Genomic DNA, 57,671 nt, shown 5'->3' with positions numbered 1-57,671 from the left:
AGTTTGCTGCTCTTCCCCAGTGATTTGAAATCCGGTAAACGCCTTCTTCACTGAAACAATAGCCACTACCCGATTTGCTTTTAAAATCCAGTTCAACCGTTTGTAATTCAGTCGAATTCACCTCTACAAACTCGCAAAATGTATGTTTGTGGAAATTATTTTTAGTATATATCTTCAACGCTCTGGGTTTTAAAGTAACAAATGTAACATTTGATTTTTAAAGATTAATAGTATCTTTACAGAAATCAATGGAAATGAAAGACATATTATCGGAATCTTACGGCTATATTTTTGAAGAAGCGCTTATAGAAGAAATTGTAAAAGTGGCTTCGTACCGAGAATTTAAAGCCGATGATTTTTTAATTGAAATTGGTGATTATATCAAAACAATGCCACTCTTATTAAAAGGTGCGATAAAAATTTTGAGAGAAGATGAAAATGGTGATGAACTACTTCTTTATTTCTTAGAACGTGGCGATACTTGTGCGATGACATTGACGTGTTGCATGGGCCAATCGAAAAGTAGAATTAGAGCAATTGCCGAAACCGATGGTGCTTTACTGATGATTCCCGTTGAAAAAATGGAAGATTGGTTGACGAAATATAAAACGTGGCGAAATTTCGTGTTTGATAGTTATAATGTGCGATTGATGGAAATGCTTGAAGCAATTGATACGTTAGCTTTTATGAATTTGGACGAACGTTTGTACAAATATTTAACTGATAAAGCCAAAGTTTTAGGCAATACCGAAATCAATAACACGCATCAAGAAATTGCTTATGAAATGCACACTTCTAGAGTAGTAATTTCACGATTATTAAAAGCTTTGGAATTAAAAGGAAAGATTAAATTACACAGAAATAAAATCGAAATATTACAATTTTAATGGAGACATTTGGATATATTGGAGCAGTTTGCATCGGATTAATTTTAGGTCTAACTGGCGGTGGTGGTTCCATCTTAACAGTTCCTATCTTAGTTTATGTAATGCTTCTCAACCCGATTACCGCTACAGCCTATTCACTTTTTATCGTAGGGACAACATCAGTTTTCGGTGCTTTTCAAAACTATCGTAAAGATTTAGTGGACTTCAGGAATGGTTTTCTATTTGCAGTTCCTTCTTTTACAGCGATCTATTTAACCAGACGTTTCATAGTTCCTGTAATTCCGGATGTAATTATTGAACAACCGTTCTTATTAATGAAGAGCACTTTTCTAATGGTGTTTTTCGCTGTAATTATGATTTTCGCCTCTTTATCAATGTTGAAGAAAAAGAAAATGAATTTAGGAGAACCCAAGGTGGTTTCAATGACATTTTTAATTATTCAAACCTTTATGATAGGTTTAATTATAGGTTTGGTAGGTGCTGGTGGAGGTTTTTTAATTATTCCGTCATTAGTTTTATTTGCTAAATTACCCATGAAAAAAGCAATCGGAACATCCTTATTCATTATGGCTATGAATTCATTGATAGGATTTATGGGTGATGTCCAAAATATAGATATAGATTGGAAATTTTTGTTATCGTTTACATCTTTGTCTGTTGTTGGGATTTTCATCGGAATTTACCTAAACAGGTTTGTAAACGAAGCCCAATTGAAAAAAGGATTTGCTTATTTTGTATTAGTAATGGCAATGTTCATTCTCTACAAAGAGTTTATAGCGTAACAAAGGTTACATCAAAATCAACAAGTTAGAAGTATTTTTACAGAAAATTAGATAGTTATGAAAATAGAACAAATTTACACAGGATGTATCGCTCACGCAGCTTATTACATAGAAAGTAACGGCGAAGCTGCTATTTTTGACCCATTAAGAGAAGTGCAACCCTACATTGACAAGGCAGCAAATGCTAATGCGAAAATTAAATATATTTTTGAAACACACTTTCACGCTGATTTCGTATCAGGTCATTTAGATTTAGCTAAGAAAACCGGAGCACAAATTGTTTACGGCCCAACAGCAAATCCAAGTTTCGAAAGTATTATCGCAACTGATGGTCAGGAATTTAAAATCGGAGGCGTTACAATTAAAGCAATTCACACGCCAGGTCATACGTTAGAAAGCACTACGTATTTAGTAACAGACGAAAACGGAAAAGACCACGGAATCATTACGGGTGATACGTTATTTATTGGTGATGTAGGTCGTCCTGATTTAGCACAAGCTTTAGTAAAAGATTTAACGCAAGAAGTATTAGCTAATCATTTATTTGATTCGCTTCGCAATAAAATTATGCCTTTGAGCGATGATTTAATTGTGTATCCAAATCACGGTGCCGGAAGTGCTTGTGGAAAAAATATGAGTAAAGAAACTACAGATACTCTGGGGAACCAAAAGAAAGTAAATTACGCATTAAGAGCCAACATGACTCGTGAGGAATTTGTAGCGGAATTATTGGACGGTTTAACACCTCCACCAGCCTACTTCCCTCAAAACGTAATGATGAACATTCAAGGGTATGAAAGTTTAGATACTGTAATGACTAAAGCAGATACGCCATTATCTCCTGAAGCATTTGAAACGGTAGCCAATCAAACAGAAGCTTTGGTTTTAGATGTTCGCAATGAAGATGATTTCGTAAAAGAACACATTCCAAGTTCAATATTCATCGGACTTCATGGGCAATTTGCTCCTTGGGTTGGTGCTTTGATTCGCGATACGAAACAGCCAATTTTATTGATTACACCAAAAGGAATGGAAAAAGAAACGATCACGAGATTGTCTCGTGTAGGTTTTGACAATACTTTAGGTTATTTAGAAGGTGGTGTTGAAGCATGGAAAGCTGCAGGATTTGAAACGGATTCTATTACTTCGATTTCGCCTGAAGAATTTGCCAAACAATATGAAAATTCAATTGTTGTCGATGCAAGAAAACCAAGTGAATTTCAAGCAGAACACGTTGAAAAAGCTATAAACATTCCATTAGATTACGTAAACGAACAAATCGCTGAAGTGCCAAAAGAGGAAAAATTCCTTTTACATTGTGCTGGTGGTTATCGTTCGGTAATTATGGCTTCGATTTTAAAATCAAGAGGTTATCACAATATGATTAATGTGGAAAAAGGAATCTCAGGTATTAGAGCCGCGAATGTCCCGCTAACTGCTTTTGTTTGTCCTTCAACATTGAAATAATATTACAATTAAATTTAAAAAATCCGACTTCGCAAGAGTCGGATTTTTTTGTTACTATTCTTTTCTAAAAATATCTTCTTTCCATTTGGCCGGATTGTTTGCAATGTAATTTTGAATGTTTTCAAAGGCATATACATTGCGAATAATTTGATCGTAAAATGGGGGTTGCAATCTGAAATTGGGATTTATTTGTCGGGATGCTTTTGTTACTATTGATTTATAGGAACCCACAATTGACGAAATGGTATTTTTTCCGTGGTTTTGAAATTGCGATTGACCGATTGCCGGTAGTTCGGTTGAATCGATATCTGTTTTATTAATAATCAAAATCCCGTGAAAATGATTTGGCATTACCACAAAATTTCCTAATTCAACAAATGGAAAATGTTATGGTGTTTCCAACCAATATTTTTCGGCCAATTTTCCAATTTCGGAATTGCATTTCTTGGCTAATAATTTTTACGAATACATGATTGCAATTTTGTGTACAAATGGTAATAAAATACGTTCCGTTATTGGAATAAGCCCAGGATTGTAATCGTGCGGAAGGAATGCCGTATTTGTTTCTAACTTTATTTTGAATGGCATTGATTTTTGTAATGTTATGAAAAACAGCAATTATTCTTCAATTCTTATATAGCATACAATTCTGAGTCATATTCGCACATAGCTATTCTATAACAAATACAATAAATCTTATAAGCTCACACTGTGCGTGATAGCCTAAATTTGTATCAAACTTAAACAAACAATATTATGAATATTACAAAAATTATCGGAATCGTATTAATAGCAGCTTCATTATATGTAGGCTACATAGGTGCTAATAAAGTTTCAAACAATACTGCAGAAGTAAAAGTATTAGGATTAGAAATTGATGCGTCTAATGAAGCAGGAAAGAAAGACGGTTATATTTACCTAGGTGTTGCTCTTGCAATGTTTATTGGTGGAATTGCAGTTGTTAATAAGAAATAATCGCATTAATTATTTGATAAAAAGAAAGAGACGCTAATTATAGCGTCTCTTTCTTTTTAATTATGTTTTGAAACATTACATATTTCTTCGGTATTGTCCGCCAACTTCAAATAACGCATTTGTTATTTGACCTAACGAACAAACTTTAGTTGCATCCATTAATTTCTCAAAAATATTTTGATTACTAATTGCCGCTTCTTGTAAAATTTCAATATGTTCAGCAACTTTTTCCGCACTGGTATGATGTAAATTAGTCAACATATCAATTTGATATTGTTTTTCTTCTTCCGTTGCACGAATAACTTCAGCAGGAATAACCGTTGGCGAACCTTTAGAGCTTAAGAAGGTATTTACTCCGATAATTGGGAATTCTCCTGTATGTTTCAACGTTTCATAATACAACGATTCTTCTTGAATTTTACTTCTTTGATACATAGTTTCCATTGCTCCTAAAACACCTCCTCTTTCGGTAATTCTATCGAATTCAGCTAAAACTGCTGATTCAACTAAATCCGTTAATTCTTCAATAATAAATGAACCTTGGATTGGATTTTCGTTCTTCGCTAAACCTAATTCTTTGTTGATAATCAACTGAATTGCCATTGCTCTACGCACTGATTCTTCTGTCGGCGTTGTAATTGCTTCGTCATACGCATTGGTATGTAATGAATTACAGTTATCATAAATTGCATATAACGCTTGTAAAGTCGTACGAATGTCATTAAAATCAATCTCTTGAGCGTGTAATGAGCGCCCAGAAGTTTGAATGTGGTATTTCAACATTTGTGCTCTTTCGTTCGCTCCGTATTTATTTTTTAAAGCTTTCGCCCAAATTTTACGCGCAACACGACCAATTACAGCATATTCTGGATCTACTCCATTTGAGAAGAAGAATGATAAGTTAGGTCCGAAATCATTGATGTTCATTCCTCGGCTTAAGTAATATTCTACATAAGTAAATCCGTTTGAAAGTGTAAATGCCAATTGTGTAATAGGATTCGCTCCTGCTTCAGCAATATGATACCCCGAAATGGATACCGAATAGAAATTACGAACATTTTGTTTGATGAAATATTCTTGAACATCTCCCATTAATCTTAATGCGAATTCTGTTGAGAAAATACACGTATTCTGCGCTTGATCTTCTTTTAAAATATCGGCTTGAACGGTTCCGCGAACTTGCGTTAACGTTTTAATCTTAATCTCTTGATATATTTCTAAAGGTAAAACCTCATCTCCAGTTACTCCTAAAAGCATCAAACCTAAACCATTATTGCTTTCTGGCAAAGCACCTTGATAACTTGGTCTTGGCGTTCCTTTTTTCTTATAAATTGTAGCAATTTTCGCTTCAACTTCTTTTTCTAATCCGTTTTCAACGATGTATTTCTCACAATTTTGGTCAATAGCCGCATTCATGAAAAACCCTAACAACATAGGCGCTGGTCCGTTGATTGTCATCGAAACCGAAGTCAAAGGATGACTCAAATCGAAACCTGAATATAATTTCTTAGCATCGTCTAAACAACAAATCGAAACTCCTGCATTTCCAATTTTCCCATAAATATCAGGACGAATGTGCGGATCATTTCCATATAAAGTAACCGAGTCAAAAGCTGTTGACAAACGTTTTGCCGGCATTCCAGCACTCACATAATGAAAACGCTTGTTTGTACGTTCTGGTCCACCTTCACCAGCAAACATTCTACTTGGATCTTCTCCTTCACGCTTAAACGGATATAATCCAGAAGCAAAAGGGAATTCTCCCGGAACGTTTTCTTGTAAATTCCATTTTAAAATATCGCCCCAAGCTTGATACTTTGGTAAAGAAATTTTTGGAATTTGAGAATGGGCTAAACTTTCAGAATGCGTTTTAATTTCAATTACTTTATCACGCACTTTAAAACTATAAATTGGGTTTTTATACTTGTTGACTTTTTCGTCCCAAGTTAAAATTACTTCCCAATTGTAAGCATCCAAGTCCATTTTTATCTTATCAAATTGTTGTAATAACAATTCTAAAAATAATTTATTCTCTTCCGTTCTGTTTAATGAATCGCCAATAATTCCTGCTTTATCGATTTCTGGTAAATTACCATTAACCGATTGAATCGTCTTGAAAATTCCGTATAATTTTTGCGCTACTTCTACTTGAGAAAGTACCGTTTCGTCATATTTTCTATTGTTTTCAGCGATTTCAGATAAATAACGTGTTCTGTGTGGTGGAATTACATAAATCTTCTCACTCATTTCACGTGTAATTTCAAAAGTAGATTTTAAATCAACTCCCGTTTTCTCTACCAATTTGTCCATGATAGATTTATACAACGTATTCATTCCTGGATCGTTGAATTGTGAAGCGATAGTTCCGAAGATTGGCATGTTTGCCGTATCCTCATTCCATAAATTATGATTGCGTTGGTATTGTTTTTTTACATCGCGAATAGCATCTAAAGCACCACGTTTGTCAAATTTATTCAGAGCCACTAAATCAGCAAAATCTAACATGTCGATTTTTTCCAATTGCGTTGCTGCTCCAAATTCTGGCGTCATCACATATAATGCAACATCGGAATGATCCATAATTTCAGTATCTGATTGACCGATACCTGAAGTTTCTAAGATAATTAAATCATATTTCGCTGCTTTTAAGACTTGAATCGCCTCAGCAACATATTTAGACAAAGCCAAATTTGATTGGCGCGTAGCCAATGAACGCATGTAAACTCTAGAATTATTGATAGCATTCATACGAATTCTATCGCCTAACAACGCTCCACCTGTTTTACGTTTTGATGGGTCAACCGAAATCAATCCAATAGTTTTCTCGGGGAAATCAACTAAAAACCTGCGAACTAATTCGTCAACCAAAGATGATTTTCCAGATCCACCTGTTCCCGTAATTCCTAGAACTGGCGTTTTTGAAATTTTATTTAGTTCGTGAATTTGGTCAAAAACACTTTTTGCAATTTCAGGAAAATTCTCCGCTGCCGAAATTAATCGAGCAATAGCTGTTGGACTTTTCTCTTCAATATGCGATAATTCACCTGTTAATTTATCTCCAATAGGATAATCAGAACGTTCAACTAAATCGTTTATCATTCCTTGTAATCCCATGGCACGACCATCATCTGGCGCATAAATTCTTTCAATTCCGTAAGCTTGTAATTCAGCAATTTCGGAAGGTAAAATTACGCCACCACCGCCACCAAATATTTTGATGTGACCTGCTCCTTTTTCCTTAAGCAAATCATGCATGTATTTAAAATACTCGTTGTGTCCTCCTTGATAAGAAGTCATCGCAATAGCATTAGCATCTTCTTGAATGGCTGTGTTTACAACTTCTTCAACACTTCTATCGTGACCCAGATGAATCACCTCAACACCAGTAGCTTGAATAATTCGTCGCATAATGTTGATCGCAGCATCGTGACCGTCAAAAAGTGACGCAGCAGTCACAATTCTTACTTTATTTTTAGGGATATAAGGGGTTTGTAATTCCATGTGTAATTTTTATTCGTTTTATAGGGTGCAATTTACGAAAATTAAAAACATATTGAAGGAAAGAATTGAATAAACAAGCGTATTATATTGGACTATTTTAAATAAAGGCAATGAGTATTAATTTAAAAAAAATAATTTAAAGTATATTTGCTAAAAAACAAAATATGAACAAAGTAGCAGTATCAATTGTAGCACTTCTTTTGTGTACAGTAACATTTTCACAGAAAGCGGAAACAGAAAAGAAAAAAGTTGTGATGACGTTTCCAAAATCTGACTTTTTTAAAAATATTAAAACTTATAATATCGTTATACAAGGAGATGATAGTTGGAATAAAAAATTAGCAGATGAAAAAACCAATACTTTTGAAAATAACGTAATCAAAAACAAAATTGAAGATTACACTAGAAAGGACGAAGAAAATCCGGATATAAAAGTTTTAATTGGAATGCACGGAAGTTCGCACAAGAGTGGTGCAAATAACACGAAATCTTTAGAAGGAGATCTTAGATATTTGGTTTTAGGTAAGAATAATGAAATTATCTACGAATATGGAAAACCATCTGTAATGCACAATTCAAATTTGGATGGGAATTTCGTTAAAAGCATTAGTACTGATTTAAATGACTTAGCCTATAGATATCTTTCTAGTAACAACATACTACTTGAAAGTAAAGAAATTAGAATTGAATATGGTGTTTTCGAAAAGGTTAACGATTTTAGTGAACTACTTGACTATAATAGTAAAACAACAGAATTCCTAAGTAAAATGGATGCTCAAACACTAGACAATAATTACTTAGATGAGTTAGAGAAATTTTACACCGGATTCATTGGTAAGGAGTATAAAAAATTAAAAGCGAAAGATTATAACAAAGTAATCTATTTAAATTTAACTAATGTTGCGATGTTCCGTGGAGACTTGGAAAAAGCAGAAGAGTATTTAGAGGTTGCTAAAAAAAATGCTAGTATGTTCAATTTATGGCCAGATGAAATGAAGCGTAATATCGATGGATTAGTTACTTTGAAAAAAAATGATTTCCCAGTAAGAGTTCAAAATCTAGCTTACGATTCAGCATATTTTATTTATGTCAACGGTACTTTAATACAAAATGATAAAAAATATTCAGGCAAAATCAAAGTGCACCGTTTTCAAAATTTTCAAGAAGGAAATATCTTAACAACTGAAGATCCAGCTAACCCAAAATTATCGATTGAAAAAGAAAATGGAGAAATATCTTCATTATTTGTGAAGGTAGATACTACTATTAAAACAGAAAGCGGACTTGAATTAAAATTCTTAAAATATAAAGGTAATTTTCTATTAGTACAAAGTACTTCAGAAGGTTGCTATAAACAATACGAATCAACTTCTGACTTAGTTTATTGCGATAAAAATGGAGTAATTGAAATCAAAAATTAACTCTTAAATTAATTTACTTGTAGGGATTTAGTCTTATAACTAAGTCCCTATTTTTTTATACGAAAACCACTTAAAAAATTCAGTTGTGAAAAAAGGCATTATATTTGCATATATGTTTTTTAAAAATAAATAATTATGAAGAAAATAGTACTAAGCTTAGTCGCTTTTAGCTTATTTGCTTGTGCTGAAATGCAACAAGTAATGGATCAATTACCACAAGGAACAGGTTATTTGAGTCAAGCCGAAATTGGAAGTGGATTAAAAGAAGCATTAAATAATGGAATTACTAAACAGGTTTCTAAATTAACTGCTACAGATGGTTTTTATAGAAATGAAGCTGTTAAAATTTTCTTGCCTGAAGAATTACAAATTGTAGACAAAAAATTACGCCAAATAGGTTTAAGCAAATTAGCTGATGAAGGTCTGAAAGTTATCAATCGTGCTGCGGAAGATGCTGTTAAAGAAGCTACACCAATATTTGTTGATGCTGTAAAACAAATGTCTTTTAACGATGCTAAAAATATTTTATTAGGAACTGAAAATTCAGCTACTACTTATTTAGAAAACACAACTACTACTTCCTTACAAGCAAAATTTACTCCTGTAATTCAAAGCTCTTACTCAAAAGTGGGTGCAGATAAAGTTTGGGGTGAAATCATCACAAAATACAACAGTCTTCCTCTAGTTAAAAAGGTAAATCCAAATTTAACAGAATATACAACTAGCAAAGCAATGGAAGGTGTTTTCAAAATGATTGCGGTTGAAGAAAAAGATATTAGAACAAATCTTAATGCTAGAAGTTCTGATTTACTGAAGAAAGTTTTTGCGCTTCAAGACAAGAAATAAAGAGTAAAAATTTAGTAATCAATAACATAAGTATAACAAATCCTTAACATAGAACAGAAAAAATCTTCCGACATTTGTAATGTAATAAAAGATTCTCAATTGTTTAGTTTGGGTTAGTTTAAAAATCACTCCGATGAAAGTCGGAGTTTTTTTGTTTCTACACCTCTCGTTATCGCTTTAAATAAGCAATTACTGATTCATTAAACAATAATGCTTGTTCCACATTGACAACGTGTCCTGAATTTTGAATTACTATTAATTCGGCAGTTTTTATATGGTTTGACACCACTTGTCTTACGGAAGGTAAAAACATATAATCTTCTTCACCCATTACATATAGCGTAGGAATATCTAATTCTACTTGGCGGAACCAACGCAGTACCGGATTAATTTCGGCAGTAAGTTTAAACCATTTAATGAATTCCTTTTGATATAACTTCTTGGCTTCATTTATAAATAGCAAACGAGAATTTTTGTGATTCTTTTTAGGCATAATCACAAAAGCAAAAAACTTGTACAAAACTAAATAAGGTAAAACATATTTAAAGGTATTGCCTAACCGCATTAAAATCTGGGAACGGAAATTCATTTTCAAAATTGCGCCTCCTAGAATCATTGTCTTTACGCGTTCTGGATGCATTTCTGCTAATTGACGAATTACAATTGAACCTAGAGAAATTCCAACGAAATGCGAAGTTTCAATCTTTAGATGATCAATCACTTCCTTTATATCGTTCGCAATGGATTCGAACGTATATTTTTGTATGAATGCATCTTTTATTTGTTTGTTCGAATTACCGTGACCTCTTAAATCAAGTAATAAGACATTAAAATGCTTTTGAAAATCACGAATTTGCTTAAACCATATAGAAGAACTGCCTCCTGCTCCATGAACAAAAGTAACCCATTCTGTGCTCGATTCGTTTTTATATATAGTATAGGAGATCAAATCTTCAATTTTGCTCAAATATACACCTTTACATTTGACTGAAAAACTAAACAACTAATAAAATTATGATACTATAATTAAAAGTATCCTACAGGAAACTATATCTTAATAAATTGAATATCACTAATTTGAACAAATAGAATAAATAATAGTACTGAAATTATATAAACATTGCTCAAATTCGTGTAACACACGGGAGTGCTATTTGTTAGACATTTGCACTATAATATTAATCATATTAAAACAAATACTATGAAAAACGTAACAAAAAAAGTAGCTACCCTTGCGGTATTATTTATGGCAACAATTTCTTTCGCACAAGATGGTGATGATCGTAATGAATTAAAATTTGGTGTTAAAGCCGGAGTTAACTTCGCAAATGTTTATGACGAAAAAGGAGACGATTTCGTAGCAGACGGAAAAGCAGGATTAGCAGTTGGTGCTTTCGCATCTATTCCATTAGGAGAATTGTTCGGTATTCAACCAGAGGTAATGTATTCTCAAAAAGGATACAAAAGTAGTGGAAGCATTTTAGGAATTGGTTACGATTACAAAGTAACTTCAACTTATTTAGACATCCCTGTATTATTGCAAGTTAAACCATCTCAGTACTTTACTGTTTTAGCTGGTCCTCAATTTTCTTATTTATTAGATACTAAATATGAATTAAACGGAAACTCTACAATTGATGAAGAACAAATCAACGGTGATAACTATAAAAAAGGAGTTTTTGGAGCTGTTGTAGGAGTTGACTTTAACTACCAAAATTTTGTATTAGGAACAAGATTAGGATGGGATGTTAGTAAAACTAACGAAGATGGAGATTCAAGCTCACCACGTTACAAAAACAAAGTAGTTCAAGTTACTTTAGGATATAGATTCTAATAACTTATTGGAATTCTATAAAGATATTTAAAAATATTGTAACGCCTGAATATACTACAAAAACTAACTTTGTAATTAAGAAATCAAAAGAATATTAATTTAAAAAATAAATTAGAAATGGAAGCTAAGATTGGATTACCAAAAAAAGATTTAACCAAATCTATTGACAACTTAACACTATTGTTAGCTAATGAAATGCTATTGTATGTAAAAACAAGGAAGTTTCATTGGAATATATCAGGAAACAGTTTTATGGAATTGCACAAATTGTTTGAAAGTCATTATGACTTACTTGCAACAACGGCAGATGAAGTTGCAGAGCGAATTAGTGCTCTGGGCGGAAAAGCAATTGGAAGTATGCAAGACTTTATCAAACATGGCCAAATTGAAGAAAATACAGACTCGTCAAATACGCAAAAACAAATGCTAGATGAACTAATGAGTAATCACGAAACAGTGATGGTTCAAATTAGAAAATCGATTGACGAAGTTGGAGAGAAAACTGATGACGTTGTTACAGAGGACTTTCTAACAGGTATTTTAAAAATGCACGAAGATATTTCGTGGCAACTAAGAAAATATTCAAATTAATTAATAACTTTAAAACACACTATTATGAACACGACAGGATTAAAAGGAAAATGGAACGAAGTTAAAGGTAAATTAAAACAAGAATTTGCAGATTTAACAGATGATGATTTACTTTACGAAGAAGGTAAAGAAGATGAATTGTATGGTAGACTTCAACAAAAAGTTGGAAAAACCAAAGATGAAGTTAAAAAGATGATCGCTGATATGTAATATTTAGTATCATTGCAAAAAAAAGGAGTTTTTTATTTTAAAAGGCTCCTTTTTTTTAAATAATATAAACCCAAATGGAAACTAAAACTACCCAACATATTGCTCTTGATTTCTTTGTTGTCATAGCAATAGTTTTTACCGCTTACATGCTTCAAGGCATTTTAGTACCGTTATTGATCTCAATCATTTTAAGTGTACTAATTTTTCCTGTAGTATATTTTCTAGAACGAAAACTTCGCTTTAATAGAATATTTTCAGCAACATTTTCTGTGCTGTTTTTATGTTTGTCAATATTTGCAATAGTTTCTTTTATTGGCATTCAATTTAACGAGATTATCTCTAAAAGTGATACCTATATTTCACAAATAGAGAAAAAAATAAAGCCACTAATACATCAAGCTGAAGTATCAACCGGGATTAAAACGGACAAAATAATTGAGTCTGAAAACATGAAAATGGAAAAAGTTGTGGAAAACAATTTTTCTAACATCACTAGTTTTCTAATGGCTTCTGGAGGTTTTGTAGGTAATATGGTTGTTGTGCCTCTTTATATGTTTTTCTTTCTGTTATATCGAAAATTTTTTATAAGTTTTATTTATACCATGTTAGAAAAAAGGTGTTCTAAAAATGATACAAAAGTAATTTTAGGAAAACTCTATGATGTGCAACAAAACTATTTAGTTGGGTTAATTACTGTAATGTTTATAGTTGGAGTCCTCAACTCTGCTGGTTTGTTATTATTAGGAATAGACTTCCCATTCTTCTTTGGATTTTTATGTGCTTTACTTCTACTAATTCCTTATATCGGAATTTTAATTGGATCACTCTTACCTGCTTTAGTGGCATTTGCTACAAAAGATTCGTATTGGTATGCAATTGGAGTTATCGCCATTTTTACTTTTATACAAATTCTTGAAGGAAATATTATTACACCAAAGATTACAGGTTCAAAAGTAAGTGTAAATGCTTTTGTGTCAATATTATCTTTTGTTGTTTTCGCAATGCTTTGGGGAACATCGGGAATGATTTTAGCCTTACCAATAACAGCCAGTTTAAAAGTAATCTTCGACCATTCTGAACGATTTAAAGCGTACGGTTTTTTATTGGGCGAACCCACAGATGAATTTTTAAAAAGCAGGGCAAGAAGAAGATTGAAAATCTGGAGACAAATTAGAAAAGAGAGAAAAAATCGTATACTACAATCGTAGTGTAACTTGATTTTTTTAGTAGTAAAATATTAAATAGTAAGGTAATTCATTTAAATATATAGTAGCAATATGGATTTAAAATCAAATGAACCTTTTTGGTTGATAAAAAATGGAATGCCTAATTCATACCCTTCTGTAGCGTCAAATATAGAAACAGAAATTTTAATTGTTGGTGCTGGAATTACAGGAAGTTTAATTGCGCATCAGTGTATTAAAGATGGTTATAAAACAACTATAATCGACCGACGAGATGTTGCGAACGGAAGTACTTCTGCTACTACATCTATGTTGCAATATGAAATTGACGTTCCGTTATATAAATTAAAAACTCAAATAGGTGATGAAGCAGCAACAGAAAGCTATAAAGCTTGTTTAGAATCAATTTCAAAATTGGAAGAAATTACCAAAGAAATTAAATCGGACTGTGGTTTCAAAAACAAAGAATCTCTTTATTTTGCATCTTATAAAAAAGATGTTTCCTGGTTAAAGGAAGAATTTGAAGCACGAAAAAAAGCTGGATTTGATGTAAAATGGTTGGAAGCAGATGCTATTGAGCAAAAGTTTGAAATAAAAAATTCATTCGGAGGTATTTTATCAAATGCTGGTGCCAGTATTGACGCTTACACTTTATGTCATGAATTATTAGACTACAATTCAAAAAAAGGATTGGCTGTTTATGACAAAACCACAATAAAAAATACGATTTATAAGGCAGATGGAATTAAAGTAACTACTGAAGATAATCACATTATTTCTGCTAGAAAAATAATTTATTGCAATGGGTTCGAAGGAACACAAATTATTAAAGAAAATATCGCGAATTTATTAGCTACATACGCGTTAGTTTGCGAGCAAGATTTAGAAATTCCAAAAAAAATAGTTAATACATTAGTTTGGAATACTGCTCAACCTTATCTTTACATGCGCACAACGGATGATAACCGATTACTGATTGGTGGTGAAGATGTGAGTTTTGTTAATGGTAAGAAAAGAGACGCATTACTTACCGTTAAAACAAATAGATTAGAAGAAAAATTAAAAAAAATATTTCCAGATTATTCTTTTAAAACAGATTACTCTTGGGCAGGAACATTTGCAGAAACAAAAGATGGTTTACCTTATATTGGTGAACACGACGATTTTAAAAACGCATTGTTTGTGCTTGGTTTTGGCGGAAATGGAATTACTTTTTCAGTAATAGGAATGGATATAGTTTCCGATTTATTAAAAGGTAAAAAGAATAAATTAGCGGAACATTTCAGATTTGGAAGATAATTTCTTATAGTAAAGGCTATATGCAAAAGGAAAAAATAAAAAAAGTAGCACGCAAAACAATAAAAATTCTATTGTGGATCATCGGTTCCATAATAGGATTATTTTTATTATTGGTAATTGCGTTACAAATCCCAGTGGTTCAAAACTTTGCAAAAGACAAAGCTATTTCTTTTCTTCAAACTAAAATCGATACCAAGGTTTCCGTAGGAAGAATCGAAATTGGTTTGCCAAAAAACATCATACTAGAAGAAGTTTATTTCGAGGATCAGCAAAAAGACACTTTACTTTATGGAAATAAGATCGTTGCTAACATCAGTTTATTCAAACTATTGAGTAATGAATTAGAAATAAACTCCGTAAACCTTAACGGAATTACTGCAAACGTAACCAAAACAAAAGAAGGAATTTTCAATTTTGATTATATTCTTGATGCTTTTGCATCTAAGGAACCACCGAAAAAAGATCAAAAACCGATGAAAATTTCAGTATCTAAAATTGTTCTTGATGATATAAATGTAGTTTTTAATGATGCCGTTTCTAAGAATGATTTCTCTGTGAAATTGAAACATTTTGATACTAAAGTAAAGAAATTCGATTTAGATAATTTAGCATTTGATGTACCAAAAATTAAGATAGACGGTTTAAAATTGCAATTAAACCAAGGATTAGCTGAAGCTACTACTAAATCAACCAAAGCGATTAAGGAAGAAGTGAATAACAGAGCTTTTAGCATTATCAACGAACACACAGCACTTACTGACATTGATGTTACTTACAAACAAGAAAACTCTAAATTTGATACAAGAATTAAATTAAAAGAATTAAAAGTTGATTTTAAGGAAATAGATTTAATGCATCAGAAAATTAAAATCAAAAAATTATACCTGAACGAAACAGAAGGAACTGTATTTCTAGGAAAAAACGAACAACAAAATATTTCCAATCAAAAAGAAGAAAAATCTGGTAATAGTTCGTGGGAAATTGAAGCAGAAAGCGTAAAATTAACTAAAATAGATTTTAAGTTCGATGACGATAGTAGAAAGAAATCATTGAAAGGTATCGATTATTCACATTTAGATTTAACCGATTTTAATCTTGATGCAAATAATATAAAATACTCCTCAACTTTAAGTTCTGGAAAGCTAAATTCATTCTCGGTCAATGACAAAAGTGGTTTAATTGTCGAAGATTTAAAAACTGATTTTTATTACTCTTCAAGTGTTGCCTATTTAAAAAACTTATACTTTAAAACGCCTAAAACCGAAATCAAAGACGAATTGGTTGCAAATTACACCAATATCAAAACATTAGGTAAGGATCTAGACCAATTGAGTGTAAAGGCTTCGCTAGAAAATAGTGAAATTGCAGTTAGCGATATTTTGATTTTTGTACCGGAACTCGAAAACACAAAACCATTCAGTTCAAATAAAAATGCGATACTTAAAATTGATGGGTTGGTTTATGGAAAACTAAACAATTTAAATATTCCTAATTTAGAAGTGAGTGGAATAGGATCTACTTATGCTTCTATTTCTGGAACTATAAAAGGTTTACCCAAAGCTAAAGATGCTTATTACGATATCACTATTAAAAACATCAGAACAACTTCAAACGATATTTACAGTTTGGTGCCAAACGGAACAATTCCGGAAACCATTCAATTGCCAAAACAAATTGCTACTAAAGGAACCTTCAAGGGTAAAATTTCTGATTTCGATGTAAATCTTTTGGTGAATAGTTCAATGGGAAATGCTAAAGTAGAAGGTAATTTTGATCAAACTATTAAAGACAGTGAGAAATATAATGCAAAAGCGTGGTTAGACGAATTTGATTTAGGCGCACTTTTAAAGAATGAAAGTCTAGGGAAGTTTTCAGTTCAAGCCGATGTAAAAGGTTATGGATTAAATCCTAAAACTGCAAATGCGACGATAAATTCAACTATTACAAAAGCGGAATTTAATAAATATGCTTACCAAGACATTACAATAAACGGAAAGTTACAAAACGGTCTTTACGATGCAAAAATCGATTCTAATGACGAAAATTTAAAATTTAATTTAGTCTCGAATGGTGGATTTCAAGGCAAATATCCATCATTAAAATTGCGCTTAAATTTAGATATTGCCGATTTACGAAAATTAAATCTTCATGCCGGTTACCTTAAAATAAAAGGTGATGTTGATGCCGATTTTGATCAATTAGACTTTGATAATTTAAATGGAAAACTAAGTATTACTAACACTTTAGTAGCACTAGAAACGGAGCAATTCCCATTAGATAGTTTAAATTTAATCGCGGTTAATACGCCTGAAAAAAATAGCATCAAATTAAGTTCGCAATTTGTGAATGTAAATTTAGATGGGAAATTCAAATTGTCACAAGTGCAAAATGCTCTGATGAATTCAATTTCAAATTATTACGATTTGAATGCTAAAAAAACAGCAGTAACGGAACCGCAACAGTTGAATTTCAAAATTCAGTTGAAAGACGAGCCGTTAGTAATGAAAATCATTCCAGGATTAAAAAATATGTCGGCCATTTTGGTTGAAGGAAAATACAATTCGGAAAATGATACAATTCAAGTTAATGCGTCTATTCCAAAATTAGATTACAATGGAAACGTCATTACTAATGCTTCACTAAAAATCAACAAAGAAGAAAATGCGTTGGTTTATAATTTTATTGTTGATGATTTAAAAAATGCTTCACTTCAATTGCCTTACACAAATATTTCGGGAAAAGTGGAAGACAATACTATAGATTATGTGCTGCAACTGAAAGACATAAAAGATGTGGAACGCTATTTATTATCGGGAACACTTAAAAATGTAGACGGCAATTCTGAAGTTGCTTTCATCAATGACAAGCTGAAATTGAACTATGAAAATTGGAACATAGATGACAACAATATCATCAAGATTGGTAAAAATGGAGTTTATATTAATGATTTCATCTTAACAAATAACGCAAATCAATTTTCTGTTAAATCGGAGAGTGAAAAACCAAATGCGCCAATTGACGTTGATTTTAAAGATTTTGATTTAAAAACACTTACTAATATTGTTGAAAGTGATTTTGAGTTTGGTGGAAAAATTAATGGAACAACTCAAATTACAAACCTGAACTCCTCTCCTATTTTTATTGCAGATTTAGACATTGAAAATTTTGCAGTTAAAAATGATACGGTTGGGAATTTAAAAATAAAAATTGATAATAAGATTGCTAGTGTTTATAATGCTTCGGTAGAAATTTCAGGATTTGATAATTTGGTAAATTTAGATGGGAATTATAAAGTTGGAACAGGAACATTCGATTTAAAATTGAATATCGACCATTTTAAAATGAAAAGTATCCAAGCGTTTACTTTTGGAAATTTAAAAAATAGTACGGGTTTCATGAATGGAAAATTAGACATTACCGGAAGTACTAAACAGCCCAATGTTCTTGGTTTTCTAAAATTCAATGAAGTAGGTTTTGAAGTAAAAACCTTAAGTTCTAAATTTAAACTACTAAATGATAAAATTGATTTTACAAATCAGAAAATATTATTTACAAACTTTAAACTTCAAGATGAAAACAATAACAACTTAGTATTAGACGGTAGCGTTAACAGTGCTGATTTCACAAATTTAGGTCTTGATTTATCGTTGATTGCGAATAACTTCAATCCTATAAATTCTACAGAAAAAGACAATGATTTGTTTTATGGCGAATTGTATTTAGATAATGATATTCGTATCAAAGGAACATTGAACAGTCCTATAATTGACGGTTCAATCAAAATTAATAAAGATACTAAATTCTCAGTTGTTCTACCTCAAACTAAACCTTCCATCGCAGATCGAGAAGGCGTTGTAGAGTTTATTGACCAAGATCAGCCAATATTATATGACCAATCAAAAGATACGGAGAAATTTAACCAAAGTGCCGTTACAGGAATTGAAGCTTCGGTAAATATTGAAGTAGATAAAGATGCTGAGATTTCAATTGTAATTGATAAAGCAAATGGTGATTTCTTGAAATTAAAAGGAGAAGCGGAATTGACAGGTGGGATTGATGCTTCGGGAAAAACTTCTTTGACTGGTAAATATGAATTCACAGAAGGATCATACGAAATGAACTTCAATATGATCAAACGAAAATTCGACATTAAACCTGGAAGTTATATTCTGTGGAAAGGTGAACCTACTTCAGCAGATGTTCATGTTGTTGCAATTTATAAAGCAGATGTTGCACCAATTGATTTGGTTGCAGATCAGCTTGGAGCTGTTACGCCCGAAGTTAGAAATACTTACAAACAAAAAATTCCCTTTGAAACCGAACTGAAAATGGACGGTGAATTGTTGAAGCCAAAAATTACGTTTGATATTATTTTACCGGAAGGAAACAATAGCGTTTCGGCAGAAGTCATCAATACAACGAAAGCTAAATTAAATCAAATTAGACTTCAAGAAGACGCACTAAACAAACAAGTTTTTGCTCTCTTATTACTAGGTCGCTTTATAGGTGAAAATCCTTTTGAAAGTGAAGTGGGAGGATTTAGTGCTTCTTCATTAGCAAGACAAAGTGCTAGTAAAATATTATCACAACAACTAAATAATTTAGCAGGCGATCTAATTAGTGGCGTTGAATTAGATTTCGATTTACAAGCTACTGAAGATTACACTTCTGGAACTAAAGAGAATAGAACAGATTTAAAAGTTGGTTTGTCTAAAAAATTACTAAACGACCGTTTAAAAGTTACAATCGGAAGTAATATTGGACTAGAAGGAACACCAAGAGAGAACGAAGAAACAAGCAAAATTGCAGGTGATCTTTCTGCTGATTATATGCTATCTAAAGACGGACGCTATAAATTAAGAGCCTATCGTAAAAATAATTATCAAGTTGCGTTGCAGGGTCAAGTAATTGAAACTGGAGTGGCTTTTATAATTACCATGGATTATGATGTTTTTAGCGAACTTTTTCACAGAACTAAAAAAAATAAGTAAGATGAAATACTATAAACTTCTTATACTATTAATTATACTAGCTACAATTTCTTCTTGTACAGGTTTAAAAGCTGTGCCAGAAGGCGATTATTTATACACAGGTGCGAAAGTCAAGATTGAAGATAAAGACATTTCAAAACGAGAAAGAAATGATGTAAAAGACCAGATAAAAGAGTTGTTAATTCCAAAGCCTAACAAATCAATTTTAGGATTACGTCCGGCATTATTTTTCTATAATTTAGCCGGTGATGTCAAAAAAGAGAAAGGATTTAGATATTGGCTGAAATACAAATTAGGACAAGAACCTGTGCTTTTTAGTAAAGTGGATATGGACTATAATTCTGATATTACCCAAAATTATGTGGAGAATATCGGTTATTTTAATGCCACAACTGTTGCTGATTCTTCTAGTCATGGAAGAACAGCTAAAGCGAAGTATAATGTAACGCTAAGAAAACAGTATATTATTAAATCAATAACATTACCCGCTGATTCCACTGTGCTTTCTAACGAAATTAATAAGTCAATGCGAAGAACTTTATTAAAAGTTGGGAAACCTTATAATCTGCAAAACATTAAAGACGAAAGATCTAGAATTGATGTCCGATTGAAAGAAAAAGGGTTTTTCTATTTCGATGAAAACTATTTACTTTTTCAAGTCGATTCAACCGTTGCTAATCACGAAGTGGATTTAATCTTGAAAATAAAAAATGAAATTCCGGCTGTAGCCCAAAAGCAATATCGCATTAATGATATTATTATCTATTCAAATTTCACGCTAAACGATACCGTTAGTAAGAATAGAGATTCTGCTTTCGTGTATAATGATTTTAAGATTTATGATCGAGAAAAAATGTTCAAACCGAAGATTTATGACCGCACATTATACTTTCACAAAGACGATTTATACAACAGAACTAATCATAATTTATCTTTAAATCGATTAGTTACTTTAGGCACTTTCAAGTTTGTGAAAAATCAGTTCACCGTTGTTGAAGGTAAAGACGGTTATTTAGATGCAACTTATTATTTGACGCCGTTACCAAGAAAATCAATTCGATTTGAAGTTTTAGCTAAAACCAATTCAGCCAATTACAATGGTACCGAAATAAATACAAATTGGAGTAATAGAAATGCTTTTAGAGGTGCCGAATTACTTACTTTAGGAACATTTGTGGGTATCGAAACACAGTTTTCTGGTCAAAATAAAGGTTTTAATGTCTATCGTTTTGGTGGAGAAGCCACATTAATTTGGCCAAGATTTATAGTTCCATTTAAATTAAGATCAGCCAGTGGATTTGTACCTAGAACAAAGTTAAACCTGTTCTATGAAAATCAAGTCCGAACAAAATTGTATCATTTAAATACGTTTAAAGGTTCGTTTGGTTACCTCTGGAAAGAGAGCGAACGCAAAGAACACGAATTAAAATTAACTGAGATTACTTATGTAAATTCTACCAGTGTTTCAAACTTGTATAAAGATGAAATTATAGAAAATCCATCATTAGGAAAGGTAATTGAGGAACAGCTTATTTTTGGTCCTTCTTATTCGTACACTTTTACTAACACCATGCAAAAAAGAAAAAAACACACTTTCTATTTTAAAGGAAGTTTAGATTTTTCCGGTAATCTTGCTGGTTTAGTTATGGGAGCAACATCTAGTGTTGATCCAAAAGAAATTGCAGGAGTTGCTTTCAGTCAATTTACTAAAGCTGAAGCTGATTTTAGACATTACTTGAATTTAGGAGGCGAATTGCAAGTAGCAAGTAGAGCAATTGTTGGCGTGGGTTATGCTTATGGTAACTCCAGAGAATTGCCTTATATTAAACAGTTTTTTATTGGTGGAACAAATAGTGTCAGGGCTTTTAGAGCGCGATCAATTGGACCTGGTGTATTTGATGAAAGTGCCCTAAATAACACTTTTTTACCTGATCAATCAGGTGACATTAAAGTAGAATTCAACACTGAACTTAGAGGTAAAATCTATAACTTCATCAAAGGAGCAGTTTTTGTAGATGCCGGAAATATTTGGCTTTTAAATGAAGATTCAAATAAACCTGGTGGACAAATTAGCAGTAAATTCTTAGAGCAGCTAGCTATAGGTACAGGTGTTGGTTTACGATTTGACTTTTCGTTTTTAGTTTTAAGAACTGATTTGGCTTTCCCATTAAAGTATCCTACTTCTGCTGAATTTAATAACATAGATCCTTTAGATAAAAGATGGCGTAAAGATAATTTGATGTTTAATTTAGCCATTGGTTACCCATTCTAATGGCTAAATGCTACTGTTGAAAACTATTGACAAGCTCCACATCTTGTAATTATGTAAAGAATTCAAGGAATTCCATAAATTAAAAAAGTCAATTCTTTCATAGCTTTGTAGAAGAATTCTATAACAGCTTATTATGAAAAAAAACGACTCGATTCCGTATCCCTTATATGTCTTTGAGAATTTTAAAAAGAAGTTTACGGACTTTCTTATTAAAATAGCTGACGTATTATCGTTTTTACAGCTTATTGTTAAAAATACGTTTGGTAAAAACTTCGAATGGCAGGAATTTTCTAAACAATGCTATGTCATTGGAAACAAATCTGTAGGATTAATTTCTATCACAGGAATTATCATCGGGTTAGTTTTAACGATACAATCTAGACCCCCTTTAGTAGATTTTGGTGCTGTTGCAATGCTTCCAGGAATGGTAGCCGTTTCTTTAATTAGAGAAATGGGCCCTGTTATCACAGCATTAATTTGCGCCGGAAAAATTGGTTCAAGCATGGGTGCCGAATTAGGTTCTATGCGCGTTACCGAACAAATCGACGCAATGGAAGTTTCCAATGCAAATCCTGTAAAATATTTAGTAGTTCCAAGAGTTTTAGCAGCTATCATTATGATTCCACTTTTAACTTTATATGCTGATGTTATTGGTATATTCGGAAGTTGGATAGGTGTGAATATCAAAGACGATGTAAGTTTAACACTTTTTGTAAACCAAGCATTCGCTTCGGTTGAATTCATTGATATAATTCCGGCTGTCATCAAATCTTTTTTCTTTGGTGCTGTAATTGGAATTGTGGGATGTTATAAAGGATATAACGCAGAAAGAGGAACAGAAAGTGTAGGTGTTGCAGCAAACTCTGCTGTAGTAACAGGTTCACTATTAGTAATTATCGTTGACTTAGTAGCGGTTCAAATAACTGATTTATTATGATAAATAACGACAAAAAAGTATTAATAGACATTCAAGATGTAACCAAGAGTTTTGGAGATAATGCAGTTCTTAAAGGTGTTACTTTGCAACTTTTCGAAAATGAAAACTTAGTAGTTCTAGGAAAATCTGGGAGCGGAAAGTCAGTCCTAATTAAATGTATCGTTAACTTATTAGAAGTCGATTCAGGTGTAATTAAAGTAGTTGATTTAGAAGTTAACAAAGACAATGAAGAAGACTTATTAGCTATAAGAGAAAAAATAGGTTTTTTATTCCAAGGCGCTGCTTTATATGATTCGATGACTGTTAGAGAGAATCTTACTTTTCCTTTAACCCGAAGCAAAAAGAAAACTACTGTTGACAACATTGAAGCAAAGATAATCGAAGCTTTAGAAAACGTGAGTCTACCAGATTCAATTGATAAAATGCCATCAGAACTTTCTGGTGGAATGAAGAAAAGAATTGGTTTAGCAAGAACATTAATCACCAATCCTAAAATTTTATTATATGATGAACCTACTACAGGATTAGATCCAGTGACATCAGATGAAATAAGTCATTTAATAAATACAACTAAAGAAAAATACAAAACTTCATCAATCATTATTTCCCACGATATTAAATGTGTGAAAGCAGTGGCAGACAGAATTATCATGTTGAAGGATGGAGCGGTTTACAAAGAAGGAACATTAAAAGAATTTGAGGAAGATCAAGACGAATATATAAAATCATTTTTTAAATAAAATATCATGGAAAACACTAACACAAATTATAAGAAAAAATTAGGATTATTTGTATTCATCGGACTATTATTCTTCTTTGGAATCATATTCTTAATTGGAAGGCAACAAAATTTATTTTCTTCCGAAATAAAATTAACAACTACTTTTAAAAATGCGAGTGGACTAAAAGTTGGAAACGCTGTCCGTTTTTCAGGAATTAATATTGGAACGGTTAAGGAAATTGAAATCATCAACGATTCTACTGTAAAAGTTGATATGAGTATTAAAGATGATACTAAAAAATTTATTAAAACTAACAGTAAAGCTTCTATTAGTTCCGAAGGTGTAATTGGAGATAAAATTTTAGTAATTTCACAAGGAAGTTCTAATTTAAAATCTGTGAAAGATGGTCAAAAAATAGGCTCTTTTGAACCTGTAGAATTTAGCGATGTGCTTGCCAGTGTTAAAGTTACTGCTGAAAACGCCGAACTGATTACAGATGAACTAGCTACTTTGTTAATTGAAATTAATGAAGGAGAAGGAACTTTAGGACGCTTAATAAATGATGAAAGTATGGCAAATAATTTAGATGCTACTATGGAAAATTTAAGAAAAAGTTCTAAAGGATTAAATGAAAACATGGAAGCCGCCAAACATAATTTCTTATTGCGTGGTTACTTTAAAAAGAAAGAAAAAGCAAAGGAAAAAGCAGCAAAAGAAGCGCAGAAATTAGCCGAAAAAGAAGCAGAAGAAAAAAAATCTAAAAGCAAATAAATCTACATTATATTTTCAATTTATTTTTTAGTAATTTAGTTGCCGATAAGGCGTACTACGCATTTAATTTACAAGTAAATCTCCTATATGAAAGCATTCATTAAATTTGATATAAATGTATTAACTAAAAAATTGATTGAAAATTTGCTAACTCCGTTTGATATTAAGTTTAGAATCATTGGATTTGGTGAAATTGAATTTTTAGAAAAAGTGTCTCAAGCAAAAATTGATGAAATTACCATTGTTTTGAATGAATATGGTATTGAAATCATTGAGAATCAGAAGAGCATACTAGTTCAGAAGATAAAAGATACTATTGTAGAAATGGTAAATACAGAAGACCCATTGAATGTAAAGAGTTCCGTTTATTTGGCAGAACGCTTAGATCACAGTTACGGTTATTTATCAAATCTTTTTTCAGAAGTAACTTATACTTCTATTGAAAATTACATTATTATCCAAAAAATAGAACTAGCTAAAAATTTGATTATTAACAATCAAATGACTTTAACTGAAATTGCCTATAAATTAAACTATTCAAGTGTAGCGCATTTGAGTACGCAATTTAAAAACATTACGGGCATTACGCCTTCGGCATTTCAGAGAATATTAAAAAAACGTAGAGAAATAGCGATTAAGAACCTTTAAAAAAAAATGAATTTATGGAGAAAGAATTTATTATTATAACACTTGCTGATGACGATGAAGATGATCGTCTTTTTTTTAAAGATGCTTTTGAAGAATTGAAAATCAACACCAGCGTTTCTACATGTAATGACGGAGTAGAGCTAATGGAATACCTTAAAGATCCGGAAACAATTTTACCAAACATATTGTTTCTCGATTTAAATATGCCACGTAAAAACGGTTTTGAATGTTTGTTAGAAATTAAACAAAACGAAAAATTCAACGATATTGCTATTGCAATTTACTCTACGTCTTCGAGCGAAGATGATATTGAAAATACTTTTGTGCACGGCGCAAACATTTATATTAAAAAACCAAGCGACTTTAACACCTTGAAAAAAGTGCTATCTGAAGTAGTTACGTTGAATTGGCAATACCATACTTCGGGCTTAAACAAAGATAATTTTTTACTACGCTTATGATTAAATTACTGAATACTTTTCAATCACGTTCGTTTTTAAATATAGCTTTTGTAATTTCATTAGCCTCTATATTTTTCACGGCTTCTATAACATACAAACATATTGTTGACCTTAATCAATCAACAAAGTTAGTAATGAAGTCCTATGAAGTAAAGTTAGAGCTTGAAAAACTAATGTCAGTATTAAAAGATGCGGAAACAGGATATAGTGGCTACCTATTATATAATGACGAATCGTATTTAGAAACTTTTAATGATTCTAGAGCATCTGTTGACAAATCTTTCTCAAAAATTAAAGATCTTACTTTAGACAATGCAACCCAGCAAAGAAATCTAATTGAATTAAATAAATTAATTGCACTTAGGTATTTCTATTTGGATGTCTATAAGGTGAAAAAGAACAGAACTGAAAAGTATTTTGTACAAAACAGTAAAAAGTCTATGGAAGACATTCGGAAAAAAGCTTCTGAAATGTCTAAATTAGAAGACTATTTACTTGAAAAAAGAGAACAATATTTTAATGACACTTCTTATTACACACCTTTTTACGCGTTATTAATTGTAATAATTACTCTATTTCTAATTGTCTTAGCGTACATAAAAATTACTAAAGACTTAAACAATTTAAAAAAATCAAACAATAGATTATTAGTAATTAATGAATCGCAAAAATTAGCTGAAATAATAAGCAAATTCGGAAGCTGGCAATTAAACTTTGATAAAAATGTTTATACCTTTTCAGATAATTTATATATTCTACTAGGCTATGAACCACAGGAATTTGAAGCAAATTTGGAAGGGTATTTAAAAAACATACATCCAGATGACTTGGCACTTGTAAAAAGTAAGACGGAGCATATTCTAGAGAAAAGAGAATTACCAAATTACACATACAGGATTATCAAGAAAAACGGTGAAATTCGCTATTTTCAAGCTACAGGAATTTCAATTAAAAATAATTTTGGCGAAGATGTACTTGTAGGAACTACGCAAGACGTAACTGAACAGCAAGAATATAACGAGAGAATTCAAAGGTCTAATGAAGATCTAATCGAATACAATCAAAAACTAACTATCTACGACGAATCTAGTAGACAAGCTGAAATATTGGGAAAATATGGTAGCTGGACATTTAATTTCGATACGCAAAAGTTTAGTTTTTCAGACAATAAATTCAGACTATTAGGTTTCAAGCCTCAATCTTTTGAGCCTACTTTTGAGAAGAAATTAGAATTCGTACATCCAGACGACAGACATATTGTTGCTGACGGAAATGAGCGAATTATGAACGAAGAAGAATTGCCAGCTATGACTTTCCGAATTGTAAAAACGGATGGAGAAGTTAGACATTTTAGAACTACTGCAAAAATTTATATCGATTCTTTAGGGTCGAAAAACATGATTGGTACAACACAAGACATTACTGATGATGTAATGAACAACCATATTTTAAATCAAAAGAATATGGAATTAGAACGTTCTAATAAAGAATTAATTGAATTCAATTACGCTGCCAGTCACGATTTACAAGAACCTTTGCGAAAAATTCAAACGTTTATTTCAAGAGTAAATGATTCAGAGAAAGATAATTTAAGTGAAAAAGGTAAAGAATATTTAGCACGAATTATAAAGGCTTCTACAAGAATGCGCATTCTGATTGACGATCTATTGCAATATTCTAGAACGAACAAATCAGATGCTATATTTGAAGACATTGATTTAAATGAGACTTTACAAGATGTAACATCTGATCTATCTGAAATCATCGTAGAAAATAATACAATAATTAATACACCAGTTTTACCACATATAAAAGGTATTCCTTATCAAGTGAATCAATTATTTGTGAATGTCATTGGAAATTCGATAAAGTATAGAAAGGCAAATGAAGATCCTATTATTACAATTACTTATGAAAAAGTAAAGACAAAAGACGATAATATTCCAGACGAGGCACACAGCGAGTTCCATAAAATAGTCTTTAAGGATAATGGAATAGGATTTGAAGCTGCATATGCAGAGCGAATTTTCTTATTATTCAACCGACTTCATGCTAAATCAGAATATCCGGGAACAGGTGTAGGATTAGCTATTTGCAAAAAAATAATAAGCAATCACAATGGGTACATTAAAGCCATTGGAAGACCTAACGAAGGAGCAAGTGTGATCATCTATATTCCAGTGCTTCTATAAAACATACCATAAATGAGCAAATTTAGAACTTACTTCAAATCCTTTATAACTGTACTAAAAAATACTGTAGGAGGATTTGCAGAATTTAAAATTCTAAAAATAAGTGCTTCTTTAGCTTACATTACCGTGTTTTCTCTTGCACCATTATTACTAGTAGTTTTATTCATATTTGATGTTTTCTGGGGAAAAGAAATGATTGAAGATATGATTTTCAATAACGCTAAGGATTATGTAGGCGCATCAACAGCAAGTCAGTTGCGAGAAATGATTCAGAATCTAACGATGGCAAATAACACAACACTGTCTGCTGCAATCGGAATTGGTTCATTAGTTTTTGGAGCTACCTCGCTCTTTGCAGAAATTCAAGATTCTATAAATACAATTTGGGGCGTTCGTCCTAAAAAGCATTCCGGACTTTGGTTGTTTATAAAAAATAGATTATTGTCTTTTGGTGTTATTGGTAGTTTAGGTTTCATCATGTTAGTTGCCTTAGGTTTCTCCACATTATTAGATTCTTTACAAAGCTATTTAACGGAACGCTATTCTGATAATATTGTTTATGTATTATATGGTGTGAATATATTAGTTACAATGGTTATTACCTCACTCCTATTTGCCGCTATTTTTGTAATTCTACCAGATGCGAAAATTAAATGGCGCCAGGTGCGATTAGCCTCCATAACCACAACATTACTTTTCTTAATAGGTAAATTTGGGATATCTTTTTATATTACCAGTTCAAACATCAATACAATTTATGGTGCAGCTGGTTCTATTGTAATCTTAATGCTTTGGGTTTATTACTCCTCTGTTATTCTATATTTAGGAGCAACATTTGCAAAATTCTATGCTATTGAATTCTCCACTCCTATTCAGGCGGCTGAATATGCGGAAATAGTCCAAAAAGTGGAAGTCGCTTCAGATTCTAAAACGCTTCAGGAAGAAGAACAGAAAAAACCAACCGAATAATATTTACCTTATATAATCAATGATAAACATCCCTTTCGTAGCGGATGTTTTTTTTTGCTTAAAATTCTATAACATTTGCCTAAAATGATATAAAAGGTTTGTACGCAAATCTTCTCAACTTTGTAATGTTCAAAAGAAAGAAAGTTAAATCTTATTAAAGTGAAATTATATAAGAAGATTGAAAAATCATATAACACAACAACAACGACTTTTATTGAACTTTGTAATATCAAAATAGAAAAGAAAACACTAACCTTTAAAAACAAAAATCATGGGAAATTTATTATACACAGTAGCAATCGTTTTAGTCATACTTTGGGCATTAGGATTTTTCGTTTACAGCGTCGGAAGTATTATACATATATTATTAGTTATTGCAGTAGTAGCAATTCTTTTAAGAGTAATTAGAGGTAATAAAGTACTTTAAAAAATAAAAATAAATACAAATCAATTAAAAAATAGAAATTATGAAATCAAGTAACGTATTATTAGGAGTAGTTGGTGGTTTAGCCGCAGGAGCAGTATTAGGAGTTTTATTTGCACCGGATAAAGGTGAAAACACAAGAAAAAAAATAGCTCAAAAAAGTAGTGATTTAAAAGACAACTTAACAGACAGCTTTAGTGATTTTGTCTCTAATGTTGAAGATAAATACAAAGATTTAGCTTCTAAAGCATCTAGCTTAATGGAAGATGGATCAGAGAATTTAGAAAAAATCAATAAAAAATTGAACGTATAATTAAATTTTTAGGATCATGGAAAACATTGCAACAAATATTGAAAGACTTTATGAAAAAGCCGAAAACTATACTAAGACTTCTTTAGAATTAGTAAAACTTAAAGCTATTGATAAAATGTCTGAAATTATATCATCATTAGCCGTAGTAATTTCTATAGCTTGTATAATAGCAATGTTTTCTTTGTTCTTAAATATTGCCGTTGCCTTATGGATTGGAAATAAGCTCAACGATTATGCAGCAGGATTTTTAATCGTCTCTGGGTTTTACTTAGTCGCAGGAATTGTGGTCTACATGTTTCGCAGAGAATGGATTAAAAAACCAATTGATGATTTAATAGTTGGGAAATTATTAGAAGATAAAGAAGAAAAGATAACTAATTTAAATTAATTGCTATGAAAAAGTTTAATCAAAACGTTTTACTCGATCAAAAGATAGCAGAACTTACATCTAAAAGGGATATTGAATTACTTGAATTAAAAAATCAATATCATGTTGTAATTGAAAGCGTAAAACCAATAAATATAGTTAAGCAATCTATTTCTTCATTCTATAATAGTCCTACAAAAAAATTAAACGTCTTAGAATTAGCGACCAGTTTCGTTGGAGGTTATATCTCTAAAAAACTAGTAGTAGGCCATTCTAAAAGCATGATCACAAGAACCTTAGGAAATGTATTACAATACACCATATCTACGGTAATTAATAAATTTAACAAAAAAAAGCATGAAAACAGTATATAAAATAGTAGCGTTAGCATTATTCTTTAGCGCAATGTCAGGTTTTTCACAGGAAACTACCTCGACAAATTATGACCAAGGATTTAGATTAGGATTTGGTTTAAATGTGGGTTACCCATTACAAGATCCATATGATTTTAATTTAGGTGCAGACGCTCGTTTGCAATATGATTTGTCAAAAAGATATTCTGTAACATTAACAACAGGTTTCAGTAATTTATTTATTTCTGGAGACGATAATGATCTAGGATATATTCCACTACAAGCAGGTTTTAAAGCTTTTATCCTTAAAGACAAATTGTATTTATTAGGAGAAGCAGGTGCTGCGTTTGCAGTAACAAATGGATACAATAAAACGTCATTGTTACTTACACCAGGAATTGGTTATGCAACAGACATAATTGACATTAGTTTGCGTTATGATCACTTCAGTGACTTTCCAACTATTGAAAACGGAACACAAGACAAAGGATTAGGATTAGTGTCATTAAGAGTAGCGTACGGATTTAAACTTTAAAAAAAATAAAATTATGAAAACTTTAAAAAACTTAACATTAGCATTAGTAGCAACTGCAACATTAGTAGCATGTGATAATAGCAAAAAAGATCAAGCTCAGAAAAATGTAGACGCATTTTCAAATTATGTGGATTCAGTATCAGTTGTTTCAACTGAAAACTTAAACGCAAATTGGGAAGAAATCGAAAGAGTTTATACTGAGAAAAAATTACAAGCACAAAGTGATGTAGAAACTACGGATGATTCTGGTGTTTTAAAATCTAAATTAAATGAAGCGAATTCAAAATATACTGAATTTAAAGATAAACATTTAGCTTCTAGCCAAGAATTAGTTTTAGCTAAAAATAAAATGACTTTTAGAAATACTTTTTTCAAAGGGCAAGAAATCGGAGACGATATGAGCTTTGCATGGGTAAACAAAGATAACATTCTTTCAGTTTATGATACATTCGTAACAACTGCAATTGAAAATAAAGATAGCTATTCTCGTGAAGATTGGGATGAAATCAAAATGATGTATGAAGCATTAGACAGTAGAAAAAATACTGTTGAAAAAGAAGGTTTATCTAGCTCAGACAATTTAAAAATTGCGAGTTTAAAAGTTAAATTTGCACCAACTTATACTATCAAAAGAACAGGAGCAAAAACAGAAGAGAACGCTGAGGCGAAAAAATAAAAAATTGAATTGAATTAGTTATAAAAAAGGTCAATATTCACATGAATATTGACCTTTTTTTTATTGATGGAGCTCCTTAAAATAAGAGAAAGCTTTTACTAGACGACTTCCATACCAAGAAAACATTTCACCATCTACAAAAACAGGTTTCGCATTACTGATAAAGTATCCAATTTCTTTTGCATGTTCTTCTTTAAAGGGAAAAGGTTCTGAAGATAAAAGAAGTAAATCAGGATTACCTTGCACAACTATTTTTTCCAAATCAATTTCAGGATATCTTCCTTCCTTGGTTTCGTAAATATTTTGAAAGTGATTCAATTTTAAAAGCACATTGATAAATGTATCATTTCCTGCAACCATAAAAGGGTTAGCCCAAATAAAATAGGCCACTTTTCTTATTGGTTTTTCCCGAATAAACATTTCAAAGTCCTGTTGTGCCTCTTCGATTTTCGAAATCCAGTTAGAAGCTTCTTTTTCTTTATTGAATAATTCTCCGAAATCCCGAATCATTTTCGAGTTATCTTCAATAGTATAAATATCAGTAACCCAAACCGCACAAATAGTACTTAATTGTTCAACAATTTCTTTCGTATTTTCCTCTTTGTTGCAAATAATAATATCAGGCTGCAGGGCTTGAATTACCTCAAATTTGATGTTTTTCGTACCTCCAACAATCGTTTTAGTCGCTTTAAGGTGAACTGGATGAATGCAGAATTTTGTAAGCCCTACGATATTATCTTCCAAACCTAAATCATATAATAATTCGGTTTGTGAAGGAACCAAAGAAACAATTCGTTTTGGTAACGATGTAAACTTATGCTCGGTTCCTATTTGATCTATCATTTTTTAGTAAACAATGTGGAGAAGATGGGGCTCGAACCCACGACCTCTTGACTGCCAGTCAAGCACTCTAGCCAACTGAGCTACATCCCCAAAATTTTCACGAATATACAAGTTTAAATTTAAATTATTCAATTTTTCATAAATCTTATATAGAAGTACAAATCGAAATAGTTACTCCTATTTACAATTTCGAATATTTTATCATTAAATTTATGTGAAAATAATTTTGTAATTATTGCTTTTAGTAAAAAGAAAATTCCTTTTCGGATGGGACTAAAATAGACTATAGAATTATTAAAACGATTTTTTAAACCTATAAATTTGATAATTTCAGACCATTGAATACCAATAATTACAGCTAGAAATACGTTCTCTAAACAACTGTGAGTAAATGAGTAAAGAGCGTAAAAATCAATAAATAAAAAAATAAAATAGTTGAATTTTTTAATATCTTTGAAAGATAAATCGGAATTTAAATTCAACTAAAATATGAAAAAAAGATACTTACTCATTGTGCTTTTTTCAATTATTTCTCAAGGAATAGCTCAAAATAGAATTTCATTTTTCGAAAACAAATCAAATGAATATGATTTATCAAAAAATTTCAAATCTTATAAAATTTTAGAGATTAATGATCAAATGCAACGTATTTCTGATGGACAAGAAATTACAATTGCAGTAGATGAAGAGTATGTTTTTAGACTTCGCGAAAACAGATTAATTTCAGATCAACACATCATAGCTGTTCAAAACGCATCAGGTATCGAAAGAAAGCACCTAAACGAAACTGGTTTTGATGGAAGATATTTTCTGAATGACAGAAATGCTACTAGCCTATTATCTTTTTCAATGTTTGAAGATAAATATCAGTTCTATATTAAAAATAAAGCAAAGGAATTTTACATAGAATCCCTGCAGAAATTTGACAATAATGCAAGTTCAAATTTATATGTCTATTATGAGGTAAAGGATATAGTTGAAGATAGTTCTTATAGCTGTGCAATAGAAGATGAAGCTTCTAAAATGCAACCAAACAATCAGATAAGTGCTGCAAATGGAGTCTGTAAAACTGTAGAGCTTAATTTTGCTGTTGACTATTCAATGTACGCATCGTACGGAACTATAAATGCTGTAATAAATAGAACGCTAGAACTTATTAATTTGTCTCAAGTTAATTACACAATAGTAAACGGACTTTCAGACGATGTTTCTTTTAAAGTAAATGAGCATTTCATAGTAACATGTAATACTTGCAATAACTGGGCTACCACATTAGATATAAACGATAATTATAATAATTTTTATAATAATGCTAGTCTAATGTTTACGAAACCTTATGATATTAAAGTGCTTTTGCAAAATCAAGGTGGTTCGGGCTCTGTTGTAGGCTTAGGTTCTTTAGCGATGTGTAATAATGCAGGAACTTCTGTTGTGAAAAACTATGTTTCAAATTCAGATTTAACTCGAAATATTTTATCACATGAATTAGGTCATAATTTCGGTTGCCAACACACAACAGGTTTTATAATGAACGCTACATTGAATGGCTCTACTGTTTGGGCTCCTGAATCTATTGGTGTAATTAATAATTCCTTAAATACACTTTCTTGTATAAATGAATGTTTTACTGAGCCTTGCACAAATACAAAAATTTCTAATCTTACTGTTGTAACTAATATTGCAAACAATACTATAGATGTAAATTGGTTAGCTGAAGCAACTACTTATTATAAAGCACGATTATACAATTACAGCAATTCTACCTGGACAGCTTATACAACTTTAAATTTTCCAACAAACTTTATATCTTTTCCATTTTCCCAAATTAATTGTACCGATAGATACCGATTAGAAATCACGCCAATTTGTGCCGCTGTAAATGGTATAACAGAACAAATTGTTTTTACCGTAAGTCAGAATGTTGCTGCTCCAAAACTTAGTTTTACTAACAACAACACGCGTCCATTGTGTGGCGGAAAAGAAGCCTATTTTACTGTTACAGCTGTTGATGGTGGCACTAATCCTAGTTATCAATGGAAAGTAAATGGTACAAACGTTGGCACAAACCAAAACTCATATTCAACTACAACTTTGCAAAATAATGACGTAGTTAGTTGTGAATTAAATAGTAACGCTACATGTGTTAATTCACCTACAGCAAGCGCTAGCGTAACGGTTACTGTTATTACTCCTACTGTATTATCAGTTACGATTGCAACAGCTAATCTAATCGTTTGCTCAGGAGATAGTGTCACAATAAATGCTACTGGACTTAATATAACTAGCCAATATCCGTATTATAATTGGACGTTTAATGGCAATACTATTCAAGGCGGAAATTCAGGCCAAATGAGTGGACCAACACTTACACATACTCCATTAGTAAGTGGCGTTTATGTGTGCAATCTATCTGATGGAGAAGGTTGTCATACCACATCTGGTCGTGTAGAAAGTAATTCTATAACTGTCACAGTTATGCCACAACCTTGTAATCTTGCAATTGATACTTTTGAAATTTCAGGCTTAAATTATTACCCAAATCCAGTCAAAGACAATTTAACATTTTCTGCTAAAGAATTGATTTCCAATATTACTATTTATGCTATTACAGGTCAAAAGGTGATTGCAGTTACTGTTAATGCTGAAACAACAACTTTAAACGTATCAAACCTAGCAAAAGGAACTTATTTTGTTAAAATTGATGCAACTGAAAAATCGAAATACGTCAAGTTTATTAAAGAATAGAACGAACTAGCCCTATTTTGACTTTATAAAATTGTTTGCTATTGTTTTAGAATTAATTCAAATTAATTATTCTAAATTTGAACTAAATAAATAAAATTTAAACTTTGTTGGAAATAAAAGTCAAATACTTATTCCCCACGATTCTAAAACAAAATTATGCATTCAGATTATATTACAGATCAAAATTTCGCAGACGCTATTTATACTGAAAACGATATAAAATACAAAGAATACGAAAATTGCAACTTTAGTAATTGCGATTTTAGAGCTTGTTCTTTTATAGCGGTAACTTTTATTGATTGTAATTTCGTAGATTGTAATTTTAAAGGCACGAAAATCAACCATGTTTCCTTACGTGATGTGTGGTTTACTAAATGTGATTTTACGGCAGTAAATTTTGCGATGACGGATCAAATTTTATACGAATTCCATTTCAAAGATACTTTGCTAGATTATGCACAATTCTATAGCTTGAAGCTTAAAAAAATGCAGTTTATCAACTGTAGTATGGTTGCCGTAGATTTTATGGAAAGTGATTTAACCGAAGCTTTATTTGATAATTGTAATCTGAGACATGCTGTTTTCATTGGCACAACAGCGAACAAAACCGACTTCACTACAAGTTACGATTTCACCATTGATCCTGAAAAAAATAAACTAAAAAGAGCTATTTTTTCAACCCAAAACCTAGCTGGATTGTTGCAAAAATATGACTTAGTAATTAAGTAATTTCCTTACTAACTTTCGAAAAAAAATCTATTTTCAAGAAGGTTTTGAAAATTCCTTTTTAAGAAAAATACCTTATAAAAAATCTCAAATGAATATATTTAATTCATTTGAGATCGAAAAAGGTTTCGTAAATTGCATTGCAATAGTACTGCTATTTGCATCAAAAATCTAAAACAAATATTATGGAACAAACGAAATATTCAAAGATATACCGAATAATGCATTGGGCAATAGCCATTACATTTATACTTCTATTAATTACAATTTTCTTACGATTGACTTGGTTAAATAAGCACAATGTATCGAATATTATTCAAGATTATTTGAGTAATAACAACATGACATTAACTGAAGATCAAAGTATTGCTTTGGCAAAAAAAATCAGAAAACCAATGTGGGATTGGCATATTTATTTAGGATATGTTTTGACAGGCTTATTTAGTATTCGCTTCCTACTTCCTGCTTTTGGTCAGATGAAAATTCAAAATCCATTGGACAAAGATTTAACTACGAAAATGAAATTTCAGAAATGGACCTATATCATTTTTTATGTTTGCGTACTAGTTTCGCTTGTTACCGGATTAATCATAGTATTAGGACCAAAGGAATATAAGGGATCAATGGAATCAATTCACGAATACGGAACTTACTATTTGGTTGCGTTTATTGCACTTCACGTGGGAGGAATTTTAATAGCGGAATTGACCAATCAAAAAGGAATCATTTCTAGAATAATCAATGGTTCAACACGAAAAGAATAAAAACTAAAAACATAAAAATGACAGAACTAGTTCAATTAGTACCCAACAATTCGTTGCTTACCAAGACACCTGAAGAAGGAAGACAATTGGCTGTGAAAATGGCTAGATTAATAATAAAAGTAACACAACCTGATGCTGCAATTCGCGAAAAAATGCGCCCAACTTATGCTGAAGATCCAGCAATGCTTATCGCGATTGGTCAAACCATAGCGACAGAATTTGCAACAATTGCTGCAGCAAATAATTATTGGAAATAAGAAGCGATATATTCTTCACAATTCAAAAAAACTAAACTCGTTTGATTCATTTCAAACGGGTTTTCTATTTAGCAGAAGGAGTAATAGAAAGTCGTGCAATCTGAGGAAAATGATCGCTCTGAAAAAAGGTATTGATCGACTTAAATTGTTTCACTTTTATATTATTTTCTACAAAAATATAATCAATTCGAGCAGGGTAGTATTTGAAATTATAGGACTTACCAAAACTAGTACCACCTTCTTCAAACGCATCTTTCATATCGCCTTTAATCGTTCGGTAAACGTATGAAAACGCACTATTGTTCAAATCACCACAAATTACTTTAGCGTAAGTGCAAGATTCATAATGTGACTTAATTAATTCAGCCTGATGTTGTTGCACAGTAAATGCAGCACTAATACGCTTGAAAATAAATTTCGATTTCTCCTCATCCATTCGTTCGTGAATATCCGTACTAATTTTAATGGATTGCAAGTGCATGCTGTAAATTCGCAAAGTATCTTCTCCCTTTACGATATCCGCAAAAATGACATTATTACTTGAATTTGGAAACTCAATTTCACCCTTATCAATAATTTTATAATTGGAATAAATTGCTTGACCGTATTTGTTTTTTCCACCGTATAATTTAGTGTAATTGTATTTGAACTGGGAAGTCTCAACCTCATCATTTGGCGAAAATTCTTGAATGCAAAGAATGTCTGCCTTTTCATCCGCAATTAGTTTAGAAATTTGTTGGGCTACATCTTCTTTGGGCAACCATTTATACAAATTAAACAAGCGAACATTATAACTCATTAAAGTAAAGTCACTTTCTTCTTCTGGTAAATTGGTTTCTGTAAACTTGTAAAAACGATTAATAAATGTAATCCCCATTAATAAAACCAAACCAGAAAGCAACATATACCTTTTAAATTGCAACAACCAATACACGAAGAAAAAGAAATTCAACATCAGAAAAAAGGGCAAAAATAAGCTCAAAACGCTTAAAAAAGGAAATGCTTTTGGCGCTAAAAAGGGCAAAGTGTAGGCAATAAAGGTCACTACAGTGAGCACTATATTTAAAAAGAACATTATTTTACTTAACCACGATTGCTTTCTCATTTATTTTCCCACTTTAAACAGAAATTCTTTTTCTTGTTTTGTTAAACTATCATATCCTGATTTGCTTATTTTATCTAATATTTCATCGATTTGCTTTTGAGTAAAATCTTGATTTTTATTCGTTGTATTTACCGTGTTTTTTGGCGTATTTCGATGTACTTTCTTGAAAGGTGTTTTGTCTTTTGGTTTAAAAAAATCGACTATTTTATCGAAAAAAGAAGATAAAGGCGCAGTTATATCTGTACCTGACTTCATTAATTTAATATACAAGAACCCAAAAAAAGCACCTCCTAAATGTGCAATATGGCCACCAGTGTTTTGTATAGGTAGCTGAATTAAATCAATCGCCAAAATTACGAAAGCCACGTGCCATAATTTCACAACGCCTAGTAATGGAATGCGCAATAACATATAAGGTGAATAAGTTGCTGTAGCAATTAAAAGTGCCATAATTGCACCACTTGCTCCTACTAATAATGAAACATTGCCAAGTAAGAAATAACTTAAAATATAAATTAGACCAGAGAAAATTCCACCTAATAAATAAACACCAAACATTTGTTTGTCATTAAAATATGTGCTGAATAATCTCCCTGAAAAATGCAACACTAATAAATTAAAAATCAAATGAAAAATCCCTGAATGAAAAAAATTGAATGTAATTAAAGTCCAGGGTTTCATCATAAAAACCTTCACATCCGAAGACAAAGCTACAAAATCAAAATAGTTAAAGGGTACTTTTGACAATTTTAAAATAACATCTAAAAGCGTAAAGCCCACAAAAAGCCCGATGTTCCAAAAGATTAACTTCTGAAGCATTCCGCCTGTTTTATACTGTAGTTTTAAATCGTCTATTATATTCATAAATTAAATTGCAAAAATTAACTTCAAAATGCAGCACTGCCAACTAAAAACAACTACCTGTCCCACCGATTTTTATCAAATTGGCTCTTCTTCCAATACCACATCATTAGAAAGCCGAAAAAGGCTCCTCCAACGTGTGCAAAATGAGCGACTCCTCCGCCAAAAAGACTATAACCAGTTACTCCTGAAAATAAATCGATTAATACAATTACAGGAACAAAATACTTCGCTTTCACCGGAACTGGAATAAACATAAGCGATAATTCAGCATTTGGAAACATAAAAGCAAAAGCTACTAACAGTCCATAGATGGCTCCAGAAGCTCCAACAGCTCTACCCTGATTTTTTATTGCTGCTTGAAAAAGAAGACTGAAATCATTTGAATTAACGTTTAAAGGATCTAAAACTGCTGCTGCATTTTGATATAACAATCTGCCCTCATAACTTGTTCCATTATCAAAACTAGTGTTTAAAATTGTATGAATATCAGTTGAAGTAATAGCTGTATTTTGAACTTCGCTCAATAAACTATGTATTTGATAATAATCTACTCCTGAATGAACTAAAGCAGCTCCTATTCCACAAGAAAAATAGAAAAATAAGAATTTTTTAGCACCCCAAAATTGTTCTAAAGCACTTCCAAAAGTAACTAAGGCAAACATATTAAAGAAAATATGCATTAAACTACCGTGCATAAACATATGCGAAATCGGTTGCCACAGCTTAAAGCCATCACTTTCAAAATAATGCAATGCCAAAAGTTCATTGGCTTGTGGTACAAAATAACTTCCTATAAAAAATAGGACATTTATAATTAATAACTGTTTTACAGTATCGGTCATGTTCATCATAGGGCAAATCTTTTATCTAAATCTTCTACTGTTAAGGTAATAAATGTATTTTTTTGAAAAGGAGAAACTGTTGGCTCTTTACAAGCAAATAATGAATTAACTAAGTTTTCCTGTTCTATAGCGGTTAAATAAGTTCCTGTTTTTACGGCTAAACTTTTTGCCATTGATTTGGCAATACTGTCATTTTGCGAAAAACTACTTTCTGGAATTTCGTTATGTAAATTACTAATTAATTCTTCTAAAACAATAGAAACTTCACTTTCTAACATTGCAATGGGTAAGCCCGAGATTTGAACTGAATCCGAATTGAACGCATCAAATACAAAACCCGTATTTTCAAGCGAAGGTTGCAATTGACTTAGCAACTCCATTTCGTCTGAAGAAAAATACAATTCTAAAGGAAACAACAACTGCTGGCTCGAAGCTTTATGCATTGTGATACTAGTCAAAAATTGTTCATACAAAACGCGTTGATGCGCTCTGCCTTGATCAATTACTAACATTCCGGATTTAATAGAACTTACTATATATTTCTTGTGAATTTGATAAGTAGAACTTGCTTTCAACTCTACCGCATCATCATCAAACAATTTGCCGGTAACTGCTGTACTTTCAAAAGAAAATGATTCCAGTTCTTGCGTATCTTGATTTAAACCAACATATAAACTTTCCCAATTCGGCGTACTTGCTTCTTTTTTATACGATCCAAAGGTAGAAAGTGATCGTGAAGCCGGTTTTTCAGTTGCAAACGGATTGTAATTTGAATCGACCTGAATTAAAGGGTAATCTGCTTTTTTATTATTGTATTGGTAAGGCGTATCTAAATTAGAATCGCGCTCAAAGTCCAAAACTGGCGCCACATTAAATTGGCCTAAACTATGTTTGATAGCCGAACGCAAAATAGCGTAAAGCGACTGTTCATCATCAAATTTAATCTCAGTTTTTGTAGGATGAATGTTAATATCTATTGTATGAGGTGGCACTTTTAAATATAAAAAGTAACTCGGTTGATTGCCTTCCTTCAGTAAACCTTCATAGGCATTCATAATTGCGTGATGCAAATAAGCACTTTTAATAAAACGATCGTTTACAAAAAAGAACTGCTCGCCCCTACTCTTCTTCGCGAATTCTGGTTTTCCCACAAATCCTGAAATCTGAATCATTTCGGTATCTTCTGCAACAGGTACTAATTTTTCATTAGTCTTTCCACCAAAAATATTGACAATTCGCTGACGGTAATTTGAACTAGGCAAATTATACATCTCACTTCCGTTGTGAATCAAAGTGAAGGAAATTGAAGGATGTGCCATCGCCACACGCTGAAATTCATCCATAACATGACGAAATTCAACTGTTTCCGATTTTAGGAAATTTCTTCGCGCTGGAATATTAAAGAAAAGATTTTTAACAGCAAACGAAGTGCCTTGTGGTAAAACTGCAACTTCTTGGGTAACCAATTTACTACCTTCAATTACGATATGAACCCCTAATTCCTCCTGATTTTGCTTAGTTTTCATTTCCACATGAGCAATTGCAGCGATAGACGCTAATGCTTCACCACGAAACCCTTTGGTACTCAAATCAAACAAATCTTCTGCTTGACGAATTTTAGAAGTAGCATGACGTTCAAAACACAACCTAGCATCAGTTGTATTCATTCCTAAACCATTATCAATTACTTGAACCAAGGTTTTACCAGCTTCTTTTACAATTAGCTTAACATCCGAAGCTTTTGCATCAACTGCATTTTCTAATAATTCTTTAACTACCGAGGCAGGACGTTGCACCACTTCACCTGCAGCAATTTGATTTGCCACATGATCGGGTAAAAGTTGAATAATACTTGCTGCCATTATTTTCTTTTAAAAATAGAGAAGTCAAAATCTATGATGTAGAAAAATACAAATAGTAAAATCAACGCAATGATAATGACGCGTGTGTTAAATGACCTGTTTTTTCTATTTCTACTGGCATCTCTGGCATCTTTCCAATGCGATCTAAAATCACTATCGTTTATAGTTTCTCGATCTCTACGAAAGGCAGAGTCGAAATCAAAAGGATTACCCGTTGGTTTTCCTTCGTAATGTCTTGGTGTATAATTGAATTGCTTGTTTTTTTGCAATTTGAACAAACTCTTTCTCATGGTAATCTCTTTAGATTTCAAATTTACGTATTTCCGTTCAAAGTAACCCTCAATTTTATGTTAAGAACGCTATACTTATGAACATAAAAAAACCTACAATATTAAAATTGTAGGTTAAAATATTTTTAAGATAAACTTATTATTTTTGATTCAAGTCGATCATTTTAATAGCTGCAATTGCCGCTTCAACACCTTTATTTCCGTGTTTACCACCACTTCTATCTAAAGATTGTTGCATATTATTATCCGTTAATAAACAAAAAATAGTAGGCACATCGTATAAAAGATTTAAGTCTTTCATTCCTTGTGTTACACCTTCGCATACAAATTCAAAATGCATCGTTTCTCCTTTGATTACACAACCAATTACAATTACAGCATCAAGTTCTACTTTTTCATGCATTTGTCTGGCTCCGAAAATCAATTCAAAACTTCCTGGTACATTCCATCTTGTGATATTTTCCGTTAAAGCACCGCAATCTGTTAACGCTGCAACAACACCGTTATACAATCCTTCAGTTACTTCTTCGTTCCATTCCGAAACAACAATCCCAAACCGAAAATCTTTCGCGTTTGGGATCGTGTTTTTATCGTAATTTGATAAATTTTTATTTTCTGTAGCCATCTTTATTCTGTCATTGCAATTAAAGCATCAATATTCATAGCTTCTTTCGAAGTTTCATATTTTTCTTTAATTTCTACAAATAATTTGTGTGCTTCTGATTTTTTACCAGCTTCTAACTGTAACTGTGCCGCTTTCATTAAAAATCTTGGCGTTGTAAAGTCATTTTCTGAAGCTGCAGCTGCTTTTTTATAGAATGAAATAGCATCGTCTACTTTGTTTGTTTCAGAAAAAGCATCTCCAATTGCTCCTAAAGCTAAAGGCTGTAAAACCGCATCTTTAGATTTGAAGTTTTCTAAATACGAAATCGCATTTTTAAAATCTCCAATGTTTAAATAAGACATACCCGCATAGTAATTTGATAAATTACCTGCATCTGTTCCTGAATATTGTTCAGCAATTTTTACGAAACCTAATTTTCCTTCACCACCATTTAAAGCCAAGTTGTATAATGAATCTGATTTCTCAGAAGAATCAGTTGCTTGTTGAAAATATTGTTGCGCTTGAAAAATTTCGTTATTTGCTTTGTTTTCTTTCGGTTCAGTAACAAAACGATTGAATAATAAATATCCAACAGTTCCGATTGCAATAGCTGCAACTACTGCTAAAATTATTTTTTGATTCTTAGCAACGAAATCTTCCGTTTTTGAAGCTGATTCATCTAACGCATTAAAAACCTCAGCTGTAGTACTATCACTTACATCTACTACTTCTTCAAATTCGTTTCCAGTTTTTTCTTCTTCTGGTTTTGGAGCCTTGTATCCTCTTTTGTTATATGTTGCCATTTAATGAAAATTTAATGAGGTGCAAAAATATAATATTTATTAAATTAAACCCTATTATTATGGGAAATTTTCATAAATTCCATATACTTTTGCAAAAACTCTTTTTTTAGCAACAATTTAAAGTATCGTTTATCGTGTTTTTAAAGCAATTATCTCTTCTAAACTACAAAAATTTAGCCCAAATCGAATTTGATTTTGACGCTAAGATTAACTGCTTTGTGGGCAAAAATGGAGTTGGAAAAACCAATATTTTGGATGCAATTTATCATTTGGCTTACGGGAAAAGTTATTTCAATCCGTTAGCTGTTCAAAACATCAAACACGGTGAAGAATTTTTCGTAATTGATGCTTTGTTAGAGAAAAATGATAAAGAAGAAAAAATCGTATGCAGTTTAAAACGAGGCCAAAAGAAAACCATCAAGCGCAACGGAAAAATATACGATAAGCTTTCCGAACATTTAGGTTTGATTCCTCTAGTAATTATTTCACCTTCTGATGTGGATTTAATTGTGGAAGGAAGTGAAACCCGTAGAAAATTCATTGATAGCGTCATTGCTACTTTAGATAAATCATATTTACAATATTTAATTCAGTATCAAAAAACATTAGCCCAACGGAATGCTTTGCTGAAATATTTCGCAATAAATCAGGTTTTTGATGCTGATAATTTATCGATTTATAACGAGCAATTGAGTACTTTAGGTCAGATTATTTTCGAAAAGAGAAAAGAATTCTTGGCTGATTTTATTCCGATTTTTGAAAAACATCACACTAATATTTCAGGCGGAAATGAAAAAATAGCGTTGCAATATGAAAGTCAGTTGTTCGATACCGATTTGTTAACGCTTTTAGAAACGTCTTTACAGAAAGACCGAATTATCCAATATACAAGTTCAGGAATTCATAAAGATGACTTAACTTTTGAAATTGAAGGTTTCCCGATTAAAAAATTTGGCTCGCAAGGCCAACAAAAATCGTTCTTAATAGCTTTAAAATTGGCCCAATTCGAATTTATAAAAAAACAAAGTGGCGAATTACCGATTTTATTGTTCGATGACATTTTTGATAAGCTTGATGAAACTCGAGTTCAAAAAATTGTAACAATGGTAAATGATGCTGTTTTTGGACAGATTTTCATCTCCGATACACATCCGGAACGAACCGAAATGATCATTAAAGAAACGCATCAATCGTATAAAATATTTCCAATTTTGAATTCATAATACTACTTTTGATAAAAATACATTCACATGCAGATTCAAACTGATTTTTCTTTAAAAAACTACAATACGTTTGGAATTGAAGCCAAAGCCAAAGCCTTTGTTTCGGCGGAAACACTTGAAGATTTGAAAACTGTTTTGCGACAAGATGAGGATGTTTTTATTTTAGGTGGTGGTAGCAATATGTTGTTAACGCAGGATATCCAGCAGTTAGTTGTGCACGTCAATTTAAAAGGAAAAGAAGTTACTGAAACGAATGAAGATTATGCTATTGTAAAAGCGCAAGCTGGAGAAAACTGGCATGAATTTGTTCTTTACTGCATTGACCAAAATTTAGGTGGCATCGAAAATCTATCATTAATTCCGGGAAATGTTGGGACAACTCCTATTCAAAATATTGGCGCTTATGGTGTTGAAATAAAAGACACGATGCTTTCTTGTGAAGCTTTGAATTTAAAAACCTTGGAAATCGAAACTTTCACTAATGCTTCTTGCAAATTTGAATACCGCGAAAGTATTTTTAAAAAGGAATTAAAAAATCAATACATCATTACTTCAGTTAGTTTTAAATTAAGCACTACTAATCATAAAGTTTCTACAACTTACGGTGTTATTGACGCTGAGTTAAAAAAGAACAACATTGAAAACCCAACACTAAAAGACATCAGTAATGCTGTAATTGCGATTCGTCAAAGCAAATTACCAGATCCAAAAGAACTTGGAAACAGTGGTAGTTTCTTCAAAAATCCTATTATTACCAAAGAAGCTTACGAAAAAGCAAAAGCACTTCATCCAGAAATGCCTCATTATGTAGTTTCTGAAACGGAAGTAAAAGTTCCGGCTGGATGGTTAATTGAACAAGCGGGCTTCAAAGGAAAACGTTTTGGCGATGCAGGAGTTCATAAAAACCAGGCTCTAGTTTTAGTTAATTATGGAACAGCAACTGGTGCGGAATTGGTTGCGCTTTCAAAAAATATTCAACAAACAGTTTTAGATCAATTTGGAATTACTATTGATGCGGAAGTAAATATTATTTAAAAATAAATTCCAAATCTTACATTCCAAATTCCACTTTTTCAAACTTCATTCTGGAAATGCAAAAAACAAATTTTTGAGTATCTAAATTAACAAAATCCTATGTGTAAATCGGAATTTGTTTCGTAAATTTGCAGTTCAAAATACATAGAAATGATAAAGCTTTTATTGATCACTATTGGATTAGTAGCTCTTGCATTCGCAGGAATCGCAATAAAAATTTGGGCAAAAAAAGACGGGAAATTCGCAGGAACTTGTGCGAGTCAGAGTCCGTTTTTAAATAAAGAAGGAGAAGACTGTAGTTATTGTGGGAAAACTGCTGAACAAATGAAAGATTGTAGCGAGCCGACACACTCTTAATTTCAGTAGCCTATGATACTAACAATACTTTTAATCGCATTTGCGATTATCGTGTTTATTCAGTTTATTTATTACATTTTTATTTTTGGAAAATTTTCTTTTGGCAAACAAACAGAAGCCAATCCAAAAAACTTACCTATTTCAATTATTGTTTGTGCTAAAAACGAAGCAGAAAATATTAAAAAATATTTTTCACACTTGCTTACGCAAAATTATCCCGATTACGAAATTGTCTTAATTGACGATGCTTCAAGCGATGATACTTTGGAACTTTTTGAAGCTTATGAAAAACAATATTCTAATGTTAAATTAGTAAAAGTTCAAAACAACGAAGCTTTTTGGAGCAATAAAAAATGGGCGTTGACTTTAGGTATAAAAGCTGCGAAAAATGAATATCTCGTCTTTACAGATGCAGATTGCTATCCCACATCAAACGATTGGCTTTTACAAATATCGACTCAATTCTCCAAGGAGAAAACAATTGTTTTAGGTTACGGTGCTTATGAGAAAGTGAAAAATTCATTTTTAAATAAGTTGATCCGTTTTGAAACGCTTTTGTCTGCTACTCAATATTTCTCGTGGGCAAAAATAGGCAGACCTTATATGGGCGTGGGCCGAAATTTAGCTTATAAAAGAGATGAATTTTTCAAGGTGAGAGGTTTTCAAGATCATATGAAAATTCGTTCAGGCGACGATGATTTATTTGTCAACCAGGCCGCAACAAAAGATAATACAGCAATTTTATATACACCACAAAGTTTTACATTATCTGAACCTAAGACAACATTTAAATCTTGGTTTTACCAGAAAAGAAGACATACTACAACAGCAAAACATTACAAATTATTTGACAAATTTCAATTGGGCTTATTTTTCTTTTCTCAATTTTGGTTTTTGATTTTAGCGCTTGTTTTACTAGCTTTTCAGTTTGAATGGATACTTGTTTTGACCCTAATTGTAGTGCGTTACTTATTCGCTTGGACCTCTTTAGGCTATGCTGCTGCAAAATTAAATGAGAAAGACGTGATGTATTGGTTTCCATTTATTGAAATTGTGCTTGTCTTTACGTTTGTTAACGTGTATTTTAGAAACCTTTTCTCAAAACCAGTACATTGGAAGTAAACTCAGTAATCATTCAGGAAAACATTGAAAAAGCAAAAAAGAGCGACCAAGTGGCGTTCACTTTTCTATTGGATTTCTTCTGGAATGAAGTTTATGGCTTTATGTTAAAACGCACTGAAAACGAAACCGATACGGATGATATTGTAATTGAAACTTTCGCGAAAGCGTTCGATAAAATCGCCACTTACAATCCTGAATATGGTTTTAACACTTGGTTGATTGCGATTGCTAAAAACGTTCATATTGACATGCTTCGCAAAAAGAAAACTTCTCTTTTTGTTGATATTTCCGATGACGAAGATCACAAAGCTTATAGTGTTGTAGATGAAACGAATTCGGCGGAAGACGAATTGATTATTGAGCAAAACCTTGCCCAATTGTTGCTGTACATTAAAAAATTAAAACCTGCTTACCAGGAAGTAATTCAAATGCGCTATTTTCAAGAAATGACCTATCAAGAAATGGCGGATCAAAACAACGAACCGCTTAATAATATTAAAATCAAACTGCTTAGAGCAAAGAAATTATTGGCGGCGATTATTACGGAGAAATAGCAGATTATATTACAAACTAAAAGTTCAACCAATTTACTTTTTTCCCTACTCTACTCTTAAAAATGATAATTTAGTATTAATGTGATAGATTTCATAGTGGAAAATTGAATCAAAAAGTCGTTCTAAAATTAAGGGTGAAATTGCTCTGTTGCTGAACAATTACGGAAAAATTATTATTTAATTTCCCTTTGCATACGCTTATATAAATCTTCAGTCGCTTCCCAATTTTGTCCATCTTCCATATTTTGATCAAGAAAAGATAGTTTTTTTTCAAACTCCAACTTTCGCTCTTTATGTTCTTCGAGAAGTCTGATTTTATCTAATTTAACTTCGGTCCAATTTTTTTCAATTGCCAAATCTATTTGCTTATCCATTGCAATAAAAAACGCTTCTCCAAAGCTTTTCACTTCACTTACAAAGTCAGTATAGTTCATTTCTAAACTTCCGTCATTTGCTGTCCAAACACTAACACCATTCTCCAAGATACACTCAGTTTCCCACACAATTCTAATTTTTCCATTATGTCTAAAAAAGTACAGATATGGCCCTCCGATTAAATGTCCTGAATCAAAAGAACGTTCGGTTGTCCACGAAATTAATTTATCATATTCGTCAAAATAAAAGTCGCTGTATTCGTCTTCGTCTGTTTCATATATATCAAGCCATTTTTGAGCATTATCCTTAAATAATTTTATATTTTCTGTACGATTATAAAATCTTTCAGGAATTGATTCACTAATTTTTTCAAAAAGATGTGAAAAATCCTCCAAAAACCTAACGATATAGTAATCATTGTACTGTGATTCTTTACCTTCAAATTCTAGTAAAGCTTCTTGTGAATATTCATAGATTGTGTTGCAACCAAATGTCAACCACAAATCTCCATCAGTAAGCGCGAACCAGTGTAATGATAATTCCTTTCCTTCTCCCCAAGGTACTATTTTATCAAGTTCTCTTAATTTAAAATTTATCATTTTCATTATTTTTACTATTAGCTTAAGCTATAGCGATGTTAGAGTTAATGAGGTTTTAATACGAAGTATACCAACTATAAAATTACTACTATTAGATTCTTCAAGCAAAGGCGGAACTTCAAGTTTGAAAGCAAGTTAAATTCTAAATTGATTCTTCAACTTGAATTTCTCTAGATCGAGTTGCATTGAAAAATTTCAGTTTGCCCAATTGTACTCCTTTACAAGCTACTCTTTTAATTCAATAGTAAATAGCCTATAATATTCCCTCCTACATTGATTATAGTATGGGCAATTATACAAGGTAGTATAGAATTATAAATTAATCTTAAATATGCGAAGACAAAGGCAGCAAATGATGTAAACAGATAAATCAAAATCGCCTCAAAAGAATTGGTTGTCTCCAAAATATGCAATATCCCAAAAGGAATTGTATGAATAAACAGAAGTAAATAAACTAAGTAATTTTTAGCATTATTTTGTTTTAGGTAATACAAAAGAAATCCTAAGAACAAACCTCTTAAGCCTATTTCTTCTGCAACGCTAGGCATAAAACTTTGATAAATATAATATTCTGTATTTTTTAACTCCGTCGTTTCATTCATTAAGTAACTAACAAGAATACCTACTAAGATTGTTAATATAGCAATTACAAAAGTCTTCACTAGCCACATTTTTTCCTTTGGAAGATTTAGAGAAAGAAGCTCTTTAGGATTTTTATGAAAGTAAGCAAAAATCAAAACAGCAAATAACGAAATGATTTGCTGTCCCCAACCGTAATCTAAGTTAAGATCTAAATTACGTTGTAATTCAGAACCTAAAACAACAAAACCAAAATAAACTATAAATGAAACTAATGCCCAAAGAATTGGTTTACTTCTGATTTGTATTAATTCAGATAGTCCAGCAAATTGATTTAAGTTTATAGTATGCTTCATGATTTATTTTTTAAAGCATTTTGTAGTTTTACTACTAACGCTTTGTGGTTGATTATAGTGGTTTTACTGTGACGTAAGTTCAAACTATAACTTGAAATAAACTTGAAGTTAAGCAACATAAAAAACCAACGTTACAACTCCAGAAAATACAAATAGAATTGCAGAAATCTTAAAGTTTACTCAAAAATTAATATTTACGCAATGCACCTTAGCAAAACTAGTTCAGAAAACTTACAATAATATCGCGTAAGCGTATTTAAAAGATTTTATCTGTATTGATATCATCGATGTGTTAAAATTATAGTGATGTATGTAAAGGTCACCGAGGTCAGCAAAAATTTCTATTTCATAAACATCCCTGAAAACAACATATTTTTATCAAAGATCAATGTTACTTTATAAGGTGTGTTTTTAATTTCAATATAGTTTGCGAATTTTAAATCATCAAAATCTATTATTGTTTTTTTGTCTAATAATTTTACAACATTCTCAAATTTCATACCTGCTTTTAACCCATTCTCAAATGAAATATCAACTTTTTTGAAGTCATTGATGGAAAATCCATTTATTATATTTTCCTTTTTATTGTCGGGATTGATTTTATTAACAGACAAATAGAAGTAGAAATCGTGATAATCATTTTGATAAATAATTCCAGAAATATTTCCGGTACTTCCACTAATTTCATCCATTCTATCAAAATTTTTATTAGTTTCTGATTTTACAAAATCTCCTTCATTTGATTGTCCAACTATTAAATTATTTATACTCCAATTTTTGTCAATTTTAATTATTGGTTTATTTTTCACATCTTCTGGTTTCGTGGCATTCTTAACTAATTCTTGCATGTATTGTGCATTGTCACAACCTCCAAAATCTATTAAACCGTTAAAAGTATCCCAATAGCAAGTTTTAGACAAATACTCATTATTTAAAATGATAAGTTTATCATAATCAGGTGCGTAGAAAATATATTTATGCTCGCTTTTTACATTCCAATATAATCCGTTATCTGTGTTTGGATTTTTTAGTCCTTTCCCATATTTTGCTTGAATTTTCTTTAAAATATCCGATTTTAAGCTTGCAGTTTTCATTTCAATTCTTACGCCATAGATTTTGTTTTCTGCATTAAATGCTCCCAAAATATCATTTAAATCTTTTGTGCTTTTTATTGGTCTCAAATCAATATGACCTCCGCCAAATCTGGTAATGCTATCTGTTTTGAGTTTTTCAGAGTTTATCTGAAAAATAATCTTCTGTCCTTTCAAATCAATTCCGTCAAAACTATATTTTTCAGATTTTTCAACTTCTAATAATAAGCAGAATGGATATTCGACCGTTTCAATACCAAGAAGCAATCTATCCTCAAAATTTATTATTGGTTCTATTGGTTCGTTGAGATTTAATTGTGACAAATCAATACTTTCTTGTCTATCACAACAAATCATAACTGGCAAAATCGTAAGTATTAATAAAAGTTTTTTCATGGATGTTATCAATTTGTGTGGTTGTATGGTAATAAAATATTACCATCAAAATGTTTGATAAATACTTTGGTTTGTTTTTTTTATAAATATAATAAAGCGTTTCAATAAAAAGTAATCTTAGAAAAAGGAAAACAATATTATAGTTTCTAAATCATAAGTTTCCATCCATAATTATATTCTGCAAGTACTAGAAATTAATAAAAATAAGCTACAAAAAAAGTCATAACAAACTTTTCAATGAAGCAATTCTAGTGTAATTTAATTATTGAAGAAACTAACTTATAAAGCTCGGAAAGGGTGCTGCTAACTTTAACGTTTTTTAAATAGAAGCGATCTTACACAATATTTATTCTCCTATGATTTTTATCCACAATAGTGCGCTATAAATTATTAATATTAATGTTATGCCCAACAAAAGACATTCAGAATTAGCGGAGTCCTTTTATACGAAAAAGCACTCTTGCCTCCAAAATAATATTGCCCAAAAACTTTTATTTTTTCAGAAGTCTTTAGCTCTATTTCGTGTTTAAATTCAAACATTGATTTTTGGTAATTACAACTAACGTTTAGGCTATGGTTAGTGCCGGATTAAAAGCAACTAAACTTTCGATTTAGCACTTAGCCAAAACTTTTTATTTTGTTTTATCTTTTTTGTTCTAAAGCCAAATCAAAAAGATTTGGCGGACTTGGTTAAAAGCTCTAAACTTTAGGTCGAGCACCTAACCCGTATTAACTATAGCATTGTTATAGCCTTTTTTCTATATATTCAATTCTCTCTTTTTCAGAGTTCACAATTCCTTTTCCTTGTTGATCCATTTGATCATAACTACCATAGTGCTTGATAAATTCTGTAATATTATATTCAGCTTCTTGTTTTGCTTCTTTAAGTTTATCTGCTAGAATTAAACTATCTGTTTTTTGATTAGATGGAACTAGTTTACTTAATTTTTCCCAAGAATTATTGTCTTCAAAAAATAATTTACCGTGATTCAAGTAGTTTGACCATATTGTTTCCATGATTTTTTTTGAGTCACAATTCCAAAACTCATAATCATTTCCAGTTCTAAGATTTTTATTCATTCCCGTAAAGGCAGAATAATTACATTCAAGATATTCAGTAGGTATTGAGTTGGGAAAATTATCTTTTGTCCATTTTTTATAAAAATTACATACGACATCATATTGTTCTCCATATCTAATCATTCCTTCCGCGTAATTTCTCAAATTGCCTGTGAACTTTATCTGTTGAATAAAACCATTTTTTAATTTACGTTTAAATAGGAGTTGTGATTCACTGAAAGTAAATCCTTCACTAATCAAATTATCTTTGAGATACAGATTAATAGCTGATAAAATTGTTTCTCTAGGTGTCATTTTTTTAATTGGCTATACTGTTTGGTGGCTGCAAGAAGTTGCTTTGATTAGGCACAGACCAAAACAAATAGAGGCAGATTTTCTACTCATAAAAGTTTTTAAAAAGGAAAAAACAAGCCTTAGCCATTTTATAAAAACAGTTTTAGGAGATGTTTTTCATTAAGTTTTCTATACTGTTTACGTTTTCAAGATTTTTACCATAATCTACCAAAGTTGTTTTCAATTTTGGTCTGCTCGAAACTTGATATTCAAAATTACTGTTTTTATTAAATTTAAGAATAATCTTTATTTCTTCTCCCCAAGATTTCATAGTCATTCCAGTTTGAAATAAAACTCCATTTTCTATTTCTCTCATTTCCATTTTTCCAATTGTTGAGTCTGATTTTAGTTTCTGGATTAGTTCGCTTTTATTCAGTTCAGAACTTATTATTCTAGTTTGATTTACTCCTACGTTAGCATCAGAAATGTTTTTAATTCCATTTTTTTTTAGTTTATTCACATGAATAGAAACTAAAATTAATGAAACAAAAACTCCCACAAATAGCGACTTTGGTACATAGTTCCATAATGTTAATTGATTTCCAAGTGCTAAATCAAATAAAGCCATAATTAAAAAATAAATAATTGCAGTTTGTAAAAATAACTTTAAATATAATTTTATAATTGATTTCATAATTTTTCTTTTTTTTAAATATCGCCTAACTTGTTTGTGTAAGATTAGTGGCTTGCTTAAACACCAAATTTAGTAAATAAAAACCGAATAGAAAATCCGCGAGGATTTTCGAAATTAGGCGAGAACCAGGTCATTAATTATACACGGTGTTGCCAGTAGTCTTTATTCAATTCTTATTTGTTTATTAATTTTTTCCGCAATTGACGAATCAACTATTACTTTACTTTTTACTTTGACTTCACGATAAGAAACCAGCTCGTATCCATCTTCTCTATTGTATGAGTCATATGCTTCAATTCTTTTAATAATCCCATTTTTATCGTAATAGATTTTGGTTTTTTCTTGAAGACCATCTTTTATAATCTGTAACTCCTCAATTTCAACTAAAAAATCATCTTCGTTATAGGTTCTAATTTCCTTTTTAGAGTAATCTTCTGCATCATTATAATGGGTTTGGAAAATTCCGATTCGTTGCCTGTCAGAGTAAGTGTAATTCCATTCCCATCTTAGTTTTCCATCGTGGATTTGTTGCAGGGAAATGAGTTGTTGTTTTTCGTTGTATTCTCTTTTATAATAATAGGTTGAGTCGAAAATAATTCCTTGATATTCGCCTTTTTTATTATACCAATAGTCAGCTTGAGTGTAAATTGTGTCGGAATAAATTTCATAAATTTTTTCCGAGGTAATTTTTGTTTTGGTACTATCAAAATCAAACTTTTTGAAATACTTGTTTGAAAGATTTTTGTCGTAGTCAGTTTCCCAAATGTCAATTTTGGATTTCAATCCATTTGAATCATAGTTATAAATATTGATCTGGTTTAAAACTCTTAAATCTGTATTGTGATGTTTTCCGAAACTTATGGATTTCAGCAATGTTCCGTTTGAATTAAAAAACATTTTCACAAAAGGTCGGTTTTTTCTATTGGTTTTCTTTTTTGTCAATTCGTAATCCGAATTTCTTTTAAAATTATGTCCAATTAATTCAACCTCAATTTCGCCAACTTTTTCTGTTGGTTTCTGTCCGAATAGATTCAGAGTCAAAAAGATCGATAGTATCAACAATGTTTGTTTCATTCAAATTTCTGGCACCGTATTGGAGCTTGCCGAGGTTGGGGACTTTTGAAACCGAGTATTTTAGGCTTAACGTAAAAGTAGTAAAAAAACGCTAATTCCACTAAATCCCCAATCTTGGCAACGGCTGTTGCGTGCTATATTTTTATTTAATTCCAATTTCTTAATAATTCAGTTGCAAGTTCTTTTACAACTTCTTCATCACTATTAAGAAATGATTCAATTTCTTTTTTTGCTTTTTCTCCTCTAATCATTGCTAATGCTTCCAAATAAGTTCTCGAGTTTAAATCACTTTCTTTTCTAGTTTCTTCACAAACTTTAATAAGTAAATCAACGGAACTTAAGTCTTTTAGTTTTCCCAATCCTAATGCAACATCATATCTTATTGAAAAATCTGATTTATCATTTTTGAGAATTTTTTTAAAAAGTTCTTTATGTTTTTCTAATGGAAAATTTGCCAAATATTCTAATGAACTTCTTTCCCAATCCAAATCTTCGCCACTTTCTTTATATATTTTTTCCAATACACTTTGTTGATTATTTATATTATTCTCAATGAGCAAATTTACTAATGCAGTTGTTCTGTTTTCTTTATCGTTTATTAATATAGGTAAAAGATCAATTACTTTTTGATTTTTATTTCCTTTTAATGCTTCAGCACTCCAATATCTTATAGAAGAGTTTTTATGTTTTAAAAAGCCAATTAAAATATTAGTACTTTCAATATCATTTCTTCCTTGCAATCCTCTAACCAATTCTTCAATTACTTTTTCATTTTCGGTTTCTTTTAAAGTATTTTGGATATTTGGTAATAATTCGTCGGAGTAAATTAATCGATTACTAGGAACTGAAAAATAATAATCATTTGAAACCTTTTTTGTTTTTAGTAATTCTAGCCAAAACTTTAAATTGTCAATTTTCTTTGATTCAAAAAAGCAATCTAATAAATCATCTGAAATACTATCTTTTTTAGTTGTTAATGTTTTTAAATATTCTTTATCACTATTTGTTGGACTATTAGCTAAAGCTTCTAAAGCAATCTTTCTTGTTTTATCATTGTCTAAAAAAGGTTTAAACGTTTGTAATAAATTCCCTATTTGAAGTTCTTTTACTGTGTAAATTGCATATCCTTTTATGTTTAAATCCCAATTTGTAACAGCTTCTAAAACAATTTTTTCTGTTTCAGGATTCTTTCCTGTTTGTGACAATATTTGAATAGCTAAAATTTTGGCTTTTAAATTTTCACTATTATATCTTTTGTATGCTGTTTCTTGCAAACTATCTTTGTCTAGTTTGATAAATAATTGCAACATATGTGCGTCACCGAAGTCTTCGTTTTCGACTAAAAAATCAAATACTTCAGTAGTATGTTTAGTTTTTAAATTCAGCAATGACATAACACACCAAATTAAATTGTCTTTTACTTTTTCCATTTTTAATTTGTCTAGTAATTGATCTTCTTTTGTTAAATCATTAGAAGCACCAATAATTAAATATGAAAATAAGCGTTGATATGAATTATCTGAATTCAAAATTTTATCAATATTATCTATATATAAATCATCATTTTTAAAATCACTTAAAGGATAATTTCTCAAATTTTCTCCTTTTAAATTTGATGTTAATTGTGTAATATCACTTTGTGCTGTCAAAAGATGAGGATATCTAGAAAACAAATCATTTATATTTGTTTCATTAAACTTTTTGTCTAATGACAATTTAAAATCTTCTTTAAATTTTGTTATATCTTGTGATTGAACCTTTGTAAAAAAAGTCAAAAAAATAATTGTAATAATAAGTTTTATTTTCATTTCTATTTTTTTTGTAATTTCGGAGAATATAGCACACAACGTTTTGCAGCTAAAAGAAGTGGCGACGAGGCAAGACCAAGCCAAAACAAATATAACGCAAACTTTTGAATTTTAGACGAAAATTCGGAAGTATGCCTAACCTAAGCCATTTATTTTAAATGCTATTAACTGTAGGCTTTTGTTGATTAGTCTTCATTCCAAATACCCAGTTTATTATCTGATGCAAATTGTTCAGCTTTTTTTATTTTCTGAATAAACTCCTCATATTTTTTAGAATCAATATAGACTTTTATTTTTGACTCATCAATAGACATATAATCATTAGGCTCTTCTTTTAAAGTTTTGGGTCTCATCATAGTTCCTCCTGGAAAACAACCATTTTTAATTAAAAATTCATTAATTGTATTTCCATATTCATCTTCAAGCCAACAATAATTTATATTACCATTATTGTCATCAATTAATGATGATACAAGAATTATTTTAATTTTTTTATGATTTAATATCCAAGAATTTATTAATTCGTCAGTATTTTCTGAAGACGGTGTTCTAAAAAACCCTTTACCAAGTAAACAATAAACGTTAGATTTATCTCCTTTTTGACCTCCAAAGATTGATTCAAACTCAAAATTTTCAAATTTCAAATTGGTATTCTGACTCCTGCATTCAATTAAGCAGAATAATAAAAATAGGTACAAAAAATATTTTTCCATTTTGTTCTGTAAGCTTATATTTAACGTTTTGCAGCTAAAAGAAGTGGCGACGAACCAAGACCAAGCCAAAACAAATATAACGCAAACTTTTGAATTTTCGGAGAAAATTCTGAAGCATGCCCTTGTCTAAGCCATTTATTTTAACTGCTGTTAGCAACTGACTCTTTTAACCATTAGATTTAAATAATTCATTAGCTTTAATAAACACATTTACTTCTTCTTCCACATCGTATTTTCTGTCAGAATATAATGGAGAAATTAATTTATCGTTCTGGAAATAAAATTTCTTTTTGGTTTTCTTTTTTTTGCCACGAAATATATTTGATTCTGCATATATAAGTTTAGAATCAAAATAATAGTATGTCCACTTTTCTTTCAAGTTACTTTGAGTATAATAAATTCTCAAAATTTTATCTGAATACTTTAATATCCGTGTCTGAATTTTAGTTGATTCTGTTTGTTTGCCATCAATTCTTCCATGTGAAGGAATTACCACAGAGTTTTGAATTTCTTCTTGAATAAAATTAGATATACTGTCTGCAAATTTTATTTGAGATTCGATAGCTTTTATTTCCACTAAATTCTCATTATTGTCTTGTCCAAAGAGAAATATTGGAAATAGTAATATGAATATTTTTAATTTCATTTTTAGTGCTTATCGCAATTTTTTTTTGAGCTTGATGCTAACGTCAGTCTGTGAAAAAACTAACGTTTTATTCTTTCAAAAATAGTCAAATTATTTTAATAAAAGGATTAAAAGTCTTATATTTAATGATGCAACACATCACAGGAATACCACGTAATCAAATGTGTTTTTCTAGTTTAGAGGACACTATTTCATCAGAAAATCCTATTCGATTTATAGATGCTTTTGTAGGAGCTTTATCTTTAGAAGCTTTGGGTTTTTCGGTTCAAACGATCAAATCAGAAGGACGTCCTACTTTTGATACTAAAATCTTCCTTAAATTGTATCTTTATGGGTATTTCAATGGACTTCGCAGTTCTAGAA

Annotated in this window: 56 protein-coding genes, 1 tRNA gene and 1 pseudogene (1 of these 58 running past the window's edge); 36 read left to right on the top strand and 22 right to left on the bottom strand. The window is 31.1% G+C overall.

The window, feature by feature from the left end:
• Positions 1–178: the 5' end (the start) of a hypothetical protein gene (locus tag ACFSX9_RS00290; RefSeq protein ID WP_379802943.1), read on the bottom strand. It extends 371 nt beyond the left edge of the window; the window shows 178 of its 549 coding nt (coding positions 1–178); the start codon lies at positions 176–178; the stop codon falls past the left edge of the window.
• Between the two features lie 76 nt (positions 179–254).
• Here ACFSX9_RS00290 and ACFSX9_RS00285 point away from each other — a divergent pair, with 76 nt between their 5' ends.
• The 3 genes from ACFSX9_RS00285 to ACFSX9_RS00275 are packed head-to-tail and all read left to right on the top strand — an operon-like array spanning position 255 to position 3,136.
• Positions 255–887, top strand: coding sequence for a Crp/Fnr family transcriptional regulator (locus ACFSX9_RS00285; RefSeq protein WP_379802941.1), 633 nt, complete (start codon positions 255–257; stop codon positions 885–887).
• On the top strand, positions 887–1,669 hold the full coding sequence (locus tag ACFSX9_RS00280; protein ID WP_379802939.1) for a sulfite exporter TauE/SafE family protein: 783 nt from the start codon (positions 887–889) through the stop codon (positions 1,667–1,669). Before ACFSX9_RS00285 ends, ACFSX9_RS00280 begins: the two co-directional genes overlap by 1 nt.
• Positions 1,670–1,726: 57 nt before the next feature.
• Positions 1,727–3,136, top strand: coding sequence for an MBL fold metallo-hydrolase (locus tag ACFSX9_RS00275; RefSeq protein WP_379802936.1), 1,410 nt, complete (start codon positions 1,727–1,729; stop codon positions 3,134–3,136).
• 54 nt (positions 3,137–3,190) lie between these two features.
• On the opposite strand, the gene ACFSX9_RS00270 is transcribed toward ACFSX9_RS00275, so the two are convergent.
• The gene (locus ACFSX9_RS00270) at positions 3,191–3,487 is read right to left on the bottom strand and encodes a hypothetical protein (RefSeq protein ID WP_379802934.1); all 297 of its coding nucleotides are present in this window, start codon (positions 3,485–3,487) and stop codon (positions 3,191–3,193) included.
• 405 nt (positions 3,488–3,892) lie between these two features.
• Here ACFSX9_RS00270 and ACFSX9_RS00265 point away from each other — a divergent pair, with 405 nt between their 5' ends.
• Complete coding sequence (locus tag ACFSX9_RS00265) at positions 3,893–4,111, top strand: hypothetical protein (RefSeq protein WP_379802932.1); 219 nt, start codon at positions 3,893–3,895, stop codon at positions 4,109–4,111.
• Between the two features lie 75 nt (positions 4,112–4,186).
• On the opposite strand, the gene ACFSX9_RS00260 is transcribed toward ACFSX9_RS00265, so the two are convergent.
• Entirely contained in the window at positions 4,187–7,612 is a 3,426-nt protein-coding gene (locus ACFSX9_RS00260; protein WP_379802929.1) for a methylmalonyl-CoA mutase family protein, read from the bottom strand.
• A 164-nt stretch (positions 7,613–7,776) separates the two neighbouring features.
• Between ACFSX9_RS00260 and ACFSX9_RS00255 the strand changes: the two genes are divergently transcribed.
• Both ACFSX9_RS00255 and ACFSX9_RS00250 read left to right on the top strand, forming a co-directional pair.
• Positions 7,777–9,033, top strand: coding sequence for a hypothetical protein (locus tag ACFSX9_RS00255; protein ID WP_379802927.1), 1,257 nt, complete (start codon positions 7,777–7,779; stop codon positions 9,031–9,033).
• A gap of 135 nt (positions 9,034–9,168) precedes the next feature.
• Complete coding sequence (locus ACFSX9_RS00250; RefSeq protein WP_379802925.1) at positions 9,169–9,879, top strand: DUF4197 domain-containing protein; 711 nt, start codon at positions 9,169–9,171, stop codon at positions 9,877–9,879.
• A gap of 169 nt (positions 9,880–10,048) precedes the next feature.
• On the opposite strand, the gene ACFSX9_RS00245 is transcribed toward ACFSX9_RS00250, so the two are convergent.
• On the bottom strand, positions 10,049–10,828 hold the full coding sequence (locus tag ACFSX9_RS00245) for an alpha/beta fold hydrolase (protein WP_379803067.1): 780 nt from the start codon (positions 10,826–10,828) through the stop codon (positions 10,049–10,051).
• 252 nt (positions 10,829–11,080) lie between these two features.
• Here ACFSX9_RS00245 and ACFSX9_RS00240 point away from each other — a divergent pair, with 252 nt between their 5' ends.
• The 20 genes from ACFSX9_RS00240 (at position 11,081) to ACFSX9_RS00145 (ending at position 31,628) form a co-directional block, all read left to right on the top strand.
• The gene (locus ACFSX9_RS00240) at positions 11,081–11,713 is read left to right on the top strand and encodes a porin family protein (protein ID WP_379802923.1); all 633 of its coding nucleotides are present in this window, start codon (positions 11,081–11,083) and stop codon (positions 11,711–11,713) included.
• 117 nt (positions 11,714–11,830) lie between these two features.
• Positions 11,831–12,304, top strand: a complete 474-nt coding sequence (locus tag ACFSX9_RS00235; RefSeq protein WP_379802921.1) for a Dps family protein — start codon at positions 11,831–11,833, stop codon at positions 12,302–12,304.
• Positions 12,305–12,328: 24 nt separating this feature from the next.
• A complete protein-coding gene (locus tag ACFSX9_RS00230; protein WP_322549644.1) occupies positions 12,329–12,514 on the top strand; it encodes a CsbD family protein in 186 nt (61 codons plus the stop codon).
• 74 nt (positions 12,515–12,588) lie between these two features.
• On the top strand, positions 12,589–13,722 hold the full coding sequence (locus ACFSX9_RS00225) for an AI-2E family transporter (protein ID WP_379802918.1): 1,134 nt from the start codon (positions 12,589–12,591) through the stop codon (positions 13,720–13,722).
• Positions 13,723–13,791: 69 nt separating this feature from the next.
• Entirely contained in the window at positions 13,792–14,997 is a 1,206-nt protein-coding gene (locus ACFSX9_RS00220) for an NAD(P)/FAD-dependent oxidoreductase (RefSeq protein WP_379802916.1), read from the top strand.
• 20 nt (positions 14,998–15,017) lie between these two features.
• Positions 15,018–19,988, top strand: a complete 4,971-nt coding sequence (locus ACFSX9_RS00215) for a translocation/assembly module TamB domain-containing protein (protein WP_379802914.1) — start codon at positions 15,018–15,020, stop codon at positions 19,986–19,988.
• A 1-nt stretch (position 19,989) separates the two neighbouring features.
• Complete coding sequence (gene tamL, locus ACFSX9_RS00210) at positions 19,990–22,260, top strand: translocation and assembly module lipoprotein TamL (RefSeq protein ID WP_379802912.1); 2,271 nt, start codon at positions 19,990–19,992, stop codon at positions 22,258–22,260.
• Positions 22,261–22,393: 133 nt separating this feature from the next.
• Positions 22,394–23,197: an MlaE family ABC transporter permease gene (locus tag ACFSX9_RS00205; RefSeq protein WP_379802909.1), complete on the top strand. Its 804-nt coding sequence runs from the start codon at positions 22,394–22,396 to the stop codon at positions 23,195–23,197.
• Positions 23,194–23,937 (top strand): ABC transporter ATP-binding protein, encoded by a 744-nt coding sequence (locus ACFSX9_RS00200; RefSeq protein WP_379802907.1) that lies wholly within the window; start codon positions 23,194–23,196, stop codon positions 23,935–23,937. Before ACFSX9_RS00205 ends, ACFSX9_RS00200 begins: the two co-directional genes overlap by 4 nt.
• A 6-nt stretch (positions 23,938–23,943) precedes the next feature.
• Positions 23,944–24,690, top strand: coding sequence for an MlaD family protein (locus ACFSX9_RS00195; protein ID WP_379802905.1), 747 nt, complete (start codon positions 23,944–23,946; stop codon positions 24,688–24,690).
• An 87-nt stretch (positions 24,691–24,777) separates the two neighbouring features.
• Entirely contained in the window at positions 24,778–25,338 is a 561-nt protein-coding gene (locus ACFSX9_RS00190) for a helix-turn-helix domain-containing protein (RefSeq protein WP_379802902.1), read from the top strand.
• Positions 25,339–25,352: 14 nt separating this feature from the next.
• On the top strand, positions 25,353–25,799 hold the full coding sequence (locus ACFSX9_RS00185; RefSeq protein WP_379802900.1) for a response regulator: 447 nt from the start codon (positions 25,353–25,355) through the stop codon (positions 25,797–25,799).
• 134 nt (positions 25,800–25,933) lie between these two features.
• Positions 25,934–27,991: a PAS domain-containing protein gene (locus ACFSX9_RS00180; RefSeq protein ID WP_379802898.1), complete on the top strand. Its 2,058-nt coding sequence runs from the start codon at positions 25,934–25,936 to the stop codon at positions 27,989–27,991.
• A 12-nt stretch (positions 27,992–28,003) separates the two neighbouring features.
• Positions 28,004–28,960 carry a YihY/virulence factor BrkB family protein gene (locus tag ACFSX9_RS00175; RefSeq protein ID WP_379802896.1) on the top strand — a complete coding sequence of 319 codons (957 nt, stop codon included), beginning with the start codon at positions 28,004–28,006 and terminating at the stop codon, positions 28,958–28,960.
• Between the two features lie 271 nt (positions 28,961–29,231).
• The gene (locus ACFSX9_RS00170; RefSeq protein WP_379802894.1) at positions 29,232–29,387 is read left to right on the top strand and encodes a lmo0937 family membrane protein; all 156 of its coding nucleotides are present in this window, start codon (positions 29,232–29,234) and stop codon (positions 29,385–29,387) included.
• A gap of 40 nt (positions 29,388–29,427) precedes the next feature.
• A complete protein-coding gene (locus ACFSX9_RS00165) occupies positions 29,428–29,697 on the top strand; it encodes a YtxH domain-containing protein (protein WP_379802891.1) in 270 nt (89 codons plus the stop codon).
• Positions 29,698–29,713: 16 nt separating this feature from the next.
• Positions 29,714–30,085: a phage holin family protein gene (locus ACFSX9_RS00160; RefSeq protein ID WP_379802888.1), complete on the top strand. Its 372-nt coding sequence runs from the start codon at positions 29,714–29,716 to the stop codon at positions 30,083–30,085.
• A 5-nt stretch (positions 30,086–30,090) separates the two neighbouring features.
• Complete coding sequence (locus tag ACFSX9_RS00155) at positions 30,091–30,438, top strand: hypothetical protein (protein WP_379802885.1); 348 nt, start codon at positions 30,091–30,093, stop codon at positions 30,436–30,438.
• Positions 30,422–30,952 carry a hypothetical protein gene (locus ACFSX9_RS00150; protein ID WP_379802882.1) on the top strand — a complete coding sequence of 177 codons (531 nt, stop codon included), beginning with the start codon at positions 30,422–30,424 and terminating at the stop codon, positions 30,950–30,952. The genes ACFSX9_RS00155 and ACFSX9_RS00150 overlap by 17 nt, the downstream gene beginning before the upstream one ends.
• Before the next feature lie 13 nt (positions 30,953–30,965).
• Positions 30,966–31,628, top strand: coding sequence for a hypothetical protein (locus ACFSX9_RS00145; protein ID WP_379802879.1), 663 nt, complete (start codon positions 30,966–30,968; stop codon positions 31,626–31,628).
• Positions 31,629–31,688: 60 nt separating this feature from the next.
• Here ACFSX9_RS00145 and ACFSX9_RS00140 read toward each other — a convergent pair whose 3' ends face one another.
• Complete coding sequence (locus tag ACFSX9_RS00140; RefSeq protein ID WP_379802877.1) at positions 31,689–32,471, bottom strand: ABC transporter substrate-binding protein; 783 nt, start codon at positions 32,469–32,471, stop codon at positions 31,689–31,691.
• A 16-nt stretch (positions 32,472–32,487) separates the two neighbouring features.
• A tRNA-Ala gene (locus tag ACFSX9_RS00135) sits at positions 32,488–32,561 on the bottom strand.
• A gap of 399 nt (positions 32,562–32,960) precedes the next feature.
• On the opposite strand from ACFSX9_RS00135, the gene ACFSX9_RS00130 reads away from it, so the two are divergent.
• The 4 genes from ACFSX9_RS00130 to ACFSX9_RS00115 all read left to right on the top strand — a co-directional run bounded on the left by ACFSX9_RS00130 (position 32,961) and on the right by ACFSX9_RS00115 (position 36,963).
• Complete coding sequence (locus ACFSX9_RS00130; protein WP_379802874.1) at positions 32,961–35,216, top strand: zinc-dependent metalloprotease; 2,256 nt, start codon at positions 32,961–32,963, stop codon at positions 35,214–35,216.
• 156 nt (positions 35,217–35,372) lie between these two features.
• Positions 35,373–35,945, top strand: coding sequence for a pentapeptide repeat-containing protein (locus ACFSX9_RS00125; protein WP_379802871.1), 573 nt, complete (start codon positions 35,373–35,375; stop codon positions 35,943–35,945).
• A gap of 182 nt (positions 35,946–36,127) precedes the next feature.
• Positions 36,128–36,706: a cytochrome b/b6 domain-containing protein gene (locus tag ACFSX9_RS00120; protein WP_379802868.1), complete on the top strand. Its 579-nt coding sequence runs from the start codon at positions 36,128–36,130 to the stop codon at positions 36,704–36,706.
• A 17-nt stretch (positions 36,707–36,723) separates the two neighbouring features.
• A complete protein-coding gene (locus tag ACFSX9_RS00115; RefSeq protein WP_379802866.1) occupies positions 36,724–36,963 on the top strand; it encodes a hexameric tyrosine-coordinated heme protein in 240 nt (79 codons plus the stop codon).
• A gap of 64 nt (positions 36,964–37,027) precedes the next feature.
• Here ACFSX9_RS00115 and ACFSX9_RS00110 read toward each other — a convergent pair whose 3' ends face one another.
• The 7 genes from ACFSX9_RS00110 to ACFSX9_RS00080 all read right to left on the bottom strand — a co-directional run bounded on the left by ACFSX9_RS00110 (position 37,028) and on the right by ACFSX9_RS00080 (position 43,333).
• On the bottom strand, positions 37,028–38,068 hold the full coding sequence (locus ACFSX9_RS00110) for an endonuclease/exonuclease/phosphatase family protein (RefSeq protein ID WP_379802863.1): 1,041 nt from the start codon (positions 38,066–38,068) through the stop codon (positions 37,028–37,030).
• A complete protein-coding gene (locus tag ACFSX9_RS00105) occupies positions 38,069–38,932 on the bottom strand; it encodes a rhomboid family intramembrane serine protease (RefSeq protein ID WP_379802860.1) in 864 nt (287 codons plus the stop codon).
• Positions 38,933–38,985: 53 nt separating this feature from the next.
• The gene (locus ACFSX9_RS00100; RefSeq protein ID WP_379802858.1) at positions 38,986–39,783 is read right to left on the bottom strand and encodes a rhomboid family intramembrane serine protease; all 798 of its coding nucleotides are present in this window, start codon (positions 39,781–39,783) and stop codon (positions 38,986–38,988) included.
• The gene (gene mutL / locus ACFSX9_RS00095) at positions 39,780–41,636 is read right to left on the bottom strand and encodes a DNA mismatch repair endonuclease MutL (protein ID WP_379802855.1); all 1,857 of its coding nucleotides are present in this window, start codon (positions 41,634–41,636) and stop codon (positions 39,780–39,782) included. The genes ACFSX9_RS00100 and mutL overlap by 4 nt, the downstream gene beginning before the upstream one ends.
• Positions 41,636–41,926, bottom strand: coding sequence for a hypothetical protein (locus tag ACFSX9_RS00090; protein WP_379802853.1), 291 nt, complete (start codon positions 41,924–41,926; stop codon positions 41,636–41,638). The genes mutL and ACFSX9_RS00090 overlap by 1 nt, the downstream gene beginning before the upstream one ends.
• A 139-nt stretch (positions 41,927–42,065) precedes the next feature.
• The gene (ribH, locus tag ACFSX9_RS00085; protein WP_379802851.1) at positions 42,066–42,551 is read right to left on the bottom strand and encodes a 6,7-dimethyl-8-ribityllumazine synthase; all 486 of its coding nucleotides are present in this window, start codon (positions 42,549–42,551) and stop codon (positions 42,066–42,068) included.
• 2 nt (positions 42,552–42,553) lie between these two features.
• Positions 42,554–43,333: a tetratricopeptide repeat protein gene (locus ACFSX9_RS00080; protein ID WP_379802848.1), complete on the bottom strand. Its 780-nt coding sequence runs from the start codon at positions 43,331–43,333 to the stop codon at positions 42,554–42,556.
• Between the two features lie 134 nt (positions 43,334–43,467).
• On the opposite strand from ACFSX9_RS00080, the gene recF reads away from it, so the two are divergent.
• The 5 genes from recF (at position 43,468) to ACFSX9_RS00055 (ending at position 47,624) form a co-directional block, all read left to right on the top strand.
• Positions 43,468–44,556, top strand: a complete 1,089-nt coding sequence (gene recF / locus ACFSX9_RS00075; RefSeq protein ID WP_379802845.1) for a DNA replication/repair protein RecF — start codon at positions 43,468–43,470, stop codon at positions 44,554–44,556.
• 27 nt (positions 44,557–44,583) lie between these two features.
• Positions 44,584–45,591, top strand: coding sequence for a UDP-N-acetylmuramate dehydrogenase (gene murB / locus ACFSX9_RS00070; protein WP_379802842.1), 1,008 nt, complete (start codon positions 44,584–44,586; stop codon positions 45,589–45,591).
• 153 nt (positions 45,592–45,744) lie between these two features.
• Positions 45,745–45,948, top strand: coding sequence for a membrane or secreted protein (locus ACFSX9_RS00065; RefSeq protein WP_379803065.1), 204 nt, complete (start codon positions 45,745–45,747; stop codon positions 45,946–45,948).
• A gap of 12 nt (positions 45,949–45,960) precedes the next feature.
• Positions 45,961–47,070: a glycosyltransferase gene (locus ACFSX9_RS00060; protein WP_379802839.1), complete on the top strand. Its 1,110-nt coding sequence runs from the start codon at positions 45,961–45,963 to the stop codon at positions 47,068–47,070.
• Positions 47,061–47,624: an RNA polymerase sigma factor gene (locus ACFSX9_RS00055; RefSeq protein WP_379802836.1), complete on the top strand. Its 564-nt coding sequence runs from the start codon at positions 47,061–47,063 to the stop codon at positions 47,622–47,624. Before ACFSX9_RS00060 ends, ACFSX9_RS00055 begins: the two co-directional genes overlap by 10 nt.
• A gap of 173 nt (positions 47,625–47,797) precedes the next feature.
• On the opposite strand, the gene ACFSX9_RS00050 is transcribed toward ACFSX9_RS00055, so the two are convergent.
• From ACFSX9_RS00050 to ACFSX9_RS00010, 9 genes are all read right to left on the bottom strand, one after another.
• Complete coding sequence (locus ACFSX9_RS00050) at positions 47,798–48,598, bottom strand: DUF5984 family protein (RefSeq protein ID WP_379802834.1); 801 nt, start codon at positions 48,596–48,598, stop codon at positions 47,798–47,800.
• Positions 48,599–48,831: 233 nt separating this feature from the next.
• The gene (locus ACFSX9_RS00045; RefSeq protein WP_379802831.1) at positions 48,832–49,533 is read right to left on the bottom strand and encodes a CPBP family glutamic-type intramembrane protease; all 702 of its coding nucleotides are present in this window, start codon (positions 49,531–49,533) and stop codon (positions 48,832–48,834) included.
• A gap of 341 nt (positions 49,534–49,874) precedes the next feature.
• Positions 49,875–51,020: a hypothetical protein gene (locus tag ACFSX9_RS00040; protein WP_379802828.1), complete on the bottom strand. Its 1,146-nt coding sequence runs from the start codon at positions 51,018–51,020 to the stop codon at positions 49,875–49,877.
• A 744-nt stretch (positions 51,021–51,764) separates the two neighbouring features.
• Positions 51,765–52,394, bottom strand: coding sequence for a hypothetical protein (locus ACFSX9_RS00035; protein ID WP_379802825.1), 630 nt, complete (start codon positions 52,392–52,394; stop codon positions 51,765–51,767).
• A gap of 142 nt (positions 52,395–52,536) precedes the next feature.
• A complete protein-coding gene (locus ACFSX9_RS00030) occupies positions 52,537–53,067 on the bottom strand; it encodes a hypothetical protein (protein ID WP_379802823.1) in 531 nt (176 codons plus the stop codon).
• 162 nt (positions 53,068–53,229) lie between these two features.
• Entirely contained in the window at positions 53,230–54,141 is a 912-nt protein-coding gene (locus ACFSX9_RS00025; RefSeq protein WP_379802821.1) for a hypothetical protein, read from the bottom strand.
• Between the two features lie 146 nt (positions 54,142–54,287).
• Complete coding sequence (locus ACFSX9_RS00020; RefSeq protein ID WP_379802819.1) at positions 54,288–55,949, bottom strand: HEAT repeat domain-containing protein; 1,662 nt, start codon at positions 55,947–55,949, stop codon at positions 54,288–54,290.
• Positions 55,950–56,134: 185 nt separating this feature from the next.
• Positions 56,135–56,662, bottom strand: coding sequence for a hypothetical protein (locus tag ACFSX9_RS00015; protein ID WP_379802817.1), 528 nt, complete (start codon positions 56,660–56,662; stop codon positions 56,135–56,137).
• Positions 56,663–56,828: 166 nt separating this feature from the next.
• Positions 56,829–57,308, bottom strand: coding sequence for a hypothetical protein (locus ACFSX9_RS00010; protein ID WP_379802814.1), 480 nt, complete (start codon positions 57,306–57,308; stop codon positions 56,829–56,831).
• A gap of 125 nt (positions 57,309–57,433) precedes the next feature.
• Here ACFSX9_RS00010 and ACFSX9_RS00005 point away from each other — a divergent pair.
• Positions 57,434–57,671: pseudogene (locus tag ACFSX9_RS00005) on the top strand (IS1182 family transposase); the annotation flags it as partial.

It is taken from the genome of Flavobacterium ardleyense, assembly GCF_042686085.1.
In the GTDB taxonomy this organism is placed as follows: Bacteria; Bacteroidota; Bacteroidia; order Flavobacteriales; family Flavobacteriaceae; genus Flavobacterium; species Flavobacterium ardleyense.
The sequence above is the reverse complement of the archived record's forward strand: the minus strand, read 5'-3'. Positions and strand labels throughout refer to the sequence as shown.

Bases quoted from the DNA above. Each gene is read 5' to 3' on its own strand.
- ACFSX9_RS00285 (WP_379802941.1), top strand. From the start codon at position 255: ATGAAAGACATATTATCGGAATCTTACGGCTATATTTTTGAAGAAGCG.
- ACFSX9_RS00280 (WP_379802939.1), top strand. From the start codon at position 887: ATGGAGACATTTGGATATATTGGAGCAGTTTGCATCGGATTAATTTTA.
- ACFSX9_RS00275 (WP_379802936.1), top strand. From the start codon at position 1,727: ATGAAAATAGAACAAATTTACACAGGATGTATCGCTCACGCAGCTTAT.
- ACFSX9_RS00270 (WP_379802934.1), bottom strand. From the start codon at position 3,487: ATGCCAAATCATTTTCACGGGATTTTGATTATTAATAAAACAGATATC.
- ACFSX9_RS00265 (WP_379802932.1), top strand. From the start codon at position 3,893: ATGAATATTACAAAAATTATCGGAATCGTATTAATAGCAGCTTCATTA.
- ACFSX9_RS00260 (WP_379802929.1), bottom strand. From the start codon at position 7,612: ATGGAATTACAAACCCCTTATATCCCTAAAAATAAAGTAAGAATTGTG.
- ACFSX9_RS00255 (WP_379802927.1), top strand. From the start codon at position 7,777: ATGAACAAAGTAGCAGTATCAATTGTAGCACTTCTTTTGTGTACAGTA.
- ACFSX9_RS00250 (WP_379802925.1), top strand. From the start codon at position 9,169: ATGAAGAAAATAGTACTAAGCTTAGTCGCTTTTAGCTTATTTGCTTGT.
- ACFSX9_RS00240 (WP_379802923.1), top strand. From the start codon at position 11,081: ATGAAAAACGTAACAAAAAAAGTAGCTACCCTTGCGGTATTATTTATG.
- ACFSX9_RS00235 (WP_379802921.1), top strand. From the start codon at position 11,831: ATGGAAGCTAAGATTGGATTACCAAAAAAAGATTTAACCAAATCTATT.
- ACFSX9_RS00230 (WP_322549644.1), top strand. From the start codon at position 12,329: ATGAACACGACAGGATTAAAAGGAAAATGGAACGAAGTTAAAGGTAAA.
- ACFSX9_RS00225 (WP_379802918.1), top strand. From the start codon at position 12,589: ATGGAAACTAAAACTACCCAACATATTGCTCTTGATTTCTTTGTTGTC.
- ACFSX9_RS00220 (WP_379802916.1), top strand. From the start codon at position 13,792: ATGGATTTAAAATCAAATGAACCTTTTTGGTTGATAAAAAATGGAATG.
- ACFSX9_RS00215 (WP_379802914.1), top strand. From the start codon at position 15,018: ATGCAAAAGGAAAAAATAAAAAAAGTAGCACGCAAAACAATAAAAATT.
- tamL (WP_379802912.1), top strand. From the start codon at position 19,990: ATGAAATACTATAAACTTCTTATACTATTAATTATACTAGCTACAATT.
- ACFSX9_RS00205 (WP_379802909.1), top strand. From the start codon at position 22,394: ATGAAAAAAAACGACTCGATTCCGTATCCCTTATATGTCTTTGAGAAT.
- ACFSX9_RS00200 (WP_379802907.1), top strand. From the start codon at position 23,194: ATGATAAATAACGACAAAAAAGTATTAATAGACATTCAAGATGTAACC.
- ACFSX9_RS00195 (WP_379802905.1), top strand. From the start codon at position 23,944: ATGGAAAACACTAACACAAATTATAAGAAAAAATTAGGATTATTTGTA.
- ACFSX9_RS00190 (WP_379802902.1), top strand. From the start codon at position 24,778: ATGAAAGCATTCATTAAATTTGATATAAATGTATTAACTAAAAAATTG.
- ACFSX9_RS00185 (WP_379802900.1), top strand. From the start codon at position 25,353: ATGGAGAAAGAATTTATTATTATAACACTTGCTGATGACGATGAAGAT.
- ACFSX9_RS00180 (WP_379802898.1), top strand. From the start codon at position 25,934: ATGAAGTCCTATGAAGTAAAGTTAGAGCTTGAAAAACTAATGTCAGTA.
- ACFSX9_RS00175 (WP_379802896.1), top strand. From the start codon at position 28,004: ATGAGCAAATTTAGAACTTACTTCAAATCCTTTATAACTGTACTAAAA.
- ACFSX9_RS00170 (WP_379802894.1), top strand. From the start codon at position 29,232: ATGGGAAATTTATTATACACAGTAGCAATCGTTTTAGTCATACTTTGG.
- ACFSX9_RS00165 (WP_379802891.1), top strand. From the start codon at position 29,428: ATGAAATCAAGTAACGTATTATTAGGAGTAGTTGGTGGTTTAGCCGCA.
- ACFSX9_RS00160 (WP_379802888.1), top strand. From the start codon at position 29,714: ATGGAAAACATTGCAACAAATATTGAAAGACTTTATGAAAAAGCCGAA.
- ACFSX9_RS00155 (WP_379802885.1), top strand. From the start codon at position 30,091: ATGAAAAAGTTTAATCAAAACGTTTTACTCGATCAAAAGATAGCAGAA.
- ACFSX9_RS00150 (WP_379802882.1), top strand. From the start codon at position 30,422: ATGAAAACAGTATATAAAATAGTAGCGTTAGCATTATTCTTTAGCGCA.
- ACFSX9_RS00145 (WP_379802879.1), top strand. From the start codon at position 30,966: ATGAAAACTTTAAAAAACTTAACATTAGCATTAGTAGCAACTGCAACA.
- ACFSX9_RS00140 (WP_379802877.1), bottom strand. From the start codon at position 32,471: ATGATAGATCAAATAGGAACCGAGCATAAGTTTACATCGTTACCAAAA.
- ACFSX9_RS00130 (WP_379802874.1), top strand. From the start codon at position 32,961: ATGAAAAAAAGATACTTACTCATTGTGCTTTTTTCAATTATTTCTCAA.
- ACFSX9_RS00125 (WP_379802871.1), top strand. From the start codon at position 35,373: ATGCATTCAGATTATATTACAGATCAAAATTTCGCAGACGCTATTTAT.
- ACFSX9_RS00120 (WP_379802868.1), top strand. From the start codon at position 36,128: ATGGAACAAACGAAATATTCAAAGATATACCGAATAATGCATTGGGCA.
- ACFSX9_RS00115 (WP_379802866.1), top strand. From the start codon at position 36,724: ATGACAGAACTAGTTCAATTAGTACCCAACAATTCGTTGCTTACCAAG.
- ACFSX9_RS00110 (WP_379802863.1), bottom strand. From the start codon at position 38,068: ATGAGAAAGCAATCGTGGTTAAGTAAAATAATGTTCTTTTTAAATATA.
- ACFSX9_RS00105 (WP_379802860.1), bottom strand. From the start codon at position 38,932: ATGAATATAATAGACGATTTAAAACTACAGTATAAAACAGGCGGAATG.
- ACFSX9_RS00100 (WP_379802858.1), bottom strand. From the start codon at position 39,783: ATGATGAACATGACCGATACTGTAAAACAGTTATTAATTATAAATGTC.
- mutL (WP_379802855.1), bottom strand. From the start codon at position 41,636: ATGGCAGCAAGTATTATTCAACTTTTACCCGATCATGTGGCAAATCAA.
- ACFSX9_RS00090 (WP_379802853.1), bottom strand. From the start codon at position 41,926: ATGAGAAAGAGTTTGTTCAAATTGCAAAAAAACAAGCAATTCAATTAT.
- ribH (WP_379802851.1), bottom strand. From the start codon at position 42,551: ATGGCTACAGAAAATAAAAATTTATCAAATTACGATAAAAACACGATC.
- ACFSX9_RS00080 (WP_379802848.1), bottom strand. From the start codon at position 43,333: ATGGCAACATATAACAAAAGAGGATACAAGGCTCCAAAACCAGAAGAA.
- murB (WP_379802842.1), top strand. From the start codon at position 44,584: ATGCAGATTCAAACTGATTTTTCTTTAAAAAACTACAATACGTTTGGA.
- ACFSX9_RS00060 (WP_379802839.1), top strand. From the start codon at position 45,961: ATGATACTAACAATACTTTTAATCGCATTTGCGATTATCGTGTTTATT.
- ACFSX9_RS00050 (WP_379802834.1), bottom strand. From the start codon at position 48,598: ATGATAAATTTTAAATTAAGAGAACTTGATAAAATAGTACCTTGGGGA.
- ACFSX9_RS00045 (WP_379802831.1), bottom strand. From the start codon at position 49,533: ATGAAGCATACTATAAACTTAAATCAATTTGCTGGACTATCTGAATTA.
- ACFSX9_RS00040 (WP_379802828.1), bottom strand. From the start codon at position 51,020: ATGAAAAAACTTTTATTAATACTTACGATTTTGCCAGTTATGATTTGT.
- ACFSX9_RS00035 (WP_379802825.1), bottom strand. From the start codon at position 52,394: ATGACACCTAGAGAAACAATTTTATCAGCTATTAATCTGTATCTCAAA.
- ACFSX9_RS00030 (WP_379802823.1), bottom strand. From the start codon at position 53,067: ATGAAATCAATTATAAAATTATATTTAAAGTTATTTTTACAAACTGCA.
- ACFSX9_RS00025 (WP_379802821.1), bottom strand. From the start codon at position 54,141: ATGAAACAAACATTGTTGATACTATCGATCTTTTTGACTCTGAATCTA.
- ACFSX9_RS00020 (WP_379802819.1), bottom strand. From the start codon at position 55,949: ATGAAAATAAAACTTATTATTACAATTATTTTTTTGACTTTTTTTACA.
- ACFSX9_RS00015 (WP_379802817.1), bottom strand. From the start codon at position 56,662: ATGGAAAAATATTTTTTGTACCTATTTTTATTATTCTGCTTAATTGAA.
- ACFSX9_RS00010 (WP_379802814.1), bottom strand. From the start codon at position 57,308: ATGAAATTAAAAATATTCATATTACTATTTCCAATATTTCTCTTTGGA.